The sequence below is a fragment of the Variovorax monticola genome (assembly GCF_051216855.1).
Taxonomy (GTDB): Bacteria; Pseudomonadota; Gammaproteobacteria; order Burkholderiales; family Burkholderiaceae_C; genus Variovorax.
Genome location: NZ_JBPJZP010000004.1, coordinates 223,295 through 280,965 on the forward strand (window position 1 = coordinate 223,295; position 57,671 = coordinate 280,965).

Genomic DNA, 57,671 nt, shown 5'->3' on the forward strand with positions numbered 1-57,671 from the left:
TCTACGTGGTCTACCTGAAGAACGCCGACGCGGTGCGCCTGGCGGCCACGCTGCGCGCCGCCATGGCGGCCAACCAGGTCAACACCACCCAGGGCGGCGCCGCGGGCGCGGCCGGCGGCGCGGCGCAGCCGCAGGGGCAGAACGCGTTTTCACAGCAGGCGCAGCAGTCGTCCTTCGGCGGCCAGGGCAGCAGCTCGCCACAGGCCTCGGCGCCGCTCAACAACGCCAACCAGCCTTCCACCGGCGGCCAGATCCAGGCCGACCCGAGCACCAATTCGCTGATCATCACCGCGCCCGAACCGCAGTACCGCCAGATGCGCGCCGTGATCGACCGACTCGACGGGCGCCGCGCGCAGGTGATGATCGAGGCGCTCATTGTCGAGGTGAACGCCACCAAAGCTGCCAACTTCGGCGTGCAGTGGCAAAGCGCGCTGGGCAACAACGCGGTCATCGGCACCAACTCCAGCCTGTCGGGCGCCAACATCCTGGCGCTGACCCAGGCCATCGCCACCCGCAACGCGGCGGGCATCAACCTGCCCACCGGCCTGAACCTGGGCATCGCGGGCAAGGTCGGCGGCCAGTACATCCTGGGTGCCATCGCCAACTTCTTCAGCAGCGACAACGACGCCAACGTGCTGTCCACGCCCAACCTGCTGACGCTGGACAACGAAGAGGCCAAGATCGTCATCGGCCAGAACGTGCCCTTCCCCACCGGCTCCTACGCGAGCACCTCGGGCTCTGTGGGCATCAACCCTTTCACCACCGTGGAGCGCAAGGACGTGGGCCTCACGCTGCGCGTGCGCCCGACCATCAACGAGAACGGCACGGTGAAGATGCAGATCTTCCAGGAGATCTCCAACGTCGCGGCCGGCACCACCACCGACCCGAACGGCCCCACCACCAACAAGCGCTCGCTCGAGTCCAGCGTGCTGGTGGAAGACGGCGGCCTGGTCATGCTGGGCGGGCTGCTGTCGGACACCTACGGCAACGCCATCGAGAAGGTACCGCTGGCCGGCGACATCCCCATCCTGGGCAACCTGTTCAAGAACGAGACCCGCAAGCGCGAGAAGAACAACCTGATGATGTTCCTGCGCCCCGTGGTCATGCGCGACGCGAACGCGACCGAGGCCTTCGCCTACGACCGCTACGACCAGATCCGCGGCTTGCAGCAGGCGGCGCAGCCCAACACAGACAACGTGATGCTGCGCAACGTGAGCGCCGCCCCCATCCTGCCGGCGGCACCGCCGCTGGGTGCCGCGAGCAATCGCACCGGTGGCCTGCGCGACGAAGGCACCCAGCTGATTCCGCAGCCCACGCTGCCCGCCGACAACCGCAAGCTGGCCCCGAGCCCGCTGCGCGGCGCCCTGCCGCCCACGGCCGACCCCGTGAGCGCGCGCGAAATGCCCTGACGCGAGCCAATCGCCTTGATACTGCCCTGATGTCCAGCCGCTACCCCCTGCCCTACGCGTTCGCACGCAGCCAGCAACTGCTGCTCGAGGAAGCCGACGACGGCCGCCGCACGCTGTGGATGTCCTCGCACCCCGCGCGCAGCGCCGTGGGCGAGGTGGCGCGCAAGTACGGCGTGCAGGCCTTCGAGGTGCTGGCCGACGCCCCATTGGCGCAGCGCATCAGCGCGGCGTATTCGCAGGGCGAATCGAGCGCCGCCGCGGTGGTGAGCGAAGTGCAGAACGACGCCGACCTGTCGCGCATGATGCAGGAGCTGCCGGCCGTCGAAGACCTGCTGGCCAGCGCGGGCGATGCGCCCATCATCCGCATGCTGAACGCGCTGCTCACGCAGGCCGCGCGCGACGGCGCCAGCGACATCCACATCGAGCCCTACGAGCGCACCTCGTCCGTGCGCTTTCGCATCGACGGCACGCTGCGCGAAGTGGTGCAGCCCAACCGGGCGCTGCACGCCGCGCTCATTTCGCGGCTGAAGATCATGGCCGACCTCGACATCTCCGAAAAGCGCCTGCCGCAGGACGGACGCATTTCCTTGCGCATCGGCACGCGCGCGGTCGACGTGCGGGTGTCCACGCTGCCCAGCGCGCACGGCGAACGCGCGGTGCTGCGCCTGCTGGACAAGAGCGAGTCGAAGCTCACGCTCGAGTCGGTGGGCATGCAGGGCGACACGCTGCATCGCTTCGAAAAACTCATCTCGCAACCGCACGGCATCATTCTGGTGACCGGCCCCACGGGCTCGGGCAAGACCACCACGCTGTACGCCGCGCTGGCCCGGCTCGATGCCAGCCGCAGCAACATCATGACGGTGGAAGACCCCATCGAGTACGAACTGCCCGGCGTGGGCCAGACACAGATCAACGCCAAGATCGAACTCACCTTCGCCAAGGCCCTGCGCGCCATCCTGCGGCAGGACCCGGACGTGATCATGATCGGCGAGATCCGCGACTTCGAGACCGCGCAGATCGCCATCCAGGCCTCGCTCACCGGGCACCTGGTGCTGGCCACGCTGCACACCAACGACTCCGTCAGCGCCGTCACGCGCCTGACCGACATGGGCGTGGAGCCCTTCCTGCTGAGCTCGTCGCTGCTGGGCGTGCTCGCGCAGCGGCTGGTGCGCAAGGTGTGCACGGTGTGCACCGGCGCGGGCTGCGAGGTGTGCGGGCAGACCGGCTACCAGGGCCGCACCGGCATCTTCGAGCTGCTGGTGGCCGACGAGACCGTGCAAGGCCTCATTCACAGCAAGGCGGCCGAGAGCGAGCTGCTGCAGGCCGGCGCGCGAGGCGGCCTGCGCCTGATGCGCGAAGACGGCGAGCGGCTGGTGCAGGCCGGCGTCACATCGCGCGCGGAGCTGCTGCGCGTCACGCGCGACTAGCGCGCACCGCGCAAGACCGCCATGCCCGCCTATTCCTTCGAAGCCCTCGATGCCACCGGCCAATCGCGCGAAGGCGTGCTCGAGGCCGACACCGCACGCAGCGCGCGCAGCCTGCTGCGGGCGCAGGCGCTCATTCCGCTGTCGGTCAAGCCGGTCGGCAGCGACCACATCAACGGCACCGGCCAGCGCAGCGGCCTGAGCCGCTGGCTGGGCGGCGGCAAGCGGGTCTTCAACTCCACCGGCCTGGCCGTGTGGACGCGCCAGCTCGCGGGCCTGGTGTCGTCGGGCCTGCCGCTGGAACGCGCGCTCACCGCGCTCACCGACGAGGCCGAGTCCGAGCCGCAGCGCAACCTCGTCGCCTCGCTGCGCGCCGAAGTCAACGCGGGCTCGCCGTTCGCGCGTGCGCTGTCGGCGCACTCGCGCGAGTTCTCGCCCATCTACACGGCCGTGATCGGCGCCGGCGAGCAGACCGGCAACCTGGGCCTGGTGCTCGACCGCCTGGCCGACGACCTGGAAGAGCGCCAGGCGCTGCAGCAGAAGCTGATCGGCGCGGCGCTGTACCCGGCCATCGTCACGCTGGTGGCGATCGTGATCGTGATCTTCCTCGTGAGCTACGTGGTGCCGCAGGTGGCGCAGGTGTTCGCGGGCACCAAGCGCTCGCTGCCCTTTCTCACCACCGTGATGCTGTCGCTGAGCGCGGGCGTGCGCAACTACGGCTGGTGGATGCTGGGCGCCCTGGCGCTCGCGGTCGCCGGCGTGCGCGTGGCGCTGGCGCAGGAAGCCTTTCGCCTGAAGTTCGACGCCGCTTGGCTCAAGCTGCCGCTGGTCGGCAAGCTCGCGCGCGGCTACAACGCGGCGCGCTTCGCCAGCACGCTGGCCATGCTGGCCACGGCCGGCGTGCCCATATTGCGCGCGCTGCAGGCGGCGGCCGAAACGCTGAGCAACCGCGCCATGCGCGCCGACGCGCTCGACGCGCTGGTGCTGGTGCGCGAAGGCGCGCCGCTGGCCTCGGCGCTGGCGCAGAAAAAACGCTTTCCGGGGCTGGTGTCGATGTTCGCGCGCCTGGGCGAGCAAACGGGCACGCTGCCGCTGATGCTGCAGCGCGCGGCCAACCAGCTCGGCGCCGAAGTGCAGCGCCGCGCCATGCACCTGGCCACCATCCTGGAGCCGCTGCTGATCGTGGCGATGGGCGGCGTGGTGATGCTGATCGTGCTGGCGGTGATGCTGCCGATCATCCAGCTCAACCAGTTCATCAAGTGACGCGCCGCATCGCCTCACGCACCCTGGCACACGCGACATGGCCGTAACGCTCGAAGACAAGCTCGTGGTCGCGATTTCCTCGCGCGCCCTGTTCAACCTCGAAGAGGAAAACCGGATCTTCGACGCCGGCGACAACGAGGGCTACATGAAGCTGCAGCTCGACCGCATCGACGTGCCGGCCGCACCGGGCATTGCGTACTCGCTGATCCGCAAGCTGCTGCGCTTCAACGACGACGGCGTGCAGCGCGTGGAGGTGGTGATCCTGTCGCGCAACGACCCGGTGTCGGGCATGCGCATCTTCCGCTCGAGCGTGGCGGCCGACATCAAGCTGCAGCGCGGCGTGTTCACGCAGGGCCGCCCACCCTTCGGCTACCTGCGCCCCTTGCGCGCGCACCTGTTCCTCTCGGCCAATGCGCAGGACGTGCGCGAGGCGCTGGGCGCGGGCTTTCCTGCCGCGCGCGTGCTGGTCGAATCGGTGAAGGCCAGCGACGCCTGGCCCAGCGAAGTGCGCATCGCCTTCGACGGCGACGCCGTGCTCTTCAGCGACGAGGCCGAGCGCGTGTTCCAGTCGCAGGGCCTCGACGCCTTTCAGGCGCACGAACTCAGCAAGGCCGACCTGCCCCTGCCCGAAGGGCCGTTCAAGCCGCTGCTGATGGCGCTGCACCGCCTGCAGATGGCAGGCAACGCGCACATGCGCATTCGCACCGCGCTGGTCACAGCGCGCAGCGCACCGGCGCACGAGCGGGCCATTCGCACGCTGATGAAGTGGAACATCCGCGTCGACGAGGCCATGTTCCTCGGCGGCCTGCCCAAGGGCGAGTTCTTGCGCGAGTTCGAGCCCGACTTCTTCTTCGACGACCAGACGGGCCACGTCGACGCGGCCTCGCGGCATGTGCCCGCGGGGCACGTGAGCAGCGGCATCAGCAACGAGCCCTGAGCGCCGGAGGGCGCCGCACAGGCGCCGCGAAGGCGCCACGACCGGGCAGCGGGCTTGCCCGGCCCGCGGGCACCGGCAAGAATGCCGGCATGCTGATCCTTCGACATGCCGATGTTCTGGTCACCATGGACGCCGCGCGGCGCGAGATTGCCGACGGCGCCGTGGTGTGCGACGGGCCCGCCGTGGCCTGGGTGGGGCCGACGGCCGAGTTGCCGCCCGCGTACCTCGACGCCCTGCGCAGCGGCCATGCCGAGGCCATCGACATGCACGGCCATGTGCTGATGCCGGGCCTGGTCAATACGCACCACCACATGTACCAGAGCCTCACGCGCGCCGTGCCCGAGGCACAGGACGCCGAGCTCTTCGGCTGGCTCACCCACCTGTACCTGCTGTGGGCGCGCCTCACGCCCGAGATGATCCGCGTGTCGACGCAGACCGCCATGGCCGAGCTGATGCTCTCGGGCTGCACCACCAGCAGCGATCACCTGTACCTGTTTCCCAACGGATCGAAGCTCGACGACTCGATCGAGGCGGCCGATGCGATGGGCATGCGCTTTCATGCCGCGCGCGGCAGCATGAGCGTGGGCCGCAGCGCCGGCGGCCTGCCGCCCGACGAAGTGGTGGAAACCGAAGAGGCCATCCTGCGCGACAGCGAGCGGCTCATCGACCGCTGGCACGACGCGTCGCGCCATTCCATGCGCCGCATCGTGCTGGCGCCGTGCTCGCCGTTTTCGGTGTCGCGCGACCTGATGCGCCTGTCGGCCGAACTGGCGCGCGAGCGCGGCGTGTCACTGCACACGCACCTGGCGGAGAACGACAACGACGTGGCCTATTCGCGCGAGAAGTTCGGCATGACGCCGGCCGAATACGCCGAAGACCTGGGCTGGGTGGGCCGCGACGTGTGGCACGCGCACTGCGTGAAACTGGACGAGGCCGGCATCGCCCTCTTCGGGCGCACCGGCACCGGCGTGGCGCACTGCCCGTGTTCCAACATGCGGCTGGCCTCGGGCATCGCGCCCATCGGCGCCATGCGCCGCGCGGGCGTGCCGGTCGGGCTGGGCGTGGACGGCAGCGCCTCGAACGACGGCGCGCACATGCTGGGCGAGGCGCGACAGGCGATGCTGCTGCAGCGCGTGGGCCAAGGGCCCGCCGCGATGACGGCGCGCGAGGCGCTGGAAATCGCCACGCTGGGCGGCGCGCAGGTGCTGGGCCGCGACGACATCGGCGCGCTGGCGCCGGGCATGTCGGCGGACCTGGTGGCCTTTGACCTGCGCGGCGTCGCGCATGCAGGCGCGTGGCACGACCCGGTGGCCGCGCTGGTGTTCTGCACGCCGGGGCAGGTGTCGCTGAGCGTGATCGACGGCGAGGTGCGCATTCGCGACGGGCAGTTCACCGGGCTGGAACTGGCGCCGCTGCTGGCAAGGCACCGGAGCCTGGCGCGCACGCTTTACGAGCGCGCTCGGCATCCGCACACGGCCTGACCCTGGCGGCCCGCACTCAGCGCCGCATCGTGTCCAGCTGCGTGACCGGCGCGCTGTCGTTGCCCCACGAGCCGCGCACGTAGGTGAGGACGGCCGCCACGTCCGCCGCGTCCAGCACCTGGCCGAACGGCGGCATGCCGTAGGGGCGCGGGTTGCCGGCCGTCGTGGGCAGGAAGCCGCCGTGCGAGACCACCTGGACCAGGTTCGTGGGCTGCGCCATGCTCACGGCGCGGTTGCCCGCCAGCGGCGGATAGGCGCCGACGGCGCCCTGCCCCTGGTCGCCGTGGCAGTAGGCGCAGCGCTGGTCGTAGATCTTCGCGCCGCGCGCCATGGTGCCGGCATCGCGGCGCAGGGCCGCCCTGGGGGCCGCGGGCGCGTCGGCCTTGGGCACATCGGGCAGGTCCTTAAGGTAGCTTGCCATCGCGCCCAGGTCGGCCTCGCTCAGGTACTGCGTGCTGCGGAACACCACGTCGGCCATCGGGCCCATGACGGAGCCTCGCGGCGCGACGCCCGTCTTCAGCAGCGCCACCACGTCGGCCGGGGGCCAGTCGGCCACGCCGGCCTGGTGCGGGTCGGTGAGCGACGGGGCGTACCAGTTCTCCACGGGGATCAGCCCGCCGGACAGGCCGAGCCTGGTGTCCGTCGCGCCCAGCGAATTGCGCGGGCCATGGCAGGCGATGCAATGGCCCAGCCCGTTGACCAGGTAGGCGCCCCGGTTCCACTCGGCCGGCTTGCCCGCGTCGGCCACGAAGGGCTCGGGCTTGAACGACAGCGCGCGCCACACGGCCAGCGCGGGCTGCGTGTCGTAGGGAAAGCGCAGGCGGTGCGCCCTGTTGGCCTCGGTGGCGGCGGGCACGCTGCGCAGGTACGCGTAGATGGCGTCGGCGTCGTCGCGCGTCACCTGCGTGAAGTTGGGGTACGGGAACGCGGGGTACAGCAGGCGGCCGTCCTTGCTGCGTCCGTTGTGCATCGCGCGCCAGAAGTGCGCGCTGCTCCAGCGGCCGATGCCGGTGCCGTCGTCGGGCGTGAGGTTGCTCGAATAGATGGTGCCGAAGGGCGTGTCGATGGGCAGGCCGCCCGCGTAGGGCCGGCCGCCGCGCGTGGTGTGGCAGCCCGCGCAGTTGCCGGCCAGCGCGAGGTAGCGGCCACGCTCGACGCGTTGCGGCGTGGCCTGGAAGGCTTCGGCCGTCTCGGGCAACGGGTCTTCGCCGCGCAGGTTCAGCGCCACCACGATGCCGGCGGCCACGGCCATCAGCACCAGAAGGGTCAGCAGCGTCCAGCCGAGGTGTCGCAGTTTCATGGGTGCGGCTTCGTCACTTCTTCGGCGCGGTCGTGCCGCCGCAGGCGATCGGCATCGGCGCGGGCAGCGAAGCGGCAGGCTTCGCATCGGCCGGCACCGGCTGCGTGGCCAGCCAGCTCGCCACCGCGTTCACGTCGGAGGTCCACATGCGGCGGCCGACTTCGGCCATGCAGTCGGGCGCCTGCGCGTGCCGCTCGTTGGTGAGCCATGCGCCGAGCTGCGACGCCAGGTACAGGCGCGGCAGGCCCAGCAGCCCCGGGGTGGCGGGCTGCACGCCGGTGAGCGCCGCGCCGTGGCATTGCACGCACGCCGGCAGCCGGCGCCCGGGGTCGCCCTGCAGCGCGAGCATGCGGCCGCGCGCGAGCACCTCGGGGGTGGCGTCGCTCACGGGCGAGACCGGCGGATACGGCAGGTCGAGCCCGGCGAAGTAGTCGGCGATCTCGCGCAGGTAATCGTCGGACATGTGCTGCACCATGTACGCCATGTCGGTGTTGAAGCGGCGCCCGTCGCGAAAGCTCACCAGCTGGTTGAACAGGTAGCCCGCCGGCTTGCCCGCCAGGCGCGGAAAGTAGCCGGCGTTGGTGGTCGCGCCCTCGCGGCCGTGGCAGGCGATGCAGGCGGCCACGCGCTGCTCGATGGTGTCGGGCACGGTGGCGGGCGCAGCGGCGCCTGCCACGCCTTGCACGGCAAACAGCAACCCGAGTGCCCAGAGGCGCAATGCGCTCTTCATGTGCCGGCAGCGTAGTGCGCCAGTGCCAGCAGCCCCGCGATCAGCAACAGCACCATCACCAGCGCCACGCCGATCAGCGGCAGGATGCCGACCTGGGCGGTTCGCTTGTCGGCGTCGGCGCGGCGCCCGCCCAGGCCGATGAAACTCCAGAGAACGGCGCGCACCGCGCGCATGAGATTCGACATGGCACCGAGTGTGGACCTGCCAGCGCATAAAAAACAGATGCAGATTCCCCTCGATTGACCGGCGCAGATAAAGTGCTGCCGAATGAACACCGCCCTGCCATGAAGCGCTACGAAGCCCTGGCCGCCGACATCGAAGCCTCCATCCGCATCGGCACGCTGAAGACCGGCGACCGCCTGCCCTCCGTGCGCCACACCGGCGCGAGCCGCGGGGTCAGCGCGTCCACCGTGTTCCAGGCTTACTACCTGCTGGAGGCGCGCGGCCTGGTGCGCGCGCGCGACCGCTCGGGCTACTACGTGACCGGCGGCGGACTGCGCGACGCGCCGCCCGAGTCCACCCACACCTCGCGCCCCGCCGACGGCCCGCTGTCGCTCGACGTGAGCGACCAGGTGTTCGACATCCTGGAAGCCAGCATGTCGCGCAAGGTGGTGCCGTTCGGCTCGGCCTTTCCGAGCCCGCTGCTGTTTCCGCTGGCGCGGCTGGGGCAGTTCATGGCGGCCAGCGCCAAGTCGCTGGACCCGTGGAGCACGGTGGACGACCTCACGCCCGGCAGCGCCGCGCTTCGCCGGCAGATCGCGCTGCGCTACCTGGGCGACGGCATGCCGGTGCCGGCCGACGAAATCGTCGTGACCAACGGCGCGCTGGAAGCGCTCAACCTCTGCCTCTCGGCCGTCACGCGCCCGGGCGACGCGGTGATCGTGGAGTCACCCACCTTCTATGCCGCGCTGCAAGCCTTGCAACGCATGGGGCTGCGGGCCATCGAGGTGCCCACGCATCCGGGCGAAGGCATCGACCTGGGCGCGCTGGAGCTGGCCATCGCGGCGCACAAGCCCACCGCCTGCTGGCTCATGACCACCTTCCAGAACCCGCTCGGCAGCCTGATGCCCGATGCCAAGAAGAAGGCGCTGGTCGCGCTGCTGGCGCGGCACCAGCTGCCGCTGATCGAGGACGACGTGTACGCCGAGCTCTACTTCGGCGAGCGCCGCCCGCCGCCGGCCAAGGCCTTCGACACCCAGGGGCTGGTGCTGCACTGCGCGTCATTCTCCAAGTGCCTGGCGCCCGGCTACCGCATCGGCTGGGCCTCGGCCGGGCGCTTCGCGCGCCAGGTGGCACGGCAAAAGCTCACGACCACGCTGAGCACCTCGGCGCCGTCGCAGCTCGCGCTGGCGGGCTACCTGGAAAAGGGCGGGCTCGACAAGCACCTGCGCCGGCTGCGCCAGACGCTGGCCCTGCAGCAGGCCACCTTCGCGCAGGCCGTGGGGCATTACTTTCCGGCGGGCACGCGCGCGACGCGGCCGCTGGGCGGGTACTTTCTATGGGTCGAGCTGCCGGCGCGGGTGAACGCGCTGGACATTCACCGCAAGGCGCTGGAACGGGGCATCAGCGTGGCGCCGGGGCCCATCTTCTCGGCCACACGCGCCTTCACCCACTGCCTGCGTCTGAACTACGGCCACCCCTGGGACACGCTCAGCGAGCAGGCGATGCAGACACTCGGCCGTCTGGTCGCCGAAGCGTCCTGAACAGCAGGAACGCCACGATGCTCAGGTTGAGCAGGTTCCACGCAATGCCGTTCAGGAAGGCCGCGTGGTAGCTGCCCGTGAGGTCGAACACCTTGCCCGACATCCAGCCGCCCAGCGCCATGCCGAACAGCGTGAACATCAGCACCGTGCCCACGCGCGCGCCCGCTTCCTGCGGCGGAAAGTGCTCGCGAACGATGATGGCGTAAGAGGGCACGATGCCGCCCTGGAACAGTCCGAACAGCGCCGAGATCACATACAGCGGCACCAGCCCGTCGAAGGGCAGGAACAGCAGCAGCGCCACGCACTGCAGCAGGCCGCCCAGCATCAGCGTGCGCAGCCCGCCGATGCGGTCGCAGATGGCGCCCGACACCAGCCGGCTCACGATGCCGAAGCCCAGCATCAGCGACAGCATCGTCGCGCCCTGCGCCGCGCCGTAGCCCAGGTCGCCGCAGTAGGCCACGATGTGCACCTGCGGCATCGCCATGGCCACGCAGCACGCGACACCGGCCACGCACAGCAGGCCCTGTGCCGTGCCCATGTCCAGGCCGAAGGGTCGTGTCAGGTCGCGCGGGGCCGAGGCCTTCGATGCGCTGGCGGGCGGCGCCTCGGCCAGCGCGGGCGGGCGCGCGCGGAACAGCAGCGCGAGCAGCGCCATCGTCACGCCGCAGAAGATGCCCATGCCGATGTAGGTCTGCCGCCAGCCCACCGTTTCCACGAAGTGCTGCGCGATCGGCGGCCACACCGCGCCGGCCAGGTAGTTGCCGCTGGCGCACACCGCCACCGCGATGCCGCGCCGCTTGACGAACCACAGCGAGGTGTCGGCCACCAGCGGCGCGAAGGTCACCGAGCAGCCGAGAAGCCCGACCAGCAACGCCTGCGCGATGGTGAAGGACACGATGCCGCCCGACAGGCCCGTCGCGATGTAGCCCGCGCCGAGGAACACCGAGCCACCGAGGAGCGGCCACATCACGCCGACCCGGTCGGCCAGCTTGCCCATCAGCACGCCGCCGAAGCCGAAGCCCAGCATCAGCAGCGTGTAGGGCAGCGAGGCATCGGCGCGCGCCAGGCCGAACTCGGCCTGCACCGCGGGCAGCATCACCGACACCACGTACATGCCGCTGCTGCCGACCGTCATGATCAGCAGCGTGAGGCCCAGGCGCAGCATGGCGTAGCGTGAATCGGGCTGGTGGGCGGTTGTCTCTTGGGTCTTCATTTTTTGTCTCCACGCCGGGAACGTGCGGCGCGCATGTCGTGCCGCATTCTCGCGGCACGCGGACCTTGCGGAACGCATGAACATCGACATGGCAGACGGCTTGAGCCCGGCGCTGCCGGGCGGGCCGCTTCAACCCGAATTCGAAACGCGCGTTAGCGGCATGGCCGCGCCGCGGTGCGCCAAGTCGCACACCGCGCCGACCCCCCTCACCAGGCGTCGAGCACGTCGTGCGCAATGCCGAAGCCGGTGCTCGCACCACTGCCGCTGGTGACAAGCACCACGCGCGTGGCGTCGTCGGGTGCGTCGATCACGCAGGGCGTGGTCTTCGACGACGGGTACACGCCGGTCCAGCGCTCGGTGATCTGCGCGGCCTCCAGATTCAGCGTGCTGCGCAGGTGGCGCAGGATGAGCTGGTCGACCTCCTCCATCGCGAAGGGCTCGGGCGCATCGGCGTAGTGGTGCGAGTCGCCCACCACCAGCGAGCCGTCGGCGCTCTGCACCACGATGAGGTGGATGCCGTGCGCCAGCGAGGCCGCCTCTTCCTGCTGCAGCCGTGCGCGCAGCGCGGCGGCCTCGGGCAGCGTGCTGTAGCCCTCGTAGCGCACCAGGCTCAGGTCCATCATCACCGAGCCCGGCAAGCGGAAGCCCGCCTCGGGCTGCACGCGCAGCATCTGCAGGCGGCACAGCGTGAGCTCGTGCGCGGCAATGCGCTCGGCGAACAGGCCGTGCAGGTCGGTGTTGGTGCACACCACCACGCGTTCGGCATGCAGCGTGCCGCGCGAGGTGCGCACGCGCGGCGTTGCCACCTCGAGCACCGCCTCGCCGAAGCGGAAGGTCACGCCGTGCGCCTCGGCCAGCCACTTCGCGAGCCGGCCGATGGCGGTGCGCGATTCCACGCGCAGCTCGTGCGGGCTGAACAGCACCGACTGCGCACAGGCCAGGCTCAGCGCCGGTGCCTTGGCCTGCGCATCGGCCGCGTCGAGCAGCTCGCAGTCCTCGCCCATGGGCGTGCGCATGAAGGCCTCGAGCACGTCGTGCGCCTCGGGGCGGAAAGCCGCGAGCCAGAGGTTGCGGTGCACGATGTCGATGCCCGCATAGGGCGCAATCTGCTGCCACACCTCGCGCGCATGCATCGCGCGGCGCCAGGTGTCGCCCGGCGCCTGGCCGGTGACGGTGATGAAGCCGAAGTTGCGGATCGACGCGCCGATGCAGGCCGCGTCGCGCTCGACCACGCACACCTTCAGGCCGCGCAGCGCGGCGGTGTAGGCATGGGCCAGGCCGACGATGCCGGCACCGACCACGATCAGGTCGAAATGGTCCGAATGAAGGGCCAGTGTCGCGGGCATCAGCGGTGTCTCCATGCCTGGGTGCGCTGGAGCGCCCCCCGCCCCGCGAGCGCGAACAAGCCCCGGCCGAACGCGGCCGTGAGCATGATCAGCGAGGCCATGGCGGCGGCGGGCGCGACGTCGCCGGCGTCGTCCATGTTCAGCACGGCAATGGCGGCCAGCGAGGTCTGCGGCGAATAAAGGAACACGACGGCCGACACGGTGGTCATCGCGTTGACGAAGAAGTAGCCGCCCACGCCGAGCACTGTGGGCAGCGCCACCGGCAGGTGCACGCGCCACAGGGTGCGCCAGAAGGGCACGCCCATCGACTCGGACACCAGCTCGTACTCGCGGTCGAGCTGTCGCAGCGCGGTGAGCGAGGTGAGGTGCGCCACCGAGAAGAAGTGCGCCACGGTGCACACCACCAGGATGGTCATGCTGCCGTAGATGCCGCGCAGCGGGTTCGCGGGCGAGATGAAGAAGAAGATGTAGCCCACGCCCAGCACCAGCCCCGGCACGGCCAGCGGCAGGTTGGCCAGCAGGTTGAGCAGTTCGCGCAGCAGGCCGAAGTGGCGCGGCTTCTCGACGAGGTAGGCCGACACGAAGGTCGCGAACGCACCCACCACGGCCGCGCACACGGCCAGGCGCAGCGAGTTGAAGTAGCTGCCCCAGCCGCCGCCGTCCATGTTGCTGAAGTCGTAGTTCTTCACCGACGGCGCCAGGTTGTAGGGCCAGTAGGTGGCCAGCGACGCGAACACGGCCATGCCGATCATCACGAGGATGGCGCAGGCGGTGAGCACGCAGAACGCAAGCAGTGCGCGATCGCGCGACCGCACGGGCTCGGGCTGGTAAGGCGTGGCGCGTGCGGACAGCGCCGCGGCCTGCTTGCCGCGCACGCGGCGCTCGACCAGGAAGGACAGCACCGCGGGAATGAGCAGCACCAGGCCGACCACGGCGCCCATCTGGAAGTTCTGCTGGCCGACCACCTGCTTGTAGATGTCGGTCGCGAGCACGCCGGTCTGGCCGCCCACCACCTTGGGCACGCCGAAGTCGGTGATGACCAGCACGAAAACCACCATCGCGGCCACGATCAGGCCGTAGCGCGACGACGGCAGCGTCACGGTACGGAAGATGCGCCAGCGCGAGGCGCCCAGGGTCTGCGCGGCTTCATACAGCCGGCCGTCGGAGGTGGCCATGGCGGTGGTGAGGATCAGCAGCGCATGCGGCAGCGTCCAGAACACCGAGCCGAGCACGATGCCCAGCGGCCCGTAGATCGAGGCATCGCCCATCAGCCCCTTGAAGAGCCCCTGGTTGCCGAAAAGATAGACCAGGCTGATGGCCGGAAGCAGCGACGGCGCGAGCAGCGGAATGAGCGCCACCGCACGCAGCAGGCCCTTGGCCGGCATGCACGACAGCGTGAGGCCGTAGGCGTACACGTAGGCGATGGCAGTGCAGATGACGGCGCTGAGCGCTGCGATCCACAGGCTGTTGAAGGCCGACTGCACGAGCGCGGGGTTGTCGAGGTAGCGCGCGAAATTGGCGAGTCCCACGAATGCGCCGGCCCTGTCGAAGAAGCTCTGGCCGACCAGTGCACCGACCGGCAGCGCGACGATCACGACCAGCACCAGCACCATCAGCAGCACGGCGGCGCCGGTCAGCCAGCGCTCGCGGTCGAAGGCGCCGGTCCGCGCCATGCGCGCCGTCGCCACCGGGACGATGGCGACGGCGTCTGGAGAACTGCTCATGCTCAATGCGCCAGCACCGACAGCGCGTTCAACGGCAACTGGATATGCACCATGCTGCTGGGCACCAGCGGCTCGCCGCCACCACCGGGACCACCGCGCGCATCGGCGGGCAACTCGGCTTCTATCTCGATGCCCAGCGGCTCGCATGCCAGACGGGCCGACGTGCGGTTGCCGAAGAACTCGGTGTCGAGCAAACGCGCCGCGAAGCTGTTGGCGCCGAGTTCGGTGCCGAAGCGCTTGACCACCACGTGCTCGGGGCGAATGCCCACGGTGGCCTGCGAACCCACGCTCAAGTTGGCCGGCGCGCAGAACAGCTCGCTGTCGCGCACACGCACCTTGCCGTCGGCCAGCACCGTGGCGGGCAGCATGTTCATGCGGCCGACGAAGCCGGCCACGAAACGCGTGCGCGGCTGGCGGTACAGCTCGTCGGGGGTGCCCGCCTGCTCGATGCGGCCGTTGTGCATCAGCACCACGCGGTCGGCCATCGACAGCGCTTCTTCCTGGTCGTGCGTGACCATGATGGTGACGATGCCCAGGCGCTTCTGCAGCGCGCGGATTTCGCTGCGCAGGCTGGCACGCACCTGCGCGTCGAGCGCGGAGAGCGGCTCGTCGAGCAGCAGCAGGCGCGGGTTGGGCGCGAGAGCACGGGCAAGCGCCACGCGCTGCTGCTGGCCGCCCGAAAGCTGCACCGGGTACTTGTCGGCATGCGCGGTGAGGCCGACCAGGTCGAGCATCTCGCGCGAGCGCTTGGCCATCTCGCGGGCCAGTGCGCCCGTGGGATGCAGGCCGTAGGCGATGTTCTGCGCGGCCGTGAGGTTGGGGAACAGCGCATACGACTGGAACACCACGCCGAAGCCGCGCGCCGCGGGCGGCAGGCCCGCGATGTCCTGGCCGCCCAGCAATATGCGGCCGCTGTCGGCGCGCTCGATGCCGCACACGATGCGCAGCAGCGTGGTCTTGCCGCAGCCCGAGGGGCCGAGCAGGCACACGAACTCGCCGGGCTCGATGTCCAGGTCGATGCCGTCGAGCACGCGGGTGGCGCCGAACGACTTGCCGATGCCGCGAAGGGAAAGAAAGCTGCTGCTCGTCATGACCGGGTACCGCTTCGTTTCAAGAGGATCAGAGCGGCTTCTTCTCGGACTTCGATTCGTAGCGCTTCGACCATTCCGTCAGGATGCGGTCGCGATTGGCGGCGGCCCAGGTGAAGTCGTTCTTGGCGAGCAGCTTCTCCACGTCGCCGGGCACGAACTCCAGCTTTTCCTGGATGCCCGGCAGCGCGAGCACGGCGAAGTTCTTCGCGTACAGCTCGTTGGCCTGCTTCGTCACGGCCCAGTCGGCCAGCGCCTTGGCGGCGTCCTGCTTCTTGCTGGTCTTGATGATGCCGGTGGCTTCCATGTCCCAGCCCAGGCCTTCCTTGGGCAGCACGATGTCGATGGGCGCGCCGTCGCGCTTGGTCTTGTTGGCGCGGTATTCGAACGACATGCCGAGCGCGAACTCGCCGGCGCCGGCCTGGCGGCAGGGCTTGCTGCCCGACTGGCTGTAGATGCCGATGTTCTGGTGCAGCGCGTCCATGTACTTCCACGCGTTTTCTTCACCCATCATCTGGATCCAGCCCGACACCATCAGGTAGCCCGTGCCCGACGCGGCCGGGTTGGGCATGGTGATCTGGCCCTTGTAGACCGGGTTGGTCAGGTCGGCCCAGCTGGTGGGCTTGGGCAGGCTCTTCTTGGTCGCTTCGACGGTGTTGAAGCAGATGGCCGACGACCACACGTCCATGCCGACCCACTTGGGCGGATTGGACGGATCGCGCATGGTGGGCTTGATGGCGTCCAGGCCCTTGGGCGCGTAGGGCTGGAGCATGCCTTCCTTGTCGAGCAGCATCAGCGAGGTGGCGGCCAGGCCCCACACCACGTCGGCCTGCGGGTTGGCCTTTTCGGCCAGCAGCTTGGCGGTGACGATGCCGGTGGAGTCGCGCACGAACTTCAGCTCGACGGCCGGGTTCTCCTTTTCGAAGGCGGCCTTGTAGGCCTGCACCTGGTCGGCTTCGAGCGCGGTGTAGACCAGCAGCTCGGTGCGGCCCTGGGCCGATGCGGCGAACGCCAGCGAGAACAGGGCGGCCGGCACGACAGACCAGCGGAGTTGACGATGCAGCATGGTGAAGGATCCCTTGGGAGAAAGTGGAAGAAGAACGGACGCGGCACGGGTCACACGAACAGGCAGGCGAAAGTAAGAAATTCGTTCGGTGCAGCGAATGCGGGCGATGCTGGCAGCGGGATGTGACAGGAATTTGTCAGACGCCCCAAAAAACCCCAAATGCCCAAAACGGCGCCCGAGGTCGGCGCAACGGCGCCGCGGGTCGGCGGTTTCGTCATCCGCCTGTCACTGCCTCGCGGCAAAGTTCATGTGCCTTCGCTCGTGCTTGCGCTTCTCCGCGCCGTTCACTCTCATGACCCTCGACCTCGCCGAGATCGCCCGCCTGTTCGCCGAACGCGGCGGGGTCGCCTACGCGGGCGAGCCGGTGTCGCAGCTGGAGCACGCGCTGCAATGCGCCTGGCTCGCCGAGCGGGACGGCGCGAGCGACGCGCTGGTGACGGCTGCGCTGCTGCACGACCTGGGGCACCTGCTGATCGCCGAGCACCAGACGCTGTCGCGCTCGCCCACCGAACTGGGCATCGACGACCGCCACCAGTACATCGCCCTGCCCCTGCTGCGCGGCGCCTTCGACGCCGAAGTGCGCGAGCCGATCCGGCTGCATGTGGATGCCAAGCGCTACCTGTGCGCCACGCGGCCCGGCTATTTCTCGAAGCTCTCGCCCGACTCGGTGCGCAGCCTGGCGTTGCAGGGCGGTGTGATGGACGACGGGGCGGCCCGGCGCTTTGCCGCGCTCGAAGGGGCCGGCGACGCGGTGCGGCTGCGGCTGTGGGACGAAGAGGCGAAGGTCGAAGGGCTGCAAACACCGCCGCTGGGGCACTTCCTGGCGACCGCGGCCAGGGTGATGCGACGCTGATCGAAGTCTTTTCGATGCCTGGGCCGCATTTCGGACCCGTTTCAGTCCCGTTTCAGTCCGGTTTAAGAAACAGTTGTTTACTATGTTTCCTCATGATGAAAGGCGCGCAAGCGCCCGCGAGGAAACCTGCATGTCTCTATCCGTCACGGCACGTGCCGCCACGCTCGCCCAGGTCCTGAGGCGCGTCTTCGCGCTGTCGGCGCCGTATTTCAAGTCCGAGGAAAAGTGGCGCGCCCGCGCCATGCTGCTGACCATCGTCGCGCTCAACCTGTTCTACGTGTACGTGGCGGTGCTCGGCAACGAGTGGTACGGGCGCTTCTACGACGCGCTGCAGAACAAGAACGCGGTGGTCTTCTGGCACGAGGTGGGCGTGTTTGGCTGGATCGCATTCGCCAACATCGCGGTGCAGGTGCTCAAGTTCTACGTGACGCAGTTGCTGCAGCTGCGCTGGCGCTCGTGGATGACGCGCAGCTACCTGTCGCGCTGGATGGCGGACCGCACCTTCTATCACCTGGAACTGGCGCGCTACGCCGGCAAGGACGGCCAGACACCGGACAACCCCGACCAGCGCATCCAGGAAGACATGCAGATCTTCACGAGCAGCACGATGACGCTGTCGATGGGCCTGCTGAACGCCGTGGTCACGCTCATGAGCTTCATCGGCCTGCTGTGGGGGCTGTCGGGCAATTTCTCGTTCACCTTCAGCGGCAGCACCTACCAGATCGTGGGCGCCATGGTCTGGGTGGCGCTGGGTTACTCCATCATCGGCACCGTCATCACGCACTTCATCGGGCGACCGCTGATCGGCCTGAACTTCAGGCAACAACGCTACGAAGCCGACTTCCGCCACCACCTGGTGCGTGTGCGCGAATACAGCGAAGCCATTGCGCTGGACAAGGGCGAGACAGTGGAGCGCGGCCAGCTCGACCTGCGCTTCGGCGACGTGCTGCGCAACTACCTGCAGCTGATCAAGCAGCAGAAGAACCTGGTCACCTTCACCTCGTTCTTCGGGCAGGCGGCGGTGATCTTTCCGTTCCTGGTGGCGGGGCAGCAGTATTTCGGCGGGGCGTTCCAGCTCGGGCACCTGATGCAGATCGGATCGGCCTTCGGCAAGGTGCAGGAGTCGCTCAGCTGGTTCGTGGACAACTACGACAGCGTGGCCGTGTGGCGCGCTACCACCGACCGGCTGACCAGCTTCGACGACGGCATGCGCGCCCATGCGGAGCGCGACGACGGCGTGCAGCGCACGCCCGCGGCCGTGCTGCACACCGACGACCTCGCGGTCGCGCTGCCCAACGGCACGCCGCTGCTGGCCGGCGCCGCGCTGTCGGTGAAGCCGGGCGACAGCGTGTTGCTGCAGGGCCCGTCGGGCAGCGGCAAGTCGACGCTGTTCCGTTCGTTCGCGGGCATCTGGCCGTTTTCCAAGGGCCACATGAAGGTGCCGGACAACGTCGCCTTCATGCCGCAGCGCCCCTACGTGCCCGACGGCAAGCTGCGCGACGCGCTGACCTACCCCAACCCGGCGGCGGACTTCAGCGACGACCAGCTGCGCCAGGCCTTGAACGACGCCCTGCTGCCCGACCTTGCCGGCCACCTGGACGACAGCGACGCGTGGAGCCAGAAGCTCTCGGGCGGCGAGCAGCAGCGCCTGGCCATCGCGCGCGTGCTGCTGAAGAAACCGGCATGGCTGTTCGCCGACGAGATCACCAGCGCGCTGGACGCGCACGCCGAGGGCGTGCTCTACAAGCGGCTTTCGGACACGGTGCACGCCGCCGGCGGCGCGATGGTGTCGATCGCGCACCGCGCGGCGGTGGGCGACTTTCACAACCAGCGCTGGACGCTGGTGCCGCAGCAAGAAGGCGTCGCAGGCGGCGCGCGCTACCGCCTGAACACCTCGGCCGGTCAACCTGCGGCTGCGTAGCGCTCCCAGCCCTTCTTGCGCAGGTCGCAGGCGGGGCACTCGCCGCAGCCGTAGCCCCAGGCGTGGCGGTGCTCGCGGTCGCCGAGGTAGCAGGTATGGGTGTCTTCGACGATGAGGTCCACCAGCGGCTCGCCGCCCAGGCGGTGCGCCATGGCCCAGGTCTCGGCCTTGTCGATCCACATGAGCGGCGTCTCGATGACCAGGCGGCGCTCCAGCCCGAGCGACAGCGCCAGCTGCATCGCCTTCATGGTGTCGTCGCGGCAGTCGGGGTAGCCCGAGAAGTCGGTTTCGCACACGCCGGTGACGATCACCTGCAGCCCGCGCCGGTAGGCCAGCGCACCGGCCAGCGTAAGGAACAGCAGGTTGCGCCCGGGCACGAAGGTGTTGGGCAGGCCGTCGGCCTGCATGGCAAAGGCCACTTCCTCGGTGAGCGACGAGCCACCCAGCTGCGCCAGCGCGGCCAGCGTGAGCACATGGTCTTCGCCCAGGCGGGGCGCCCAGTCGGGAAAGCGCTGGCGCATCTGCGCGAGGATGGTGCCGCGCACGTCGAGCTCGACGCGGTGGCGCTGTCCGTAGTCGAAGCCCAGGGTCTCGACGCGCTGGTACTTCGAGAGCGCGTCGGCCAGGCAGGTGGTGGAGTCCTGGCCGCCGGAGAACAGGACGAGGGCGGTGGTGTGCAGGGGCATGTCCGTCGACGGTGGGCCGTCGTAGTCCAAAGCCGCAATTTTCGCAGGCCGGGTGGCGCGCGCGGATACGATCCCGCGAATGAGTACAAAACACCTGGTTGCATGGGCGGTCACCTTCGTGGTGCTGCTGGTCATCGACATGATCTGGCTCGGCGTCGTCGCCAAGGGCATGTACCAGGAGGCCATGGGCGACCTGATGTCGCCGAACCCGCGGCTGGCCTTCGCCGCGGTGTTCTACCTGATCTATCCGGTCGGGCTGGTGCTCTTCGCGATCGTGCCGGGCCTGGCGGCGCAGGGCGTGATGCGGGCTGCGCTGATGGGCGGGCTGTTCGGGCTGTTCTGCTACGCCACCTACGACCTGACCAACCTGGCCGTGATCCGCAACTGGCCGCTGGCGCTGTCGTTCATCGACATTGCGTGGGGCACGCTGGTGAGCGGCTTGGCGGCCGCCGCGGGCGCCGCGGCGTTGCGCTGGTTCGCGGCGCGCTGAACGGCGCTAACGACCACCTAAGAAAAAGCGCTGAACTTTTTCAGCGCGCGTGACTCGTCATTCGCGAGTCATCTGAGGTCTTTAGATTTCAGCTCCAGAAACGGTGCGCAGCAGGCTCGCCGTTCAAACAACCCTCCGAGGGAGCTGCATGTCTCAACGCTTCATTGCCCCAGCGCTGCTGGGCGCCTCCTTGCTGCTGTCCGCCTGCGGCGGCAGCAACAACACCGCCTCCATGGCGCCGTTCATTCCGCCCACGGCCACGCCGCCCCCGGTGGTGCAGGCGCAGAAGAACGTGCTGTTCTTCCTCGGCGACGGCATGGGCATCACCACCATGACCGCGGCGCGCATCTACAAGGTCGGCGAAGACGGCGACCTCACGATGGACACCCTGCCCGAGACCGCCTTCGTCCACACCTACTCGAACGACGCCCAGGTGACCGACAGCGCGCCCTCGATGTCGGCCTACATGACCGGCGTGAAGATGAACAACGAAGTCATCTCCATGAGCGCGGACACCAAGGCCACCGACGCGGCGGGCAAGGCCTACCACGTCGCCTTCGACAGCACCTGCCCCTCGGGCAACGGCCAGGCCGTGGAAACGCTGCTGGAGCAAAGCAAGGCCGGGGGCTATGCCACCGGCGTGGTGACCACCACGCGCATCACGCACGCCACGCCCGCGGCCACCTACTCGCATGTGTGCCACCGTGACGCCGAGAACACCATCGCCGCGGCCCTGGTGCCGGGCGGCGCGGGCTACAACGGCAAGCTGGGCGACGGCGTGGACGTGTTCTTCGGCGGCGGCACCGACTACTTCACCGCCAAGGAAGCCGGCGGCAAGCGCAACGACAAGCGCGACCTGATCGCCGAGCTGAAGGCCGCGAAGTACAGCTACGCCGCCAGCAGGAGCGACTTCGACAAGCTGCCCGTGGACGGCGCCACCAAGATCGCCGGCCTGTTCACCAAGAGCCACATGGCCTACGACCTGGACCGCGACGCCACCAAGGAGCCGAGCCTGGCCGAGATGACCGGCAAGGCCATCGACGCGCTCGCGGCGCGCAAGAAGGGCTTCTTCCTGATGGTGGAGGGCGGGCGCATCGACCATGCGCTGCACGCCACCAACGCACGCCGCGCGCTGCAGGACACCGGCGCCTTCGACGACGCCATCAAGCTCGCGCTCGACAAGATGCAGGCCATCGACCCGGGCCTGAAGAACACGCTGGTGGTGGTCACGGCCGACCACGACCACACGCTGCAGCTCAACGGCTACGCCGCGCGCACTGGCAAGACCGAGGCCGGCAAGCCGGGTGTGCTCGGCCTGGTGAAGGACTACGTCGACACCAGCAAGACCAGCAAGGACGTCGACGGCAACCCTTACACCATCATCGGCTTCGGCAACGGCCCCGTGCGCCTGGCCACGCGTGGCGCCATCGACAGCACCGCGCTGGAAAGCAAGGACTACAAGCAGGAAGCCGTGGTGCCGATGGACGCCGCGAGCGACTCCGAAACCCACGGCGGTGCCGACGTGTTCCTGGGCGCGCAAGGCCTGGGCGCGGACAACTTTTCTGGCGTCATCACCAACACCGACGTGTTCGGGCTGATCAAGAAGGCGGTCGGCCTGTGAGGGGCGGCGACCTCCCACGGACGAACACACACATGAACACGACCATGAACCGCACCATTCGCACCACCCGCCTGGCCATCGCCCTGCTTTGCAGCGCCGCAGGCCTGCTGGCCGGCCACGCACACGCCGCCGGCGAAGCCAAAAATGTCATCTTCTTCCTCGGCGACGGCATGGGCCCCGTCACCGTCACCGCAGCGCGCATCTACAAGGGCGAAAAGCAGCTGGCCGCCAGGCCCGGCTCGCTGGTGAGCCCGGAGCGCGCCAACCTGGTGATGCAGTCGCTGCCCTACGCGGCGCGCGTGAAGACCTTCTCGCTGGACGGCCAGACCACCGACAGCGCACCTTCGATGGCGGCCTACATGACCGGCGTGAAGATGCGCAACGAGGTGATCTCGATGTCCAGCGACACCCTCGCGGTCGACAGCACCGGCAAGCAGTACATCAACGGCGAAAACACCACCTGCCCGCCGACCAACGGCAAGGCCGCCGACACGCTGCTGGAGCTAGCCAAGGCCAGGGGCCGCGCGGTGGGGGCGGTGTCGACCACACGCGTGGGCCACGCCACGCCGGCCACCACCTACGCGCACATCTGCAACCGCAACGGCTACAACACCATTGCCGAGCAGAGCGTGCCGGGCCATGCCAACTACAACCCAAAGCTGCTCGACGGCATCGACGTGCTGCTGGGCGGCGGCCAGCGCAACTACCTGACGACGGCCGGCACCAAGCGCACCGACGGCGTCGACCTGGTGGCCGCAATGACGGCCAAGGGCTACACCTATGTCGACAACGGCACCAAGCTGAAGGCCGTCGACACCGCCGCCACGGGCAAGCTGCTGGGCCTGTTCTCGCCGAGCGAGATGGCCTACGAGCTGGACCGCGTGAAGCAGAACCTCGACCAGCCCAGCCTGTCGGACATGACCGAGAAGGCGCTCGGAGTGCTGAGCAAGAACGACAAGGGCTTCTTCCTGATGGTGGAGGGCGGGCGCATCGACCACGCGCTGCACGGCACCAACGCCAAGCGCGCGCTGGAAGACACGCTGGCCTTCGACGCGGCCATCCAGACCGCGCTGGACTACATGAACAAGAAAGACCCGGGCCTGAAGAACACGCTGGTGGTGGTCACGGCCGACCACGACCATGCGATCGCCTTCAACGGCTATCCGAAGATCGGCAACCCGATCCTGGGCCTGGTCAACGGCTACGCCGACGGCAAGCCCTCGAAGGCGTCTGACGGCAAGCCGTACACCACGCTGGTGTTCGGCAACGGCGGGCGGCCCAACGCGACCGCGGGCAGCGACGCCAACGCGGAAGACGGCGGCAAGAAGTGGATCGCCCCGGCCCGCGCGGCAACCCGCGACGACCAGGCCACGATGGACACCACGGACGACAACTTCCTGCAGGAAGTCGGCATCAACCTCGGCTCGCCCGGCGCGGAAACGCACGGCGGCGGCGACGTGATGCTGTTCGCGGGCGGCGCGGGCTCGAAGATCTTCAAGGGCACCCTGGAGAACATCAAGGTGTTCAACAAGGTGAAAGAAGCGGCCGGCCTGTGAACAAGCTCACCCCCAGTCTTCGCGCACTTCGTGTGGCTTCGCCAACCCCCTTCCGGGGGGCGATTCCATCGGCCCGGCAAAGCCGGTTCCGCGGCATCCCTGGCCTGGGGCTGGCCGCCTTTCTCGCAGCCATTCCATTGGCAGGAATTGCCGCGGGCGACGCGGCCGCTCCCGACCAGAACCTGCGCATCAGCCACCACGTGATGTCGATCGGCAAGGACGGCGTGCAGCGCGAAAGCCGCTATGCCGACCTGATGTTCCGCCGCGCCGGCACGGTGTGGATCGAGCGCGAACTGCCGGCGGTGCTGCGCGCCGACCACGACCACGAGGCGCGCGAAGGCAAGGTGCACATCGGCCACTCGCACGCCGACAACACGGCCGCACCGCTGTGGCTGCGCCGCGATGCGGCCGGCAAGGTGCAGGTGGGCATGGTGCTGCGCGAGCAGCGCAAGGTGATCGAGGTCGACCAGGCCAACTACGGCAACGTGGGTTACGGCGGCTCGTGGGCCAACGCCTACTGGCTGGTCGACCCGGCGAGCCTGCCGCGGATGAAGGCGCTGGGCGCCGGCGGCAAGGGCGTGCAGCGCTACGAGTTGCCGCAGGGGGCAAGCACGCTGCGCATCGACTGGGACGTGGCGGGCCGCTACGCCCGCAAGATCGAGCAGCGCAACGCGAACGGCACTTCGGTGAACACGATGACCGCCTCGGTCGTCGCGCCGCCGAAGACGCTGCCCTGGCAGACCGCCGACGTCTACGAGCGCGGCGAGTACTCCGACCTGCTGGACTGAAGTTCTAGAGAAAGCGCTCGAGCAGCTTGCGCGACGCGCGGTCCAGTTCCTTCACGTCGGGGATCCTGAACTGCACGCCGTGCGCGCTGGCGATGAGCAGCGCGCCGCCTTCGAGCCGGCGAATGTCTTCCTCGGCCTTGAGCACGAAAGTGGTGTCGCCGCGGTCGGTGCTCACGGTCCAGGTGCTGGGCACGCCGAAGCTCGACACGCCGTGCAGCCGCAACAGCGTGGGCGCGAAGTCGCGCACGGCGAGTTCTTCTTCCAGCAGGGTCTTCGCATTGGCCGGCAACTGCGCGACGTCGTCGATCCAGACCAGCTCGCGGCCCTCGCCGCCGACCAGCGACACGCCATGGCCGGGCGCGCTCAGCGGAAATGCGCGCACCGGCGTGATGCCCGCATGGCGCTCGCCCTGGGCGTCGGTCAGCACGAGGCGGCCGAAGGCGTCGCGTTCGAGTTCGAAAGAGGGTTGGGTGTCTGTATTCATGCGTCCCCCGCCGGATGGGCTGCGTGACTCACGGCCAACGATGCCTGCACGCCGGCGCGCTCGTCCACCGCGCCTTCGCTCGCATCGTCGTCGCCCTGGCGCAGCTGAGCCTGGTACAGCCGCCAATAGGCGCCCTGTTTGGCCATCAAGGTGTCGTGCGGTCCCACCTCGACCACTTCGCCGCGGTCCATGACCACCAGGCGGTCGGCCTTGCGCAGCGTCGACAGCCGGTGCGCAATGGCGATGGTGGTGCGGCCCTGCACGAGGTTGTCCAGCGCCTTCTGGATTTCCTTCTCGGTCTCGGTGTCCACCGCCGAGGTGGCTTCGTCCAGGATCAGGATGCGCGGGTCGATCAAGAGCGCACGCGCAATGCTGATGCGCTGGCGCTCGCCGCCCGACAGGCCCTGCCCGCGCTCGCCCACCAGCGAGTCGTAGCCGTGCGGCAGGCGCAGGATGAAGTCGTGCGCGTGGGCCGCACGCGCGGCGGCCACCACTTCTTCGCGCGTGGCGTCGGGCTTGCCGTAGGCGATGTTCTGCGCGATGGTGCCGAAGAACAGGAAGGGCTCCTGCAGCACCAGCCCTACGTGGCGGCGGTAGTCGGCCACGGCGAAGCGGCGGATGTCGGTGCCGTCGACCTTGATGGCGCCGTCGGTCACGTCGTAGAAGCGGCAGATCAGGTTGACCAGCGTGCTCTTGCCCGAGCCGCTGTGGCCCACCAGGCCGATCATCTCGCCGGGCTCGATCACCAGGTCGAGATCGTGAATGACCGCGCGCGAGCCGTAGCGAAAGCCCAGCCCGCTCATCTCGATGCGTCCCTGCACACGCTCCACCTTCACCGGGCTGCTTGGTTCGGGCACGTTGCTCACGTGGTCCAGGATGTCGAAGATGCGCTTGGCGCCCGCGGCTGCCTTCTGCGTGACCGAGACGATGCGGCTCATGGAGTCGAGCCGCGTGTAGAAGCGCCCGATGTACGCGATGAACGCGGTGAGCACACCCACCGTGATGCTGCCGCGCGCCACCTGCCAGATGCCGAAGGCCCACACCACCAGCAGGCCGATTTCGGTCAGCAGCGACACGGTGGGCGTGAACAGCGACCAGGTGCGGTTGAGCTTGTCGTTCACCTGCAGGTTGTAGACGTTGGCCACGCGAAAGCGCTCGGCTTCGCGGCGCTCCTGCGCAAAGGCCTTGACCACGCGAATGCCCGGAATGGTGTCGGCCAGCACGTTGGTCACCTCCGACCAGACGCGGTCGATCTTCTCGAAGCCGGTGCGCAGGCGGTCGCGCACCACGTGGATCATCCAGGCGATGAAGGGCAGCGGCACCAGCGTGACCAAGGCCAGCAGCGGGTTGATGGAGAACAAAATGATCGCGGTCATCACGATCATCAGCACGTCGTTGGCGAAGTCGAGCGCGTGCAGCGACAGGAAGACGTTGATGCGGTCGGTTTCCGAGCCGATGCGCGACATCAGGTCGCCGGTGCGCTTGCCGCCGAAATAGTCCAGCGGCAGGGTCAGCAGGTGCTCGTAGGTGGTGGTGCGCAGATCAGCGCCGATGCGCTCGGACACCAGCGCCAGCAGGTAGGTGCGCGCCCAGCCCAGCCCCCAGCCGACCAGCGCCGCGGCCAGCAGGCCGCCCAGGTACACGCCCACGCGCATCGAATCGATCTTCTGCCCGTTCTGGAACGGAATCAGGATGTCGTCCATCAGCGGAATGGTCAGGTACGGCGGGACCAGCGTGGCGGCGGTGGAAATGAGGGTCAGAACGAACCCCAGGATCAACTGCTTGCGGTACGGCCCGGCAAAACGGCCCAGCCGCAGCAGCACCCAGGTCGAGGGCGGGGTCTGGATTTCGGTGTCGATCGCGCCTTCGTCGCCGTCGGCCGGGTCGACGGCCAGAGGCATTTCCTTGGCGGCACCCTGTGTTCGCTGTCCGAACAATTTGAGCAGCCGCAGCGCCGCGGCCTGGCTGCCCAGCGTGTAGCGCCAGCGGCCCACACGGCCCGCGGGGCCCGTCAAATCAAGGGTTCCGACGCCGGCGTGGTCGGAAAGACGCAGTTCCAGGGCCGAATCTGTTAGCGCCCACTCACGCCATTCGCCGCCCGGTTCGAGCGCCATCAGCCTCCGGTCAGTGAGGGCGACTAAGCCATTGGCGAAGCGAAGTTGGTCGTCGAGGTCAACCGTCAGTGTTACCAGAACGTTTTCCGCGACTGCGAGACGGTTTTTCAGCGCCGCTGAAGCCGCCTCTGTTTCGCCCTCCCGGGTGCCGACTGGATCGTGATGTTGCATTGTGTTTCTTTGACTCTTGCCCGTCGCGGACCCCATGGACCGCGTCATGGCGCCCTTTGTCGGGCGCCGATTCTGACCGATTGCCATGGGCGCGCTTGAAGGCGCCGCGGTGCTCGGCCAAAGCACATCGAACGTTTGCATGACCCGTTTCGACGACATCCAATTGCTGCGCATCAACTATTTGCGCGGTCCCAACATCTGGACCTACCGTCCGGTGCTCGAAGTCTGGCTCGACCTGGGCTCGCTCGAGGACTTCCCCTCCAACAAGATCAACGGCTTCACCGACCGCCTGACCGGGCTGCTGCCGGCGCTCATCGAGCACCACTGCGGCGTGGGCGAGCGCGGCGGCTTCATCCAGCGCCTGACCGAAGGCACCTGGTCGGGCCACGTGCTGGAGCACGTCGTCATCGAGCTGCTGAACCTGGCCGGCATGCCGACCGGTTTCGGGCAAACCCGCAGCACTTCGGAGCACGGCGTCTACCGCATGGTGTTTCGCGCGCGTGACGAACAGGTCGCCCGCGTGGCGCTGGCCGAGGGCCACCGCCTGCTGATGGCCGCCATCAACGACGACCCGTTCAGCGCCGCCGACGTGCAGAAGGCGGTCGACGCGGTCAAGGCCAAGGTCGAAGACTGCTACCTCGGCCCGAGCACCGCCGCCATCGTGAGCGCCGCCACAGACCGCGGCATTCCGCACATGCGCCTGAACAGCGGCAACCTGGTGCAACTGGGCTACGGCGCCAACCAGCAGCGCATCTGGACCGCCGAGACCGACTACACCAGCGCCATCGGCGAATCGATCGCCAGCGACAAGGAGCTGACCAAGTCCCTGCTCGCGAGCTGCGGCGTGCCGGTGCCCGAAGGCCAGGTCGTCGACAGCGCCGAAGAAGCCTGGGAAGCCGCCGAGGACATCGGCCTGCCGGTGGTCGTGAAGCCGTCGGACGCCAACCACGGCCGCGGCGTGTCGCTCGAACTGACGACGCGCGAAGAAGTCATGGCCGCCTTCGCGGTGGCCGAGCCCGAAGGCAGCGACGTGATGGTCGAGCGCTTCATCCGCGGCCACGAGCACCGCCTGCTCGTGGTGGGCGGCGAGGTGGTGGCGGCCGCGCGCGGCGAGATCATCACCGTGACCGGCGACGGCCAGGCCAGCGTGCGCGAGCTGATCGACAAGCAGCTCAACAACGACCCGCGCCGCGGTGCCGAGGAAGAATTTCCGCTCGACGTGATCGTGCTGGACACCGACGCCAAGCTGCAGCTGGAGCTCAAGCGCCAGGAGCTGGACGGCAACGCCGTGCCGGCCGCCGGCCGCGTGGTGACGATCCAGCGCAACGGCAACATGGCCAACGACTGCACCGACCAGGTCCACCCCGAAGTCGCGCATGCCGCCGTGCTGGCCGCGCGCGTGGTGGGCCTCGACATCGCGGGCATCGACCTGGTGGCACTCGACATCTCCAAGCCGCTGGGCCCGCAGCGCGGCGCCATCGTCGAAGTCAATGCCGGCCCCGGCCTGCTGATGCACCTGAAGCCGGCCGTGGGTTCGCCGCGCCCGGTGGGCCGCGCCATCTGCGACCACCTGTTCCCCAACGACGCGCCCGGGCGCATTCCCGTGATCGGCGTGGCCGGCTCGCGCAACACCGAGGTGCTGGCGCGCCTGGTCGCCTGGCTCGTCAACCTGGGCGGGCGCCACACCGGCCTGGCCTGCCGCGACGGCCTGTTCCTGGAACGCCGCCGCGTCGACGCACGCGACAGCGCCAACTGGGACGCCGGCCACCGCCTGCTGGTGAACCGCGCCGTGCAGGCCGTGGTGATCGAGAACGGCGCCCAGACCATCCTGCGCGACGGCCTGTCGTACGACCGCTGCGAAGTCGGCATCGTCACCGACCTCGACGGCTTCGAAGCCCTGGCCGACTACGACATCACCGAGAGCGACCAGCTGGTGAAGGTGCTGCGCACGCAGGTCGACGTGGTGCTGTCCGAAGGCACCGCCGTGCTGAATGCGGCCGATGCGCGCGTGGCCGGCCTGGCACCGCTGTGCGACGGCGCCGTCATCCTGTACGCGGCCGACCCGCAGGCCGCCGCGCTCACCGCGCACCAGATCGCCGGCGGCAAGGCCGTGCTGGTGCGGCAGGACCGCGTGGTGCTGGCCAACGGCAGCAGCGAATCGTTCCTGCCCGGCCTGGGCCGGCTGACCGTGTGGCGCGCCACCCATGCCGGCGTGAGCCTCGAAAGCCTGCTGGCCGCCGTGGCCGCGGCCTGGGCGCTGGGCATTCCGCTGAACCTGATCGGCGCCGGCGTGGAGGCCTTCGAGGCCGACCTGCAGGCCGCGCTGGCCTCGCTCCAGCTGTCGCAGACCCAGCCGCTGCAACCTCAATTCATCTGACTGCCGATGCTCGCCCCCAGGCTTCGCGCACTTCGTGTCGCTTCTCCTTCCCCCTACCGGGGGCAACACCAGTGGCCCGGCAAAGCCGGTTCCACGGTGTTTCTTGAATAGAAACCGCTGCCCCCATGAAAGTCACCCGCACCCGAGCCCTTAGAGGGCCCAATCTCTGGAGCCGCCACACCGCCATCGAAGCGGTCGTCGCCTGCGAAGGCGATGAAAACGCCATCAGCAAGCTGGCCGGCTTCGAAGGCCGCCTGCGCGCGCGCTTCCCGACCATCGGCGAGCTGCACCCGATGGTGCTGGGCCAGCCGCTGGCCCTGGCCCACGTGCTGGAAAACGCCGCCGTGGCGCTGCAGGCCCAGGCCGGCTGCGCCGTCAACTTCGGCCACACCTCGCAAACGCTGGAAGAAGGCGTCTACCAGGTCGTGTTCCAGTACAGCGAAGAAGCCGTGGGCCGCCGCGCCATCGAGCTGGCCGAGCAACTGATCGCCGCCGCGCAGGCCGACACCGCCTTCGACGCCGACGCCGCCATCACCGAACTGCGCGACCTCGACGAATCGGAGCGACTGGGCCCGAGCACCGGCTCCATCGTCGATGCGGCCGTGGCACGCGGCATTCCGTACCGCCGCCTCACGCGCGGCAGCCTGGTGCAGTTCGGCTGGGGCTCCAAGCAGCGCCGCATCCAGGCCGCCGAAATCGACAGCACCAGCGGCGTGGCCGAATCGATCGCGCAGGACAAGGAGCTGACCAAGCAGCTGCTCAACGCCGCCGGCGTGCCGGTGCCGCTGGGCCGGCCCGTGAGCAGCGCCGAAGACGGCTGGGCCGCGGCGCACGAAATCGGCCTGCCGGTCGTGGTGAAGCCGCAGGACGGCAACCAGGGCAAGGGCGTCACGGTGAACATCACCACGCGCGAGGAACTGTTCTCGGCCTACGACTCGGCGGCCGTGCACGGCGAGGTGATGGTCGAGAAATTTTTGCCCGGCTTCGACTTCCGCCTGCTGGTGGTGGGCGACCGCCTGGTGGCCGCCGCGCGGCGCGACCCGCCGCAGGTGATCGGCGACGGCGCCCTCACCGTGCGCCAGCTGGTGGACACCGTGAACCTCGACCCGCGCCGCGGCGAAGGTCACGCCACCTCGCTCACCAAGATCCGGCTCGATGACATCGCCGTCGGCCGGCTCGAATCGCAAGGCCTCACGCCCGACAGCGTGCCCGCGCGCGGCCAGCGCGTGGTGCTGCGCAACAACGCCAACCTGTCCACCGGCGGCACCGCCACCGACGTGACCGACACCGTGCATCCCGAAGTGGCGGCGCGCGCCGTCGATGCCGCGCAGATGGTCGGCCTGCACATCTGCGGCGTCGACATGGTCTGCGAGAACGTGCTGCGCCCGCTCGAGGAGCAGCACGGCGGCGTGGTCGAGGTCAACGCCGCGCCCGGCCTGCGCATGCACATCTCGCCCTCGTTCGGCCGCGGCCGCGCGGTGGGCGAAGCGGTGATGGACACCCTGTTCGCCCACGGCGACGACGGCCGCATTCCGGTCGTGGCCGTCACCGGCACCAACGGCAAGACCACCACCGCGCGCCTGATCAACCACCTGCTCGCCTCCAGCGGCCTGCGCACCGGCATGACCAACACCGACGGCGTGTACGTCGACGGCCGGCAGACCGACAGCGGCGACTGCAGCGGCCCGAAGAGCGCGCGCAACGTGCTGATGCACCCCGACGTCGATGCCGCCGTGTTCGAAGTGGCCCGCGGGGGCGTGCTGCGCGAGGGCCTGGGTTTCGACCGCTGCGAGGTGGCCGTGGTCACCAACATCGGCAGCGGCGACCACCTGGGGCTGAACTACATCACCACCGTGGAAGACCTGGCGGTGTTGAAGCGCGTGATCGTGCGCAACGTGGCTGCCGACGGCTACGCGGTGCTCAACGCGGCCGACCCGAACGTCGCGGCCATGGCCTCGGGCTGCCCCGGCCACGTGATCTTCTTCACCGCCGACCGCATGCACCCGGTGATGGCCACGCACCGCGCCCAGGGCAAGCGCACCGTGTACGTCGACCAGGACACGCTGGTGGCGGCCGAAGGCTCGTGGCGCGAACGCATCGCGCTGCGTGACGTGCCGATCACGCGCGGCGGCACCATCGGCTTCCAGGTCGACAACGTGATGGCCTCGGTGGCCGCGGCGTGGGCCGTGGGCCTGGACTGGGACACCATCCGCAGCGGCCTGGCCAGCTTCATGAACGACGCGGCCGGCGTGCCCGGGCGCTTCAACGTCATGGACTACCGCGGCGCCACCGTGATCGCCGACTACGGCCACAACACCGACGCCATGCGTGCGCTGGTGTCGGCCGTGGACACCATGCCGGCGAAGAAGCGCTCGGTGGTCATCAGCGGCGCGGGCGACCGCCGCGACTCGGACATCCGCGACCAGACGGCCATCCTCGGGCAGGCCTTCGACGACGTGATCCTGTACCAGGACGCGGCGCAGCGCGGGCGCGCCGACGGCGAAGTGATGGCGCTGCTGCGCCAGGGCCTGCAGGGCGCGGGCCGCACGCGCTACATCGACGAAATTCGCGGCGAGTTCGTCGCCATCGACACGGCGCTGGCCCGTTTGCAGCCCGGCGACCTGTCGCTCATCCTCGTCGACCAGGTCGAGGAGGCGCTCGCTCACCTCGCACAGCGCATCGCGGCTGGTTGAAGCCCCGCATGCCGGACACGTCCCACAGACAGGGGCGCGTCCGGCCCGGCCAGAGGGTGCGGCTGTCCCACAGACCCGCCACCCCCGCCGACACCACACTGTGGCTCCGGTCACGCACCTCCATGAGGGCGTGCCCCAACCAGGAGCCCGCATGACAACAACAGTTCGTTCCATCCTTTCCGCCACGGCCCTCTTCGCCGCCAGCGGATTCATCGTGTTCGGCGCGCAGACCGCCGGCGCGCAGGCGCCCGGCACCGACGCCCGCATGCAAAAAGAGCGCGCCGTGTGCGATGGTGTGCAGCAAGACCGCGCAGCATGCCTTCGCGAAGCCGGCGCCGCGAAGCAGGAAGCCGGACGCAGCGGCCTCACCACCCCGAGCCCGGCCCGTGGGCAAGTCAATTCCCTGGCCCGTTGCAGCGAACAGCCCGGTGCCGACCAGGCCGACTGCGAAGCCCGCATCAACGGCGGCGCCCGCACCACCACCGAAGGCAGCGTGATGGGCGGCGGCGTGATCCGCGAAACCGTGACACCGCTGCCGGCACAGCCCGTGCCGTCGCGTTGAACCCCTCTCACCCGAAGGAGCACCTCATGAAAAGCAAGACCTCGCGTTCGATGATCTTCGCGCTGCTCGCCCTGGGCGGCGTGGCCAGCGCCACGGTAGCGTCTGCCGCGGGCCCGCGCCGCGGTGACGGCGGCACCTACCAGCAGGAACTGGCCGTGTGCGGCCACAACCAGCAAGACCGTGCCGCCTGCATCCGCGAAGCCGGCGCAGCGCGCCAGGCAGCGGCCCAGGGCGCCCTGACCGGCGCACCCGACTACCGCGCCAATGCGCTGGCCCGCTGCGGCCTGCAGCAGCCCGGCGACCGTGCCGACTGCGAGGCCCGGGTGCTCGGCGGCAGCGGCAACACCAGCGCCGCCATGGAAGGCAGCGTGATGGGCGGCGGCGTGATCCGCGAATCGGTCACCACCACCGTGCGGCCCGCGCGGCCCATGCGGCAGATGCCCAGGCCCATGCCGATGGAACGCGCGCCCGATCCGGTGATGGCGCCCATGCCGGCACCGATGCCGATGCGCTGAACGCCGGCAGGCCCCTCTCTTCCGGGTTTGCGCCCGGAAGGCGGCCGATGCCCTTGGCTGTCACACAACCGTCATAAAAGGCGCAGGAGTGCTAGCTATAGTTCTCGGTCCCTGCCTACCGAGGAATCCCTTCCCATGAATGCCATCAAGGTCGCTCGCCGATTCATTGAAACGGACCCGGCCAACGAATCGGCCAAGATCCTCGCCCAGCTCGTGTTGGCGCTGGAGTCCGAACGCAGCTTCGAGCTGATCACGCTCTACAACCTCGACTACAAGAGCTTCCAGCTCGCCATGGACATCCTGAAGGAGTGGCGGCTCGACCGCTACTACGCCAGCAAGTCCAAGCTGTTCGACCTGTCGTTGCAGGTCACCGAACTCGAGAAGAGCTGAACCTCCCCTGGGCACGCCCTGTGCTCAGACCTTCATCCCTCCCGACACCTCGATGCGCTGGGCGTTGACCCAGCGATTGCCCTCCCCCAGCAAGCCCGCGATGGCGCCGCCGATGTCGTCGGGCAGGCCCGTGCGTCCGAGCGCGGTCAAGCCGGCGACCATCGCGTTCACCTGCGGGTTGTCGCGCACCATGCCCCCGCTGAAGTCGGTGGCGATCGCGCCCGGCGCGATCGTGTTCACCGCGATGCCGCGCGCGCCCAGTTCCTTGGCGAGGTAGCGCGTGAGCACTTCCACGCCACCCTTCATCGCGGCATAGGCCGAGGCGCCGGCCATCGAGAAGCGGGTCAGCCCCGACGACAGGTTGACGATGCGCCCGCCGTCCGCCATCAGCGGCAGCAGCTTCTGCGTGAGGAAGTACGTGCCCTTGAAGTGGATGTTGAAGAGCATGTCGAACTGCGCCTCGGTCGTCTCCTCGAAGCTCGCATGCAGGCCCACGCCCGCGTTGTTCACCAGGAAGTCGAAGCGCTCGCGCTGCCAGGTGGACGCCAGCACGGTCTTCACCGATTCCGCGAAAGCGGCGAAGGCGCTGCTGTCGCCGACGTCGAGCTGCAGCGCGACGGCGCGGCGCCCCTTCGCCTCGATCTCGGACACCACCGCCTGCGCGCTCGCTTCGTTCGACACATAGGTCAGGATCACGTCGACGCCGTCCGCGGCGAGCGCCAGCGCGGTGCTGCGGCCCAGGCCGCGGCTGCCGCCGGTGACGAGCGCGATGCTGGAAACGGGGGGAACGGGGGGAATGGGGGAAATGGGGGTGGTGGAAGCGGTCATTTCAAAGTCCTCGGTGGTGGATCGGTGGATCGATGGAGGGACTTTAAGAATTACCGGCAGCAAGATAAATCCCGCCATTCGATGCACACTGTTCTTCGAGAACGAAACAATCGGAGGCTGCATTCATGAACATCGATGAACTGCGCATCTTCTCCAGGGTGGCCGAACTCGCGAGCTTCAGCCGCGCCGCCGACCAGCTCGGCCTGACCCGCGCACGCGTCTCGGTGGCGGTTCAGCACCTCGAGGAGCGGCTGGGCACGCGGCTGCTGCAGCGCACCACGCGCAGCGTGCGGCTCACCGAGGACGGCGAGCGCTTTCTGGAAAGGTGCAAGGACTACCTCGCCGAAGGCGAGCAACTGGCCACCCTGTTCCGCTCGAACAGCGGCGGCCTGACGGGCCGGCTGCGCATCGACCTGCCGGCCACCGTGGCGCGCGACCTCGTCATTCCGCGCCTGCCCGAATTCCTCGCGCTGCATCCCGCGCTGGACATCGGCATCAGCACCACCGACCGCCGCGTCGACCTGGTGAACGACGGCTTCGACTGCGTGCTGCGCATCGGCGTGCTGGGCGACTCCGAACTGGTCGCGCGGCCTCTCGGCGTCATGCGCATGGCCAACGCCGCGAGCCCGGCCTACCTGCAGGCGCACGGCACGCCGCGCACGCTGGCCGACCTTGCGCAGCACCGCATCGTGCACTTCGCGCAGACCCTCTCGCCGAACGATGCGGGCTGGGAATACTTCGACGCCGCCGAAGGCCGCTACCGGTTGCAGCCCGTGCGCTCCACCGTCACGGTGAACGGCACCGATGCGTACAACGCCGCGGCGGTCGCGGGCCTCGGGCTGATCCAGGCGCCGGTCGCGGGCCTGCAGCCTTGCTTCGACAGGGGCTCGCTGGTGCAGGTGATGCCGGCGTTCACCGCACGCCCCATGCCGGTGTCGCTGGTGTACGTCAACCGCCGCCAGCTCGCGCCGCGCGTGCTGGCAGTGATGGGCTGGCTGACGGACATCGTCGCGCCGTACTTCGTTGCCGAGGAAAGCGCGCTTGCTAGCGCCCCCAGCGCAGCACCAGCGGGTCCAGCCGCTTGGCCGTCTCGATCAGGCCGGCGCGCGTTGCCGGGTGCATCGCCGGCAGCGGATGACGCGGCGCCTCGCAGGCGATCACGCCGCCCTCCTTCATGAGCGACTTGCAGGCCAGCAATCCGGCCTGACGGTTCTCGTAGTTGATGAGCGGCAGCCATTGCTGGTACAGCGCATAAGCGGTGTCGCGGTCGCCCGCGCGGTGCGCCTCGATGATCGGGCGGATGCCGTCCGGGTAGCCGCCGCCGGTCATGGAGCCGGTGGCACCGGCGTCGAGGTCGGGCATCAGCGTGATGGCTTCCTCGCCGTCCCACGGGCCTTCGACGGCGTCGCCGCCCAGGCGGATCAGCTCGCGCAGCTTGGCGGCGGCACCGGCCGTTTCGATCTTGAAATACGCCACGTGCTCGATCTCCCTGGCCATGCGCGCCAGGAACGGCGCAGACAGCACCGTTCCGCTGGCCGGTGCGTCCTGGACCATGACGGGAATGCCCACCGCGTCCGACAGCCGCGCATAGAACTCGAAGATCTGCGGCTCGGGCACGCGGAAGGTGGCGCCGTGGTACGGCGGCATCACCATCAGCATGGCCGCGCCCATGTCCTGCGCGCGGCGGCTGCGCTCGGCGCAGACCTGGGTGCTGTAGTGCGTGGTGGTCACGATGACGGGCACGCGGCCTTTCACGTGTTCCAGGATCGTGCGGGTGAGCACCTCGCGCTCTTCGTCGGACAGCACGAACTGCTCCGAAAAATTGGCGAGGATGCACAGCCCGTCGGAGCCCGCGTCGATCATGAAGTCGACGCAGCGCTTCTGGCTCTCGAGGTCGAGCGCGCCCTGTTCGGTGAAGGTGGTGGGCACCACCGGGAAGATGCCGCGGTATCTGGGGGTCATGGGGATGGATCAGTGGGAGTGGCGGGGAACGGCGGAGCCTCTGCAGCCCACCAGAAAGTCGAAGTCGCAGCCCTCGTCGGCCTGCAGCACATGGTTGACGTAGAGCTTCTGGTAGCCGCCGCCGCGCGTGCTCATGGGTTGCGCGTCGGTGCTGGTCAACGACGCCAGGCGTGACGCCAGCTCTTCGTCGCTGATGTCCAGGTGCAGCCGGCCCGCATCGCAGTCGAGCTCGATCCAGTCGCCGTCGCGCACCGCCGCCAGCGGCCCGCCGTCGGCGGCCTCGGGCGCCACGTGCAGCACCACCGTGCCGTAGGCCGTGCCGCTCATGCGTGCGTCGGAGATGCGCACCATGTCCTTCACGCCCTGGCGCAGCAGCTTCGGGGGCAGGCCCATGTTGCCCACCTCGGCCATGCCGGGGTAGCCCTTGGGGCCGCAGTTCTTCAGCACCATCACGCAGCTCGCGTCGATGTCGAGGTCTTCGTCGACGATGCGTTCCTTGTAGTGCTCCAGGTTCTCGAACACCACCGCGCGGCCCCGGTGCTTGAGCAGCGCGGGCGTGGCGGCCGAGGGCTTCAACACCGCGCCGCGCGGCGACAGGTTGCCGCGCAGGATGCGGATGCCGCCGTCGGCGATCAGCGGGTTGCTCAGCGGGCGGATCACCTCGTCGTCGAGGCTGGGCGCCTCGCGCACGTTGTCCCAGATCGACTGGCCGTTGACCGTGAGCGCACCCGGGTGCGGCAGCAGGCCGTTCTCGCCCAGGCGGCGCAGCACGGCGGGCAGGCCGCCCGCGTAATAGAACTCCTCCATCAGGAAGCGGCCCGAGGGCATCAGGTCGACGATGGTGGGGGTGTTGCTGCCGATGCGTGTCCAGTCTTCGAGCTCCAGTTCGACGCCGATGCGCCCCGCGATCGCCTTCAGGTGGATCACCGCGTTGGTCGATCCGCCGATGGCCGCGTTCACGCGAATGGCGTTTTCGAAGGCCTCGCGCGTGAGGATCTTCGACAGCGTGAGCCCTTCCTTGGCCATCGCGACCGCGCGCATGCCCGACATCTGCGCGAGCACGTAGCGCCGCGCATCGACCGCCGGAATGGCCGCGTTGTGCGGCAGCGAGGTGCCCAGCGCCTCGGCCATGCAGGCCATGGTGGAGGCCGTGCCCATGGTGTTGCAGGTGCCCGCCGAGCGCGACATGCCGCCTTCGGCCGAGAGGAACTGGTGCAGGTTGATCTCGCCCGCCTTCAGCGACTCGTGCAGCTGCCACACGGCCGTGCCCGAGCCGATGTTCTTGCCGTCGAGCTTGCCGTTGAGCATGGGCCCGCCCGTGACCACGATGGCCGGGATGTCGCAGCTCGCGGCACCCATCAGCAGCGCGGGCGTGGTCTTGTCGCAGCCGGTGAGCAGCACCACCGCATCGACCGGGTTGCCGCGGATGGCCTCTTCCACGTCCATGCTCGCGAGGTTGCGCGTGAGCATGGCCGTGGGCCGCAGGTTCGACTCGCCGTTGGAGAACACCGGAAACTCCACCGGAAAGCCGCCTGCTTCGGAGATGCCGCGCTTCACGTGCTCGGCGATCTTGCGGAAGTGCGCGTTGCACGGCGTGAGCTCCGACCAGGTGTTGCAGATGCCGATGATCGGGCGGCCGTCGAACTCGTGGTCCGGAATGCCCTGGTTCTTCATCCAGCTGCGGTACATGAAGCCGTTCTTGTCGGCCGAGCCGAACCATTCGGTGGAGCGCAGTTTCTTCGGAGGGGTCTTGGATGTGGGGTCCGACATGCGGAAGTCCTGATGAAAGCGAAAGAGGGAAGAAAAGAAAGTTCAGCGGCGCGGCGCCCGCGACGTGAAGAAGCGCTGCAGCAGGCAGAACACGAACAGCAGCGCACCCACCACGATGCGGGTCCACCACGAGCTCAGCGTGCCGTCGAAGGAAATCAGCGTCTGGATGATCCCGAGCATCAGCACGCCGAACAGCGTGCCCGCCACATAGCCCACGCCGCCCGTGAGCAGCGTGCCGCCGATCACCACCGCCGCAATGGCGTCGAGCTCCAGCCCCACCGCATGCAGGCCGTAGCCCGACAGCATGTAGAAAGTGAAGATCACGCCCGCCAGCGCCGAGCAGAAGCCCGAGAGCGTGTACACCCCGATGAGCGTGCGGCGCACCGGCAGGCCCATCAGCATCGCCGAATGCTCGCTGCCGCCAATGGCGTACACCGCGCGGCCGAAGGGCGTGCAGTGCGCGATGAACACCGCCGCCAGCAGCACCACCACGGCGATCACCGCGCTGATCGACACCGAGGCCTCGCCCCAGACCGGAATGCGAACCTGCGAAACCTCGGAATAGAACGCGTTGGTGATGCTGATCGAGTCGATGCTGATCAGGTAGCACAGCCCGCGCGCCAGGAACATGCCCGCCAGCGTGACGATGAAGGGCTGCAGCCGGTAGCGCTCGATGAGCAGCCCCATGAACGCACCGAAGGCCGTGCCCATCGCCAGCACCAGCGGAATGACGATGGCCGGGCTCCAGCCGTGCTTTTCGACCAGCGAGGCCGAGACCATGGTGGTGAGCGCGATCACCGAGCCCACCGACAGGTCGATGCCGCCCGACAGAATCACGAAGGTCATGCCCACGGCCACGACGATGAGAAAGGCGTTGTCGATCAGCAGGTTGAGGAACACCTGCGCCGAGAAGAAGCCGTCGTAGAACACCGAGCCGAGCGTGGCCACCAGCAGGAACAACGAAATGGTCGCAGTCAACGGCAGGTACTTCGGGTTGAGCCCCCGCCTGCCCCTGCCCCCGGTCTTGCCCCCTCTCCCGCTCGCGGGAGAGGGCTGGGGTGAGGGTCCCCTATCGATCACCGCGCTCATGCCTTGGCCTCTTCACGCACAGGCCGCTGCACCAGCGAGCGAATCTCCGCGCGAAACTCCGGCGACTGCAGCAGCATCACCGCGAACACCACCCCCGCCTTCACCACCAGGTTGATCTCCGGCGGCACCCCCAGCGAGTAGATCGCATAGGTCAGGGTCTGGATGATGAGCGCCCCGATCACGCTGCCCACCAGGCTGAAGCGCCCGCCGGTCAGCGCGGTGCCGCCCAGCGTCACCGCCAGGATCGCATCGAGCTCGATGAGCTGGCCGGCGTTGTTGCCGTCCGCGCTCTTCACGTTGGAGCTGATCAGCAGGCCCGCCACGCCCGCGCAAGCCCCGCAGAACGCATAGGCCCCGACGACCAGCCGCCGCGCCTGCACGCCGGCCACGCGCGCCGCCGTCGGGTTGATGCCCACCGCCTGGATGAACAGGCCCAGCGCCGTGCGCGTGATCGCGAGGTACAGCAGCGCGAACACCGCCGCAGCGATGAACAGCGAGAACGGCAGGCCCAGCAGGTAGCCGCTGCCCAGGAAGAAGAAGGGCTTGTAGTAGATGGTGATGATCTGCCCGTCGGCAATCAGCTGCGCGATGCCGCGCCCGGCCACCATGAGGATCAGCGTCGCGATGATGGGTTGCATGCCCACCTTGGCGACCAGCAGGCCGTTCCACAGCCCGCACAGCAGCGCGATGCCGATGGCCGCGACGATGGCCAGCGACATCGGGAACCGGCTCACGTCGTTGGCCACCGAGCCGCCGATCATCCAGGCCGCGAGCGACGCGGCAATGGCCACCACCGCGCCCACCGAAATGTCGATGCCGCGCGTGGCGATCACCAGCGTCATGCCCAGCGACACCAGCACCAGCGGCGCCGCGCGGTTCAGGATGTCGATCAGGCTCCCGTACAGATGGCCGTCGCGCCACTCGAGGTGGAGAAAGCTGGCGTTGAAGGCGGTGTTCACCGCGAGCAGGATCAGCAGGGTGATGAGGGGCCAGGCGAGGCGATGGCTCATCGCTTTCACCAGGCGATTGTTGTCGGCGTTGGTCATGTCGGTTGCTCCGCCGGGGCGGTCTTGCCCCCTCTCCCGCTTGCGGGAGAGGGTTGGGGTGAGGGTGCGGCGTGTGGACAGGCCTGCTGCTGGTCGAAGGCACCTGCCCTCACCCTAACCCTCTCCCGCAAGCGGGAGAGGGGACAACACGAAAACAGGGTCAACATCACGTCGCCGCAATCATTTCGTAGACCTCGTCCTCGGAAGAGCCACCCGGCAGCTCCCCCACCTTCTTCCGGTCCCGCAGCACCACGATGCGATGCGCCACGCGCACCACCTCGCTCATTTCCGACGAGATGAAAACCACCGCCATGCCCGCGCGCGCGAGCCGCAATATCTCTTCCATGATTTCCTGCTTCGCCGCCACGTCGATGCCGCGCGTCGGCTCATCGAGGATCAGCAGGCGCGGCTCGGTGGCGAGCCAGCGCGCGATCATGGCCTTCTGCTGGTTGCCGCCCGAGAGCAGCCCGATGGGCGTTTCCACGCTCGCGGTCTTGATGCCCAGCGACTTGACGAAGCGCTCGGCCATCTCGGTCTGCTCGGCGTGCGACAGAAAACGACGCGTGCCCAGGCGTGCCTGCAGCGCCAACGCGATGTTCTCGCGCACCGACAGTTCCGCGACGATGCCGTCGGTCTTGCGCTCCTCCGGGCACAGCGCCAGGCCTTCGCGGATCGCATCGGCCGGGTTCGAAAAGCTGACGGAGCGGCCATCGACCTTCAGCACGCCACGGTCCGGCATCTCCAGCCCGAACAGCAGCCGCGCCAGTTCCGTGCGGCCGGCGCCGAGCAAGCCCGCGATGCCGACCACCTCTCCGGCACGTACACGCAGGTCGGTCGCCTGCAACTGCCCCGCCTGCCCCAGCCCTTCGGCCTGCAGCAATGCGGGCGCCGCTTCGTCGAACGCGGGCAGCGCCGCGGGCCTTGCCGACTGCGCCGCCAGCTCGCGCCCGAGCATCGCGGCAATCAAGGCCTGCGGCCCCAGGTCGGCGGCGCGCCATTCGCCGATCCAGCCGCCGTTGCGCAACACCGTGATGCGGTCAGCCACCGCATACATCTGGTTCAGAAAGTGCGTGACGAACACGATCGCCAGGCCCTCGGCGCGCAAACGCCGCAGCACCTCGAACAGCTTTTCGACCTCGTCGTCGTCCAGGCTGGAGGTCGGCTCGTCGAGGATCAGCACCTTCGACGACACGCCCAGCGCGCGTGCAATGGCCACCATCTGCTGCACCGCCACCGAGTAGCTCGACAGCAGCCGCGTCACGTCGATGTCCAGCCCGATGCGCGCCAGCAGCGCCTCGGCGCGTCGGTTCACCTGCGCCCAGTCGATTCGAAAGCCCTGCGCCACGCCGCAGCGCGGATAGCGCCCAGCGAACACGTTCTCCGCCACCGACAGGTTCGGGCACAGGTTCACTTCCTGGTAGACCGTGCTGATGCCCAGCTTCTGCGCGTCCAGCGGCGAGCCCGGGTGAATCGGCTGGCCGCCCAGAAACATCTCGCCGCCGCTGGACGACAGCACGCCCGTCAGCACCTTGATGAGCGTCGACTTGCCCGCGCCGTTCTGCCCCATCAGCGCGTGAATTTCGCCCGGGTACAGCCGCAGTTGCACATCGCGCAGCACCGCAATGCCGCCGAACTGCTTGTCGATGCCGCGCAACTCGAGCACGGGGGGAATGGCTGTGTGCGGGACCATGCGCCTACTTGTTCTTGTTGTAGACGTCGATGAACACGGCAGCCAGCAGCACCAGCCCCTTGATGACCTGCTGGTAGTCGATGCCGATGCCCACGATCGACATGCCGTTGTTCATCACGCCCATGATGAAGGCACCGATCACCGCGCCCATCACCCGGCCCACGCCGCCCGAGGCCGAGGCCCCGCCGATGAAGCAGGCCGCGATCACGTCGAGCTCGAAGCCCAGGCCCGCCTTGGGCGTGGCGGTGTTGAGCCGCGCGGCGAACACCAGGCCCGCCAACGCGGCCAGCGCGCCCATGTTCACGAAGGTCAGGAACGCGAGCCACTGCGTCTTCACGCCCGACAGCCGCGCCGCCTTCTCGTTGCCGCCCAGCGCATAGATGCGCCGGCCGATGGTGGTGCGGTTGGTGACGAAGTCGTACACCACGATCAGCACCGCCATCACGATCAGCACGTTGGGCAGGCCCTTGTAGGTGGACAGCAGGTAGCTGAAGAACAGGATGATGGCCGCGAAGAACAGGTTCTTCACCAGGAAGAAGGCGTAGGGCTCCTGCTCCATGCCGTGCGCCTTGAGCTTGGCGCGCCCGCGCAGCTTGAAGAACACCAGCGCCGCGGCCGCCAGCACGCCGATCACCAGCGAGGTGACGCGCAAGCCGCCGGAATCCGTGCCACCCAGCGGGTCGGGAATGAAGCCCGAGCTCAGCCGCTGGAACGCCACCGGAAACGGCCCCACCGACTGCCCCGCCAGCAGCGCCAGCGTGAGCCCCTTGAACACCAGCATGCCCGCGAGCGTGACGATGAACGACGGGATCTTGCGGAACGCCACGAACCAGCCCTGCGCCGCGCCGATGACGGCACCGGCCGCGATGCTGATGATCGCTGTCGGCACGAAGTGCCATTCGTACTCCACCATCAGCACCGCCGCCAGCGCGCCGATGAAGCCGCACACCGAACCCACCGACAGGTCGATGTGCCCCGCCACGATCACCAGCAGCATGCCCAGCGCCATGATCACCACGTAGCTGTTTTGCAAGAGCAGATTGGTGAGGTTGAGCGGTCGCAGCAGCGTGCCGTCGGTCAGCACCTGGAACAGCACCATGATCGCGACCAGCGAGATCAGCATGCCGTACTCGCGCAGGTTGTTCTTCAGGAAGCCCACATGCAGCTTCGGTGACTCTGCGACAGGCGCTGCGCCCTGCAACGCGTTGACCTCAGGCTGCGACATGGACAGTGCTCCCCGCGCTCACGATGGCGTGCATGATGCGTTCCTGCGAGGCCTCGGCGGCCGTCAGGTCGGCGACGAAGCGCCCCTCGTTCATCACGTAGATGCGGTCGCACATGCCGAGCAGTTCCGGCAGTTCCGAAGAGATCATGAGAATGCCTTTGCCCTCGCTCGCGAGCTGGTCGATGATGGTGTAGATCTCGTACTTGGCGCCCACGTCGATGCCGCGCGTGGGCTCGTCCAATATCAGCAGTTCGGGTTGCGTGAAGAGCCACTTGCTCAGCACCACCTTCTGCTGGTTGCCGCCCGACAGGTTGACCACCAGCTGCTCCACGCCCGAGCAGCGGATGTTGAGCGCCTTGCGGTAGTCGTTGGCCACCTTGAATTCGCGGCCGTTGTCGATCACGGTGCGCTCGGACACGGCGTCCAGGTTGGCCAGGCTGATGTTCTTGCGGATGTCTTCTTCCAGCACCAGCCCCAGGCCCTTGCGGTCTTCGGTGACGTAGGCGATGCCGTGGTCGATGGCCTTGCGCACCGTGCTCACGTCCACCGGCTTGCCGTGCATCAGCACCGAGCCGCTGATGCGCTGCCCGTACGACTTGCCGAACACGCTCATGGCCAGCTCGGTGCGCCCCGCGCCCATCAGGCCGGCAATGCCGACGATCTCGCCCTGGCGCACGCTCAGGCTCACGCCCTTGATCTGTTCGCGGTCGGCGTGCAGCGCATGGTGCACGCGCCAGTCGCGCACCTCGAACACGGTCTCGCCGATCTTCGGCGAGCGTTGCGGGTAGCGGTGTTCCATGTCGCGGCCCACCATGCCGCGGATGATGCGGTCTTCGCTGATCGGCTGCGTGCGGCAGTCGATGGTTTCCACGGTGGCGCCGTCGCGCAGCACCGTCACCGAGTCGGCCACCTTGGCAATCTCGTTGAGCTTGTGCGAGATGAGGATCGACGCGATGCCCTGGCGCTTCAATTCGAGCAGCAGCATCAGCAGCGCGTCGCTGTCGCGCTCGTTCAGGCTGGCGGTGGGCTCGTCGAGGATCAGCAGCTTCACCTCCTTGGCCAGCGCCTTGGCAATTTCCACCAGCTGCTGCTTGCCCACGCCCAGGTCGGTCACCAGCGTGGTGGGCAGCTCTTTCAGCCCCACCTTGGCCAGCAGCTCGCGCGTCTTCGCATAGGCGGCGAACCAGTCGATCACGCCGCCGCGCGCTATTTCGTTGCCGAGAAACAGGTTCTCCGCAATCGACAGCAGCGGCACCAGCGCCAGCTCCTGGTGAATGATGATGATGCCCAGCTTCTCGCTGTCGGCAATGGTCTTGAACCGGCGCTCCTCCCCTTCGAAGTGAATCGCGCCGGTGTACGAATCGCACGGGTACACGCCGCTCAGCACCTTCATGAGCGTCGACTTGCCCGCGCCGTTCTCGCCGACCACCGCATGGATTTCCCCGGCGCGCACGCTGAGGTGGACGTTGCTCAGCGCCTTCACGCCGGGAAAGGTCTTGGTGATGCCGCGCATCTCCAGGATGTCGGCGGCATCGGCGGTGCGGCCGTCGATGCTCACTTGACCTGGCTTTCCTTGTAATAGCCGCTGTCGATGAGCACCACCTTCCAGTTCGAGGCGTCCACGCTCACCGGCTTGAGCAGGTAAGAGGGCACCACCTTGATGCCGTTGTTGTAGGTCTTGGTGTCGTTCACCTCGGGCGTCTTGCCCGAGAGCATGGCGTCGGCCATGGCCACCGTCACCTTGGCCAGTTCGCGCGTGTCCTTGAACACGGTGGAGGTCTGTTCCTTGCGCAGGATCGACTTGACCGACGGCACCTCGGCGTCCTGCCCCGACACGATGGGCATCGGCTGCGTGCCCGAGCCGTAGCCCACGCCCTTCAGGGACGACAGAATGCCGATCGACAGGCCGTCGTACGGCGACAGCACCGCATCGACACGGTCCTTGGTGTAGTAGGCCGACAGCAGGTTGTCCATGCGCGCCTGCGCCACCGCGCCGTCCCAGCGCAGCGTGCCGACCTTGTCCATGCCCATCTGCTTGCTGCGCACCACCAGCTTGCCGCTGTCGATGTAGGGCTTCAACACCGAGAGCGCGCCGTTGTAGAAGAAGAAGGCGTTGTTGTCGTCGGGCGAGCCGCCGAACAGCTCGATGTTGAACGGGCCCTTGCCGCTCTTCAGGCCCAGCGCAGCCTCGATCGACTGCGCCTGCAGCACGCCGACCTGGAAGTTGTCGAAGGTGGCGTAGTAGTCGACGTTCTTCGAGCCCTTGATGAGCCGGTCGTACGCAATGACCTTCACGCCCTTGTCGGCAGCCTTTTGCAGCACGTCGGACAGCGTGGTGCCGTCGATGGCGGCAATGACCAGAACCTTGGAGCCCTTGGTCACCATGTTCTCGATCTGCGCGAGCTGGTTGGGAATGTCGTCGTCCGCGTACTGCAGGTCGGTCCTGTAGCCCTTGTCCTTGAAGTACTTGACCATGTTGGCGCCGTCGGCGATCCAGCGGGCCGACGACTTGGTGGGCATCGAGATGGCGATAAGGCCCTTGTCCTGCGCGTTGGCGAAGGGCGTGAAGCCCACGAGGGCAAAGGTGAGCCCCGCGAGCGAGGCCTTGAGGAAGTTGCGTTTCATGTGCGTGCTTTCAGTATTTGCGGCTCGGGAATTCCTTGGCGGCGACTTCCATGGGGAAGATGCCCTCGACGGTGACGATGCGCTTGGGCAGCGTCTTGCCGTCCTTGATGTCCTTCACTGCCTGCATCAGCTGCGGACCGAGCAGCGGGCTGCACTCCACCGACACGTTGAGCTTGCCGGCGATCATGGCTTCGAAGGCGCCCTTCACCCCGTCGATCGAGATGATGGTGATGTCCTTGGCCGGCTTCAGGCCCGCCTCTTCGATGGCCTGGATGGCGCCGATGGCCATGTCGTCGTTGTGCGCGAACAGCACGTTGATCTTCTTGCCGTCGGCCTTCAGGAAGGCTTCCATCACCTCCTTGCCCTTGGCGCGCGTGAAGTCGCCGGTCTGCGAGCGCACGATCTTGAACTTGGGGTCGGCCTTGATGATTTCCTCGAAACCCTTCTTGCGGTCGATGGCCGGCGCCGAGCCCACGGTGCCCTGCAGCTCGACGATGTTCACGTCGCCCTTCTGGTCCTTCATCTTGTCGACCAGCCAGCGGCCGGCCTTGCGGCCCTCTTCGGTGAAATCAGAGCCCATGAAGGTCACGTAGAGCGTGTCGTCCTTGGTGCTCACCGAGCGGTCGGTCAGCACCACCGGGATCTTGGCGGCCTTGGCCTCGCGCAGCACGGTTTCCCAGCCCGACTCGACCACGGGCGAGAAGGCGATCACGTCGACCTTCTGCGCGATGTACGAGCGAATGGCCTTGATCTGGTTTTCCTGCTTCTGCTGCGCGTCGGAGAACTTCAGCTCGATGCCGGCGTCCTTGGCGGACGACTTGATCGACTCGGTGTTGGCCGTGCGCCATTCGCTCTCGGCGCCCACCTGCGCGAAGCCGAGCACGAGTTTCTTCTGTGCGAAGACGGACACGGGCAGCATGCTGCCGATGGCGGCGGCCGCGAGGGCGGTGTTGAGGGTGCGGCGATTCATGGTCATGGAATGTCTCCTTCTTGATGTCTCGAGGACTTGGGCGATGGTGCCGATTGGCTGTTGCGATGAAACCCCGTCCGGTCAGGCCAGCATGTAGCCGGTCTTCACCGTCGTGTAGAACTCCGAGGCATGGCGCCCTTGTTCGCGCGGCCCGTAGCCCGACCCCTTGCGGCCGCCGAAGGGCACGTGGAAGTCCACCCCCGCGGTCGGCAGATTGACCATGGTCATGCCGACCTCGGCATGGCGCCTGAAATGCATGGCGTGCTTCAGCGAGTTGGTGCAAATGCCCGCACACAGGCCGAAGGGCGTGTCGTTGCACAGCGCCAGCGCGTGCTCGTAGTCGTCGGCGCGCAGCACGCAGGCCAGCGGGCCGAAGATTTCTTCGCGGGCGATGCGGTGCGAGGGCTTGGCCAGGAACAACGCGGGGCTCATGTAGTGGCCGGGCGTGGCGCGCTGCAGTGCCTCGCCGCCCCACACGTGCTCGGCGCCTTCTTCGCGCGCGATGCCGACCCAGGCCAGGTTGCGCGACAGGCGCTCTTCGTCGGCCACCGGGCCGATGTCGACGCCGCGCTCCAGCGCATGGCCGATGTTCAGTGCCTTCAGGCGCTGGCGCAGCCGCGCCACGAAGGCGTCGTGCACCGGCGCCTCGACGATGAGCCGGCTCGACGCGGTGCAGCGCTGGCCGGCGGAGAAGTAGGCGCCCTGCACCGCGCAATCGACGGCGCGGTCGAGGTCGGCGTCGGCCAGCACCACCAGCGCGTTGGTGCCGCCGGTTTCCAGCTGCACCTTGGCGCGCCGCGTGGCGGCCGCCTGCAGCACGCGCTCGCCGTTGGCGGCCGACCCCGTGAAGCTCAGCGCATCGACCAGCGGGCTGTCGACGAGCGCCTGCCCCACCTCGCGGCCGCTGCCCATCACCAGGTTGAACGCGCCGGCCGGCAGCGCCGCGCGGCTGATGATCTCGGCCAGCGCCCAGCCGCAGGCCGGCACCCCCTCCGCGGGCTTGAACACCACGCTGTTGCCATGGGCCAGCGCGGGCGCGATCTTCCAGGCGGGAACGACGAAGGGCGAGTTCCACGGCGTGATGAGCCCGACCACGCCCACGGGCTCGCGCGTGACGTCGACCTGCACGCCCGCGCGCACCGAGGCCAGGTTTTCGCCGCCACCGCCCCCCGCACCACTGCGAAGGGCTTCACCCGCGAAGAACTTGAACACCTGGCCCGCGCGCGCCACTTCGGCCACCGCCTCGGGCAACGTCTTGCCCTCTTCGCGCGCCAGCAGCAGGCCCAGGTCGTCCTTGCGGGCGAGCAGCTCGGCGCCGATGCGGTCGAGCACGTCGGCGCGCCGCTGCGGCGTGCTGTGGCTCCAGTGGGGAAAGGCCTCGGTGGCCGCGCGAATGGCGAGCTCGGCCTGGCGGCGGTCGGCGCGTGCGTACTCGGCCACCACTTCGCTGGTGTCCGAGGGATTGGCGCTCACACCGGTGGTCGCGCTGGTTTCCCAGCGGCCGTTGATGTACTGCCGCACGTTCTGATGGATCTCGCCGTGAATCACCGGGGCGCGGACCTTGTCTCTGTTGTTCTGGATGTGCAGGCAGTCTAGGAACAGAATTGATATCGATCCAATCGTTTTTTGCGCAAAATGCATATCGATCGCCGGATTCTGGAAAACCCGGTCAGACCTTCGTTTCCACACAAATGACCAACTACAACCACTGGTTCATCCGCGCCCGCCTGAAGACCCGGCAACTGCTGCTGCTCGTGGCATTGGCCGAGGAAGGCAACATCCACCGCGCCGCGCAGGTGCTCAACATGACGCAGCCCGCCGCCTCCAAGCTGCTGAAGGACCTGGAAGACGTGCTGGAGGTGCCGCTGTTCGAGCGCCTGCCGCGCGGCATGCGCCCGACCTGGTACGGCGAAACCATGATCCGCCACGCCCGCGTGGCGCTCGCCAGCCTGAACCAGGCGCACGACGAGCTCACGGCGCTGAAGGCCGGGCGCTTCGGCCAGGTGAGCGTGGGCGCGATCACCGCGCCCGGGCTCACGCTGATGCCGCCGGCGGTGGCGATGGTCAAGCGCGAGCAGCCCGACCTGCGCGTGTCGGTGGAGATCGAGACCAGCCCGGTGCTGATCGAGCGGCTGGAGCAGGGCAAGCTCGACATCCTGGTGGCGCGGTTGTTCGCCCAGCACGACAAATCGCAACTGCGCTACGAGGCGCTGACCGAAGAGCCGGTGTGCGCGCTGGTGCGCCCGGGCCATTCGCTGCTGGGCGTGAGCGGGCTCACCTTGCGCGACGTGGTGGGCGCCGGCTGGATCGTGCCGCCCTCGGGCAGCGTGCTGCGCCACCGCTTCGAGCTGATGTTCCAGGAGGAAGGCCTGGCCCCGCCGACCAACACCATCGAGAGCTCGGCCCTGCTGTTCATCACGCGCATGCTGCAGCAGAGCGACATGGTGGCCGTGCTGGCGACCGACGTGGCGCGCTACTACGCCTCGCACGGCATCGTGTCGCTGCTGCCGCTGGACATGCCCTGCCACATGGACGCCTTCGGCATCATCACGCGCACCGACCGCCTGCTGTCGCCCGCGGCCAAGGTGATGATGAAGGCGCTGAAGACCGCGAGCATGAGCGTCTACGGCCGCAAGCTGGAGATCGACTGACCGATCAGGCTCACGTCCAGCCGGCGTCCACCGTGAACTCTTGCGCGGTGCACATCTTGGCGTCGTCCGACGCCAGGAACAGCACCATGCGCGCGATGTCCTCGGGCATCAGCTTGTCGGGCAGGCACTGGTTGCGCTGCAGCGACTTCTCGCCCTCTTCGTCGAGCCACAGCGCCACCTGGCGCTCGGTCATCACCCAGCCGGGCGACACGGTGTTGATGCGGATGCGGTCGCGCCCCAGGTCGACCGCCAGCCCGCGCGTGAGGCCGTTCACCGACGACTTGGCGATGGCGTAGCACGGGTAGCCCGAGCCCTTGGTCTGCCAGCCCGTGGAGCCCAGGTTCACCACCGAGCCGAAGCCCAGGCGCTTCATGCCCGGCACCACCGACTGGATGGCGAACAGCGCCGGCCGCTCGTTGATGGCCATGCGGTTGTCGTAGTAGTCGGGGGTGACCGACTCGAGCGTGTGGCGGTCGTCGCTCGCCACGTTGTTGACCAGCACCGCGAAGTCGCCGAGCTCGGCCGCCGCGTCGGCAATGGCTTTCTGCAGCGCGGCGATGTCGCGCACGTCGCAGGCGCGCCACCACGGCGCGGCATGGCCGGCCTGCTGGATCTGCTGCGCGAGCGCCGCGCTGGCACCCTCGGCGATGTCGACGAAGGCCACGCGCGCGCCCTGCGCCGCGAATGCCGCGACCATGGCCGCGCCGATGCCGCTGCCGCCACCGGTGACAAACACCGTGCGGCCCTTCAAGCTCGGGTAAATGGAAAGCTGGGGGGAATTCAAGAAAAGTCTCCAGAAGCGCATTTCATGACATTGCAAAAAGCATATCAATCGATGCCAATTTATTTAATTTCCGTTATCAATATGCCTTGATACGATCCGCCGCGTCAAGCAGACAAGAAAGAACAAATGAACAAGCCAGAGACAAACACCCCCTCCCCGCTTGCGGCGCCCAGCGTCGTTGGCGAACCCGAATGCATCTGGCCTGCGGCGGCCAACCTCGGCGAAGGCACGCTGTGGTCGGTGCGCGAGCAGGCGCTCTACTGGATCGACATCCTCACGCCGCGCCTGTTCCGCTACAGCCCGGCCACGGGTGCGCAGCGCACCTGGCACTTCGACGAAGAAATCACCGCCATCGCCGAGCGCGCCACGGCACCGGGCCTGTTCATCACCCTGCGCCGCGGCTTTGCGCTGTTCGACACCACCGCGCCCGGCGACGACGCCAGGCCGCGCTACCTGCACCAGCCCGAGACCGAGCGCACCGGCAACCGCTTCAACGACGGCAAGTGCGACAGCCGCGGCCGCTTCTGGGCCGGCAGCATGGACTTCGACTGCAAGGCGCCCACCGGCGCGCTCTACCGCTACGACGCCGACGGCCGCTGCAGCCGGCACGACGACGGCTTCGAGGTGACCAACGGGCCGACGTGGTCGGGCGACGGCCGCACCATGTACTTCAACAACACCGCCATCAACAGGCTCTACGCCTACGACTTCGACATGGCCGCGGGCACCGTGTCCAACCGAAGCGTGTGGCACCGCTTTCCCCAGGGCGACGGCCTGCCCGACGGCATGACCACCGACGCGGCCGGCCGCCTGTGGATCGCGCACTGGGACGGCGCCTGCGTCACCTGCCACGACCCGGTGAGCGCGCAGGAGCTGTGCCGCATTGCGCTGCCCGCCAGCAACGTGACCGACTGCGCCTTCGGCGGCGCCGACCTGCGCACGCTCTACATCACGACCGCGCGCAACGGTCGCAGCGAAGCCCAGCTGAAAGACGAGCCGCTGGCCGGCGGCCTGTTCGCGGTGCGCATCGACAGCCCCGGCGTGCCAGCGGCGCTGTTCGCCGGCTGACGCGCGCGCCGGTCCGCACGCTTCACGCGTGCTTCAACTGGTCCGCACGCTTCACGCGTGCTTCAGCCGATGCTGAAGCGGTGCTCGGTCGCGCTGGTGAACACCTCGCCCGGGCGCAGCACCGTCGACGGAAAGCCCGGCTGGTTCGGTGAGTCGGGGAAGTGCTGTGTTTCCAGGCACAGCCCGTCGCCCTGGCGCAGGCTCGCGCCCGCGCTGCCGAAGAGGCTGCCGTCGAGGAAGTTGCCCGAATAGAACTGCACGCCGGGCTCGCTGGTGTGCACTTCCATCACGCGGCCCGTGGCCTCGTGGTCCAGGCGCGCCGCAAGGGCCAGGCCTTGGTGATGGCCGGGCCGGTCGAGCACCCAGTTGTGGTCGTAGCCGTGCGCGCGCAGCAACTGCTCGTGGCCTTCGCTAATGCGCTCGCCGATGCGCGTCGCCGTGCGAAAGTCGAAAGGCGTGGCCGCCACGTCGGCCAGCCCCAGCGGGATGAGCGTCGCGTCCACCGGGCAATAGCGGCTCGCCGGCAGCATCAACCAGTGGTCCATCACCGAGCCGCGTCCCGCCAGGTTGAAGTAGTCGTGGTGGCTCAGGTTCAGCACGGTGGGCTTGTCGGTGGTAGCGCTGTAGTCGATGCGCCAGGTGTTGCTTTCGGCGGCCAGCGTGTAGCGCACGGTCAACTGCACTTCGCCTGGGTAGCCCTCTTCGCCGTCGGCGCTGGTGCGGTGCAGTTCGATGGCGATGTCGCTGCCCGATTCTTCCGCCGACAGCGGCACGATCTCCCAGTAGCGCTTGCCGAAGCCCGTCGCGCCGCCGTGCAGCGAGTTCACGCCGTCGTTCAGCCCCAGCTGGTGCGACGTTCCGTCGAGCGTGAAGCGTCCCGCAGCGATGCGGTTGGCATGGCGCCCGACGATGGTGCCCAGGTGCGGATGCGGCGTCAGGTAGTCGGCCAGCGACGGCAGGCCCAGCACGACGCTCGCGGCCTGGCCGTGACGGTCGGGCACGTGCAGCGCGGTGACGATGCCCCCGAGGTTGATGGCGCTCAGGCTCAGGCCGCGGCCGTTGTCCAGCGTGTATTCGGTGACGGCGCGGCCGTCGGGCATGCGGCCGAACTCGCGCGAGGTGATGCTGCTGCTCATGGGTTTCCTGGCTGGGTGCTGAAGCGGAATGCTGTCATCAAGGGGCCATGGCCTCGCGCGCGCACTCCGAAGCGGTAAGCAGCGCAATGCGGTCCTTGAGGTCGTGGAACTCGGGCGGCTCGGCCGCGTGCGTGCGCATCTCGACGCGGTGGCCCGCCTTGCCGACCGCGTCGGCAAAGCGCTGCTGCAGCGCGAAGGGCGTGTTCCTGTCGTCGCGGTTGCCGATCAGCACGATGCGCCGCGCCGGGTCGCGCGCGATGCCGCCCACATGGTCGAGCGGGTCGTAGAACTGCGCGCTGCCGGTGGTGTCGGTGCGCCCGTCGTTCGAGCGGCCCAGCAGGCGCGCGCGCTCCAGCAGCCCGTAGGCGCCCGAGGTCAGCACCGCGCAGGCCACGCGGGTGCGCCCCAGCGTGAGCAGCGCGGCGCCCGCGGTGGCGCCGCCGCTGTGGCCCACGATGACCAGGCGCTGCAGCCGGTGGCGCTGCATGAGCGCGTCGAGCGCGGCATCGAGCGCATGGAACTCCACCGGCTGCCGCCGCTTGCGGTGGTCGCCCGACGAGCCGTAGGTGCCGGGCCGCGCCACGAAGATCCACGGCACGCCCGCGAGGTCGCGGCTGCGCTGCGCGTCGCGCGTGCGCAGCGCCTGGGTGTTGCCGGGAATGCGTTCGGGCGCCTGGTCCATCACGCCGTCGCGGTCGCCCGAGAACTGCACGACGGCGATGCGCGCGCCCTCGATGTCGCCGCTCGCGAAGTAGCGGATGCAGGCCGGCCCTTCCACCGGCTGCACCCACAGGAAGCCGGCGCGGTCGGGGCAGGCGGCGCGGTCGGCGGGCTGGTTCCAGTGCAGCACCTGGTCGTCGCTCGCGGCGAAGGGCCTCGCCACGTCGGGGCCGGTGCGCTGCGCGCAGGCCGTTTGCACGATGGCCAGCAGCACCAGGGCCGCGCGGGCGTACCGCATGAAAAATCCGCGCAGATGAAAGCCGCGCGGGGTCATAGCCGCTGCAGCAGGCCGGGAATGCGGCCGAAGTCGGAGCGGTCGCGGTCGCCCTTCACCAGCACCAGGTCGCCGTCGCGCAGGAAGCCGCCGAGGTACAGCGCCAGTTGCGCGGCGTCGTCGAAGTGCGGGCCGAGCAGCGCGGCCGGCATTTCCTCGCGCAGCCAGCGCATCTCGTCGCCGTGCGTCACCACATGCTGGATGCCCGAGGCCAGCAGCGGCGCGGCCAGGCTGCGGTGCATGGCCTCGGCCTCGTCGTCGAGGTTGACGATGCGCCCGAGCACGCCGATCTTGCGCGCCACCGGGCCGTGCGCGGCGCGCTGCCAGGTGCGCACGAACTCCATGGCGTTGCGCATCGACATGACCTCGGCGTTCCAGCTGTCGTCGATCAGCGTGGCCTGCACGCCGGCCTGCGTGCGCAGCGCATGCACCTGCATCACCGACGCCGGCAGGCGCACGTGCGGCATGCGCGCGCAGGCGGCCTCGGCGTCGAAGCCCATGGCCATCAGCGCAGCGAAGGCCAGCGCCGAGTTGCGCACCAGCCCCGCGCTGTCGACCGGAAACAGGTACTCCAGCGTGCGCCCCGGCACCGCGATGCGCACGCGGCAACCGCCGCCGGGCTCGGGCCGGGTATCGACCACCCGCACGTCGGCGTCGGGCCCGGTGCCCACCACCCAGATGGCGCCCGCGGTGCAGGCGGCGGCCTGCACCACCTGCTGCAGGCAGGCGATGTGGTCGGGCACGATGGCCACGCCGCCGGGCTCCAGCCCCAGGAAGATGCGCGACTTGTACTGCGCCGTGAGCTCCAGCGTGGACGCCTGCCGGGTCTGCGACAGGCCGATCTCGGTGATCAGCGCCACGTGCGGGCGCGCCTGCAGCGAGATCGGGCCGCGGTCCATCCACAGGCCGCTCTGCGCCATCTCGAGGATGCACACGTCCGCGTCGGGCGCGAGGTTGGCCAGCATGGCGGGCACACCCACGCGCGAGTTGTAGTTGTCGATGGTGGTGAGCACGCGCGCTCGCTCGGGCAGCAGGTCGCGCAGCATGGCGATGGTGGACGACTTGCCGACCGTGCCGGTCACGCCCACCACCAGACCCCGGTAGCGCTCGCGCGCGGCGGCGCCCATGGCCAGCATCGCGGCAATCGGGTCGGCCACCTGCAGCAGCGGAAAACCGGCGCCCAGCCCCTCGACCGGGTGCGCGACCACCGCGCCGGCCAGGTCGTGCTGCAGCGCGGGCAGGTCGAGGTGGCGGTCCCAGTTGTCGAGACGCGGCTTGCTGTAGCTCTCGTGCGCGGCCAGCGTGCGGAAGTCCGACGCGATGAACAGCGCCGGCTTCGGCAGCAGCGCCATGTGCATCGGGCCGCGCACCACGGCGTTGACGCACCAGCCCGGCGGCGGCGCGACCAGCCAGCGGCCGCCGGTGGCCTGCTGCAGCTGGGCGGCCGTCCAGACCGGCTCGGGGGCAGCGCCGGGCCGGTCGACAGAAAGCACGGGCGCCGGGCGCTGCGGCAACGGCGTGGGCAGCACCGGCACGCGCAGGCCGCACCACATCGCCAGGCGGCGTGCAGGCAGCTCGGCCGCGCCGGGGGCGCCACCGCGCAGGCGCACTTCCAGCTGCAGCACGTCGCTGGTCATCAGGCCGGGGCGCGGCGGGCGCAGGCCGTAGCGGTCGCGGTAGATGCGGCCCGGCGCCCAGCGGCTGGTGGGCCACATCCAGTCGCAGGGGTCGTGGTCCATGCTTGCGCCCCACGCCGGCATGCGGGTGCTGCGCATCGGCAGCGCACGGAACTGCACGCGCAGGTCGTCGGCCACGGGCGCATCGGCGGTCCAGAAGGACTCGACCCACAGCAGGCGGCGCCCGGCGATCTGCCGCGGCGCACAGCGCACGCCCACCAGCCGCAGGGGGCCCAGTTGCAGCGGCGCGATGCGCGCGTCGGCGGGCACCTCGTCGACCGTCCATTCGGGGCGCGGCGCGCGCACCGGGCCGACCACCGGCGCCGGACGGAATGCCTGCGCGGCCGGGTCCGCGCGAAAGGCCGGCCGGCCTGCGGGCCTTTCAGGCCGCTCGGGCGGAGTCAGCCGCACGGCGCAGCGCCCGCCCGGCAGCGGCGTCATCTGCGTGCCGAGCGCGCGGCATTGCGCGGCGAAGCGCTCGCTGAGCGCCTTCGCCTCGTCGCCCTCGCGCTGGCGCGAAAACCCGAAGCCCACGCCGATGGGCGTGAACACCACCTCTTCCACGCCACGCGGGCCCAGCGTGAGCGAGAACACGCCCGAGTCGCCGAAGTCGTCGCGCACCGAGTCGAACAGCAGGTCGCCCGCGTCGTGCAGGATCGGCCGGTCGCGGTAGACCTCGATGCCCTGCAGCACATGCGCCGAGGTGCCGAGCACCGCATCGGCGCCCGCGTCGACGATGGCATGGCCGACCGCGATCTCGGCCTTCGAGGGCTCGGTCTCCAGGTTGTCGCCCCAGTGCACCGCCACCAGCACCACGTCGGCCTCGCGGCGCGCGGCCTCGATGCGCGGCGCGAGCGTGGCGCTCCAGGCGGCCGGGTCGGCCAGCGGCAGCCAGGCCGCGCCCGGGCGCTCGGCGGTGGCGGCAAAGCGCGGCTGCGTGGCGTCGAGCGAGAACAGCGCCACGCGCACGCCGCCCGCGCGACCGAACGCGGGGCGCAGCGCGGCCTCCAGCGTGGGGCCGCTGCCGGCATGGGCGATGCCCGCGGCGTCGAGAAGGCCCTGCTGTTCCATGAGCGCGTCGGGGCCGTAGTCGCCGCTGTGGTTGTTGGCGGTGGCCACCATCCCGATGCCGGCCTCGGTCAGCACCGCGAGCATCTCGGGCCGCGCGCGGTAGTAGTAGGGCGCGGTCTCGTCCTTGTCCACGCCCTGCTCGCCGACGGTGGCGACCACGCATTCGAGGTTGACGATGCGCAGGTCGGCTTCGCGCAGCGCGGGGATGCCGCCCAGCATCTGGTGCGCGCCGCCCAGTTCGTGCAGGCGGTAGTGCTGGCGGCGCGACAGGTTGACGTCGCCGCCCCAGGCCACCACGCCGGCGGCAGAGCCCGGAGCCACGGCGTTTTGCGCCTCGCGTTCCTTCAGCATGCGGTGGTACGCCACGTAGCCCGACAGGTAGTGCTCCACATCGTCGATGCGCACGCGAAAGCTGTGGTGCTTGATGAAGAACGAGCCCGAGATGCGCGCGGGGTTGCGAAAGAACATCGCCAGCTCGGGCCAGAAGTGGCCGTTGGCGAGGTAGCGCGCGCGAAACTCCAGCGCGCGGTCGAACTTGTCGCGGTCGAGCCCGGCCAGCAGCGGCTGCAGCGCGGGGTCGGCTTCCATGCGCAGCACCATCTCGCGCGCGGCCATCATCAGTTCGAGCAGCGTCGGGAACGTGGTGATGCGCTCAAGCACGAAGTCGAGGTAGCCCGCCACGTTCTGCAGGCCGAAGCGGTAGTAGCGCGTTTCGGGCCGGTAGCGCGTGAGCTCGTTCACGCAGTAGCTCAGCCAGTGGTCGTGCGCGCGCCAGTGCTCGGCCGCGATGAAGTGTTCGAAGGCCTTCTCCACCACCGCGAGCCAGCGCGCGTCGCGCGTGAGGCCGTACAGCCGCATCAGCCCGAACGCGGCCTCGCCGTCGTAGTAGATGACGCGGAAGGTGTCCTTCACGTCGAGCGCGGGCGCGTTCAGCACGTGCACGAAGCTGCCGGTGTGCGCGTCCTGCATGTGGCGGATGCCCAGCGCCAATTGCTCCATGAGCGGCAGGTGCTGCCGGTCCCCGGTGAGCTCGGTGTACTTCACCAGCGCGAGCAGGCACACCGCATTGCCGCCGAGCTTGATCTCGCTGCCCACGTCCAGCAGGTAGGCGGCGCGCGTGCCGTCGGGCAGCTCGGCCGGGCGGATGAGGCTGCCGGTCAGCAGGGCCAGCGAGCGGTCGA

The 57,671-nt window shown here is 68.9% G+C and carries 45 protein-coding genes and 1 pseudogene (2 of these 46 running past the window's edge); 20 read left to right on the plus strand and 26 right to left on the minus strand.

The window, feature by feature from the left end:
• From gspD to ACSFA5_RS15715, 5 genes are all read left to right on the plus strand, one after another.
• Window positions 1-1,409, plus strand: the 3' portion of a protein-coding gene (gene gspD / locus ACSFA5_RS15695) for a type II secretion system secretin GspD (RefSeq protein WP_435444967.1). It extends 892 nt beyond the left edge of the window; the window shows 1,409 of its 2,301 coding nt (coding positions 893-2,301); the start codon falls outside the window, past its left edge; the stop codon is at window positions 1,407-1,409.
• A gap of 29 nt (window positions 1,410-1,438) precedes the next feature.
• Window positions 1,439-2,836 carry a GspE/PulE family protein gene (locus ACSFA5_RS15700; protein WP_435444968.1) on the plus strand — a complete coding sequence of 466 codons (1,398 nt, stop codon included), beginning with the start codon at window positions 1,439-1,441 and terminating at the stop codon, window positions 2,834-2,836.
• Window positions 2,837-2,857: 21 nt separating this feature from the next.
• A complete protein-coding gene (gspF, locus tag ACSFA5_RS15705) occupies window positions 2,858-4,096 on the plus strand; it encodes a type II secretion system inner membrane protein GspF (RefSeq protein ID WP_435444969.1) in 1,239 nt (412 codons plus the stop codon).
• A 37-nt stretch (window positions 4,097-4,133) separates the two neighbouring features.
• Window positions 4,134-5,033 carry a 5'-nucleotidase gene (locus ACSFA5_RS15710; protein ID WP_435444970.1) on the plus strand — a complete coding sequence of 300 codons (900 nt, stop codon included), beginning with the start codon at window positions 4,134-4,136 and terminating at the stop codon, window positions 5,031-5,033.
• 89 nt (window positions 5,034-5,122) lie between these two features.
• Window positions 5,123-6,514: an 8-oxoguanine deaminase gene (locus ACSFA5_RS15715; protein ID WP_435444971.1), complete on the plus strand. Its 1,392-nt coding sequence runs from the start codon at window positions 5,123-5,125 to the stop codon at window positions 6,512-6,514.
• A 16-nt stretch (window positions 6,515-6,530) separates the two neighbouring features.
• On the opposite strand, the gene ACSFA5_RS15720 is transcribed toward ACSFA5_RS15715, so the two are convergent.
• Genes ACSFA5_RS15720 through ACSFA5_RS15730 form a run of 3 tightly spaced genes read right to left on the minus strand, consistent with a single transcriptional unit; the run spans window position 6,531 to window position 8,729 of the window.
• Complete coding sequence (locus ACSFA5_RS15720) at window positions 6,531-7,814, minus strand: c-type cytochrome (protein ID WP_435444972.1); 1,284 nt, start codon at window positions 7,812-7,814, stop codon at window positions 6,531-6,533.
• 13 nt (window positions 7,815-7,827) lie between these two features.
• On the minus strand, window positions 7,828-8,544 hold the full coding sequence (locus ACSFA5_RS15725; protein WP_435444973.1) for a c-type cytochrome: 717 nt from the start codon (window positions 8,542-8,544) through the stop codon (window positions 7,828-7,830).
• A complete protein-coding gene (locus ACSFA5_RS15730) occupies window positions 8,541-8,729 on the minus strand; it encodes a DUF2970 domain-containing protein (RefSeq protein WP_435441643.1) in 189 nt (62 codons plus the stop codon). The genes ACSFA5_RS15725 and ACSFA5_RS15730 overlap by 4 nt, the downstream gene beginning before the upstream one ends.
• A 99-nt stretch (window positions 8,730-8,828) precedes the next feature.
• Between ACSFA5_RS15730 and ACSFA5_RS15735 the strand changes: the two genes are divergently transcribed.
• Complete coding sequence (locus ACSFA5_RS15735; protein ID WP_435444974.1) at window positions 8,829-10,247, plus strand: aminotransferase-like domain-containing protein; 1,419 nt, start codon at window positions 8,829-8,831, stop codon at window positions 10,245-10,247.
• Here the strand turns inward: ACSFA5_RS15735 and ACSFA5_RS15740 are convergent.
• The 5 genes from ACSFA5_RS15740 to ACSFA5_RS15760 all read right to left on the minus strand — a co-directional run bounded on the left by ACSFA5_RS15740 (window position 10,195) and on the right by ACSFA5_RS15760 (window position 16,684).
• Window positions 10,195-11,460 carry an MFS transporter gene (locus ACSFA5_RS15740; RefSeq protein WP_435444975.1) on the minus strand — a complete coding sequence of 422 codons (1,266 nt, stop codon included), beginning with the start codon at window positions 11,458-11,460 and terminating at the stop codon, window positions 10,195-10,197. The genes ACSFA5_RS15735 and ACSFA5_RS15740 overlap by 53 nt on opposite strands.
• A 206-nt stretch (window positions 11,461-11,666) precedes the next feature.
• Window positions 11,667-12,806 carry a TIGR03364 family FAD-dependent oxidoreductase gene (locus tag ACSFA5_RS15745; RefSeq protein WP_435444976.1) on the minus strand — a complete coding sequence of 380 codons (1,140 nt, stop codon included), beginning with the start codon at window positions 12,804-12,806 and terminating at the stop codon, window positions 11,667-11,669.
• Complete coding sequence (locus ACSFA5_RS15750) at window positions 12,806-14,530, minus strand: putative 2-aminoethylphosphonate ABC transporter permease subunit (protein WP_435444977.1); 1,725 nt, start codon at window positions 14,528-14,530, stop codon at window positions 12,806-12,808. The genes ACSFA5_RS15745 and ACSFA5_RS15750 overlap by 1 nt, the downstream gene beginning before the upstream one ends.
• Before the next feature lie 2 nt (window positions 14,531-14,532).
• Window positions 14,533-15,621: an ABC transporter ATP-binding protein gene (locus ACSFA5_RS15755; RefSeq protein WP_435444978.1), complete on the minus strand. Its 1,089-nt coding sequence runs from the start codon at window positions 15,619-15,621 to the stop codon at window positions 14,533-14,535.
• 28 nt (window positions 15,622-15,649) lie between these two features.
• Window positions 15,650-16,684, minus strand: a complete 1,035-nt coding sequence (locus tag ACSFA5_RS15760; protein WP_435444979.1) for a putative 2-aminoethylphosphonate ABC transporter substrate-binding protein — start codon at window positions 16,682-16,684, stop codon at window positions 15,650-15,652.
• Between the two features lie 292 nt (window positions 16,685-16,976).
• Here ACSFA5_RS15760 and ACSFA5_RS15765 point away from each other — a divergent pair, with 292 nt between their 5' ends.
• Both ACSFA5_RS15765 and ACSFA5_RS15770 read left to right on the plus strand, forming a co-directional pair.
• Window positions 16,977-17,537, plus strand: coding sequence for a phosphonate degradation HD-domain oxygenase (locus tag ACSFA5_RS15765; protein WP_435444980.1), 561 nt, complete (start codon window positions 16,977-16,979; stop codon window positions 17,535-17,537).
• 130 nt (window positions 17,538-17,667) lie between these two features.
• A complete protein-coding gene (locus ACSFA5_RS15770) occupies window positions 17,668-19,458 on the plus strand; it encodes an ABC transporter ATP-binding protein/permease (RefSeq protein ID WP_435444981.1) in 1,791 nt (596 codons plus the stop codon).
• Here the strand turns inward: ACSFA5_RS15770 and queC are convergent.
• The gene (gene queC / locus ACSFA5_RS15775) at window positions 19,440-20,144 is read right to left on the minus strand and encodes a 7-cyano-7-deazaguanine synthase QueC (protein ID WP_435444982.1); all 705 of its coding nucleotides are present in this window, start codon (window positions 20,142-20,144) and stop codon (window positions 19,440-19,442) included. The genes ACSFA5_RS15770 and queC overlap by 19 nt on opposite strands.
• A gap of 79 nt (window positions 20,145-20,223) precedes the next feature.
• Between queC and ACSFA5_RS15780 the strand changes: the two genes are divergently transcribed.
• From ACSFA5_RS15780 to ACSFA5_RS15795, 4 genes are all read left to right on the plus strand, one after another.
• On the plus strand, window positions 20,224-20,634 hold the full coding sequence (locus tag ACSFA5_RS15780) for a DUF2177 family protein (protein WP_435444983.1): 411 nt from the start codon (window positions 20,224-20,226) through the stop codon (window positions 20,632-20,634).
• Between the two features lie 148 nt (window positions 20,635-20,782).
• Window positions 20,783-22,255 (plus strand): alkaline phosphatase, encoded by a 1,473-nt coding sequence (locus ACSFA5_RS15785; protein ID WP_435444984.1) that lies wholly within the window; start codon window positions 20,783-20,785, stop codon window positions 22,253-22,255.
• A 44-nt stretch (window positions 22,256-22,299) separates the two neighbouring features.
• Entirely contained in the window at window positions 22,300-23,811 is a 1,512-nt protein-coding gene (locus ACSFA5_RS15790; RefSeq protein ID WP_435444985.1) for an alkaline phosphatase, read from the plus strand.
• Between the two features lie 137 nt (window positions 23,812-23,948).
• Window positions 23,949-24,599, plus strand: coding sequence for a hypothetical protein (locus tag ACSFA5_RS15795; protein ID WP_435444986.1), 651 nt, complete (start codon window positions 23,949-23,951; stop codon window positions 24,597-24,599).
• A gap of 4 nt (window positions 24,600-24,603) precedes the next feature.
• On the opposite strand, the gene ACSFA5_RS15800 is transcribed toward ACSFA5_RS15795, so the two are convergent.
• Window positions 24,604-25,083: a cyanophycin metabolism-associated DUF1854 family protein gene (locus tag ACSFA5_RS15800; protein WP_435444987.1), complete on the minus strand. Its 480-nt coding sequence runs from the start codon at window positions 25,081-25,083 to the stop codon at window positions 24,604-24,606.
• Complete coding sequence (locus ACSFA5_RS15805) at window positions 25,080-27,368, minus strand: cyanophycin metabolism-associated ABC transporter (protein ID WP_435444988.1); 2,289 nt, start codon at window positions 27,366-27,368, stop codon at window positions 25,080-25,082. The genes ACSFA5_RS15800 and ACSFA5_RS15805 overlap by 4 nt, the downstream gene beginning before the upstream one ends.
• Window positions 27,369-27,507: 139 nt before the next feature.
• Between ACSFA5_RS15805 and ACSFA5_RS15810 the strand changes: the two genes are divergently transcribed.
• The 5 genes from ACSFA5_RS15810 (at window position 27,508) to ACSFA5_RS15830 (ending at window position 33,905) form a co-directional block, all read left to right on the plus strand.
• Complete coding sequence (locus tag ACSFA5_RS15810; protein WP_435444989.1) at window positions 27,508-29,745, plus strand: cyanophycin synthetase; 2,238 nt, start codon at window positions 27,508-27,510, stop codon at window positions 29,743-29,745.
• Between the two features lie 125 nt (window positions 29,746-29,870).
• Window positions 29,871-32,438, plus strand: a complete 2,568-nt coding sequence (gene cphA / locus ACSFA5_RS15815; protein WP_435444990.1) for a cyanophycin synthetase — start codon at window positions 29,871-29,873, stop codon at window positions 32,436-32,438.
• Between the two features lie 151 nt (window positions 32,439-32,589).
• Complete coding sequence (locus ACSFA5_RS15820; RefSeq protein ID WP_435444991.1) at window positions 32,590-33,000, plus strand: hypothetical protein; 411 nt, start codon at window positions 32,590-32,592, stop codon at window positions 32,998-33,000.
• A 26-nt stretch (window positions 33,001-33,026) separates the two neighbouring features.
• Window positions 33,027-33,515 (plus strand): hypothetical protein, encoded by a 489-nt coding sequence (locus ACSFA5_RS15825; protein ID WP_435444992.1) that lies wholly within the window; start codon window positions 33,027-33,029, stop codon window positions 33,513-33,515.
• Window positions 33,516-33,650: 135 nt separating this feature from the next.
• Window positions 33,651-33,905, plus strand: coding sequence for a hypothetical protein (locus tag ACSFA5_RS15830; protein ID WP_093245227.1), 255 nt, complete (start codon window positions 33,651-33,653; stop codon window positions 33,903-33,905).
• 24 nt (window positions 33,906-33,929) lie between these two features.
• Here the strand turns inward: ACSFA5_RS15830 and ACSFA5_RS15835 are convergent, their stop codons facing one another.
• A complete protein-coding gene (locus ACSFA5_RS15835) occupies window positions 33,930-34,733 on the minus strand; it encodes an SDR family NAD(P)-dependent oxidoreductase (RefSeq protein WP_435444993.1) in 804 nt (267 codons plus the stop codon).
• 125 nt (window positions 34,734-34,858) lie between these two features.
• On the opposite strand from ACSFA5_RS15835, the pseudogene ACSFA5_RS15840 reads away from it, so the two are divergent.
• A pseudogene (locus ACSFA5_RS15840) lies at window positions 34,859-35,725 on the plus strand (LysR family transcriptional regulator); the annotation flags it as partial.
• Window positions 35,726-35,777: 52 nt separating this feature from the next.
• Here ACSFA5_RS15840 and ACSFA5_RS15845 read toward each other — a convergent pair.
• The 10 genes from ACSFA5_RS15845 to ACSFA5_RS15890 form a co-directional block, all read right to left on the minus strand.
• Window positions 35,778-36,695 carry a dihydrodipicolinate synthase family protein gene (locus tag ACSFA5_RS15845; RefSeq protein ID WP_435444994.1) on the minus strand — a complete coding sequence of 306 codons (918 nt, stop codon included), beginning with the start codon at window positions 36,693-36,695 and terminating at the stop codon, window positions 35,778-35,780.
• 9 nt (window positions 36,696-36,704) lie between these two features.
• Complete coding sequence (locus ACSFA5_RS15850) at window positions 36,705-38,465, minus strand: IlvD/Edd family dehydratase (protein ID WP_435444995.1); 1,761 nt, start codon at window positions 38,463-38,465, stop codon at window positions 36,705-36,707.
• 42 nt (window positions 38,466-38,507) lie between these two features.
• The gene (yjfF, locus tag ACSFA5_RS15855) at window positions 38,508-39,554 is read right to left on the minus strand and encodes a galactofuranose ABC transporter, permease protein YjfF (RefSeq protein ID WP_435444996.1); all 1,047 of its coding nucleotides are present in this window, start codon (window positions 39,552-39,554) and stop codon (window positions 38,508-38,510) included.
• Window positions 39,551-40,600 carry an ABC transporter permease gene (locus ACSFA5_RS15860; RefSeq protein WP_435444997.1) on the minus strand — a complete coding sequence of 350 codons (1,050 nt, stop codon included), beginning with the start codon at window positions 40,598-40,600 and terminating at the stop codon, window positions 39,551-39,553. The genes yjfF and ACSFA5_RS15860 overlap by 4 nt, the downstream gene beginning before the upstream one ends.
• A 166-nt stretch (window positions 40,601-40,766) precedes the next feature.
• Entirely contained in the window at window positions 40,767-42,290 is a 1,524-nt protein-coding gene (locus ACSFA5_RS15865) for a sugar ABC transporter ATP-binding protein (protein WP_435444998.1), read from the minus strand.
• 4 nt (window positions 42,291-42,294) lie between these two features.
• Entirely contained in the window at window positions 42,295-43,515 is a 1,221-nt protein-coding gene (mmsB, locus tag ACSFA5_RS15870; protein ID WP_435444999.1) for a multiple monosaccharide ABC transporter permease, read from the minus strand.
• On the minus strand, window positions 43,502-45,028 hold the full coding sequence (mmsA, locus tag ACSFA5_RS15875; RefSeq protein ID WP_435445354.1) for a multiple monosaccharide ABC transporter ATP-binding protein: 1,527 nt from the start codon (window positions 45,026-45,028) through the stop codon (window positions 43,502-43,504). The genes mmsB and mmsA overlap by 14 nt, the downstream gene beginning before the upstream one ends.
• A gap of 41 nt (window positions 45,029-45,069) precedes the next feature.
• Window positions 45,070-46,140, minus strand: coding sequence for a multiple monosaccharide ABC transporter substrate-binding protein (gene chvE, locus ACSFA5_RS15880; RefSeq protein ID WP_435445000.1), 1,071 nt, complete (start codon window positions 46,138-46,140; stop codon window positions 45,070-45,072).
• A gap of 10 nt (window positions 46,141-46,150) precedes the next feature.
• Complete coding sequence (locus ACSFA5_RS15885; protein ID WP_435445001.1) at window positions 46,151-47,116, minus strand: ABC transporter substrate-binding protein; 966 nt, start codon at window positions 47,114-47,116, stop codon at window positions 46,151-46,153.
• A 75-nt stretch (window positions 47,117-47,191) separates the two neighbouring features.
• Entirely contained in the window at window positions 47,192-48,658 is a 1,467-nt protein-coding gene (locus ACSFA5_RS15890; protein ID WP_435445002.1) for an aldehyde dehydrogenase family protein, read from the minus strand.
• Between the two features lie 143 nt (window positions 48,659-48,801).
• On the opposite strand from ACSFA5_RS15890, the gene ACSFA5_RS15895 reads away from it, so the two are divergent.
• Complete coding sequence (locus ACSFA5_RS15895) at window positions 48,802-49,761, plus strand: LysR family transcriptional regulator (protein ID WP_435445003.1); 960 nt, start codon at window positions 48,802-48,804, stop codon at window positions 49,759-49,761.
• A gap of 10 nt (window positions 49,762-49,771) precedes the next feature.
• Here ACSFA5_RS15895 and ACSFA5_RS15900 read toward each other — a convergent pair whose 3' ends face one another.
• Entirely contained in the window at window positions 49,772-50,545 is a 774-nt protein-coding gene (locus tag ACSFA5_RS15900; protein ID WP_435445004.1) for an SDR family NAD(P)-dependent oxidoreductase, read from the minus strand.
• Window positions 50,546-50,671: 126 nt separating this feature from the next.
• On the opposite strand from ACSFA5_RS15900, the gene ACSFA5_RS15905 reads away from it, so the two are divergent.
• Window positions 50,672-51,613 (plus strand): SMP-30/gluconolactonase/LRE family protein, encoded by a 942-nt coding sequence (locus tag ACSFA5_RS15905; protein ID WP_435445005.1) that lies wholly within the window; start codon window positions 50,672-50,674, stop codon window positions 51,611-51,613.
• 62 nt (window positions 51,614-51,675) lie between these two features.
• On the opposite strand, the gene ACSFA5_RS15910 is transcribed toward ACSFA5_RS15905, so the two are convergent.
• The 3 genes in view from ACSFA5_RS15910 to ACSFA5_RS15920 are tightly spaced (at most 37 nt apart) and all read right to left on the minus strand, a layout consistent with a single transcriptional unit that may run on beyond the window.
• Window positions 51,676-52,749, minus strand: a complete 1,074-nt coding sequence (locus ACSFA5_RS15910; protein WP_435445006.1) for an aldose epimerase family protein — start codon at window positions 52,747-52,749, stop codon at window positions 51,676-51,678.
• Window positions 52,750-52,786: 37 nt separating this feature from the next.
• Window positions 52,787-53,707: an alpha/beta hydrolase family protein gene (locus ACSFA5_RS15915; protein WP_435445007.1), complete on the minus strand. Its 921-nt coding sequence runs from the start codon at window positions 53,705-53,707 to the stop codon at window positions 52,787-52,789.
• Between the two features lie 32 nt (window positions 53,708-53,739).
• Window positions 53,740-57,671, minus strand: the 3' portion of a protein-coding gene (locus tag ACSFA5_RS15920; protein ID WP_435445008.1) for a CapA family protein. 856 nt of this gene lie beyond the right edge of the window; only the last 3,932 of its 4,788 coding nucleotides appear in the window; its start codon lies off the right edge, out of view; its stop codon occupies window positions 53,740-53,742.

Coding starts and splice junctions, on each gene's coding strand:
- ACSFA5_RS15715 (WP_435444971.1), top strand. CDS start 5,123: ATGCTGATCCTTCGACATGCCGATGTTCTGGTCACCATGGACGCCGCG.
- ACSFA5_RS15810 (WP_435444989.1), top strand. CDS start 27,508: ATGACCCGTTTCGACGACATCCAATTGCTGCGCATCAACTATTTGCGC.
- cphA (WP_435444990.1), top strand. CDS start 29,871: ATGAAAGTCACCCGCACCCGAGCCCTTAGAGGGCCCAATCTCTGGAGC.
- ACSFA5_RS15725 (WP_435444973.1), bottom strand. CDS start 8,544: ATGAAGAGCGCATTGCGCCTCTGGGCACTCGGGTTGCTGTTTGCCGTG.
- ACSFA5_RS15820 (WP_435444991.1), top strand. CDS start 32,590: ATGACAACAACAGTTCGTTCCATCCTTTCCGCCACGGCCCTCTTCGCC.
- ACSFA5_RS15735 (WP_435444974.1), top strand. CDS start 8,829: ATGAAGCGCTACGAAGCCCTGGCCGCCGACATCGAAGCCTCCATCCGC.
- ACSFA5_RS15850 (WP_435444995.1), bottom strand. CDS start 38,465: ATGTCGGACCCCACATCCAAGACCCCTCCGAAGAAACTGCGCTCCACC.
- ACSFA5_RS15700 (WP_435444968.1), top strand. CDS start 1,439: ATGTCCAGCCGCTACCCCCTGCCCTACGCGTTCGCACGCAGCCAGCAA.
- ACSFA5_RS15780 (WP_435444983.1), top strand. CDS start 20,224: ATGAGTACAAAACACCTGGTTGCATGGGCGGTCACCTTCGTGGTGCTG.
- ACSFA5_RS15860 (WP_435444997.1), bottom strand. CDS start 40,600: ATGACCAACGCCGACAACAATCGCCTGGTGAAAGCGATGAGCCATCGC.
- ACSFA5_RS15740 (WP_435444975.1), bottom strand. CDS start 11,460: ATGAAGACCCAAGAGACAACCGCCCACCAGCCCGATTCACGCTACGCC.
- ACSFA5_RS15785 (WP_435444984.1), top strand. CDS start 20,783: ATGTCTCAACGCTTCATTGCCCCAGCGCTGCTGGGCGCCTCCTTGCTG.
- ACSFA5_RS15710 (WP_435444970.1), top strand. CDS start 4,134: ATGGCCGTAACGCTCGAAGACAAGCTCGTGGTCGCGATTTCCTCGCGC.
- chvE (WP_435445000.1), bottom strand. CDS start 46,140: ATGAAACGCAACTTCCTCAAGGCCTCGCTCGCGGGGCTCACCTTTGCC.
- ACSFA5_RS15760 (WP_435444979.1), bottom strand. CDS start 16,684: ATGCTGCATCGTCAACTCCGCTGGTCTGTCGTGCCGGCCGCCCTGTTC.
- ACSFA5_RS15750 (WP_435444977.1), bottom strand. CDS start 14,530: ATGAGCAGTTCTCCAGACGCCGTCGCCATCGTCCCGGTGGCGACGGCG.
- ACSFA5_RS15730 (WP_435441643.1), bottom strand. CDS start 8,729: ATGTCGAATCTCATGCGCGCGGTGCGCGCCGTTCTCTGGAGTTTCATC.
- queC (WP_435444982.1), bottom strand. CDS start 20,144: ATGCCCCTGCACACCACCGCCCTCGTCCTGTTCTCCGGCGGCCAGGAC.
- ACSFA5_RS15765 (WP_435444980.1), top strand. CDS start 16,977: ATGACCCTCGACCTCGCCGAGATCGCCCGCCTGTTCGCCGAACGCGGC.
- ACSFA5_RS15845 (WP_435444994.1), bottom strand. CDS start 36,695: ATGACCCCCAGATACCGCGGCATCTTCCCGGTGGTGCCCACCACCTTC.
- ACSFA5_RS15905 (WP_435445005.1), top strand. CDS start 50,672: ATGAACAAGCCAGAGACAAACACCCCCTCCCCGCTTGCGGCGCCCAGC.
- mmsA (WP_435445354.1), bottom strand. CDS start 45,028: ATGCGCGGCATCACCAAGACCTTTCCCGGCGTGAAGGCGCTGAGCAAC.
- ACSFA5_RS15805 (WP_435444988.1), bottom strand. CDS start 27,368: ATGCAACATCACGATCCAGTCGGCACCCGGGAGGGCGAAACAGAGGCG.
- ACSFA5_RS15865 (WP_435444998.1), bottom strand. CDS start 42,290: ATGGTCCCGCACACAGCCATTCCCCCCGTGCTCGAGTTGCGCGGCATC.
- mmsB (WP_435444999.1), bottom strand. CDS start 43,515: ATGTCGCAGCCTGAGGTCAACGCGTTGCAGGGCGCAGCGCCTGTCGCA.
- ACSFA5_RS15835 (WP_435444993.1), bottom strand. CDS start 34,733: ATGACCGCTTCCACCACCCCCATTTCCCCCATTCCCCCCGTTCCCCCC.
- ACSFA5_RS15830 (WP_093245227.1), top strand. CDS start 33,651: ATGAATGCCATCAAGGTCGCTCGCCGATTCATTGAAACGGACCCGGCC.
- ACSFA5_RS15745 (WP_435444976.1), bottom strand. CDS start 12,806: ATGCCCGCGACACTGGCCCTTCATTCGGACCATTTCGACCTGATCGTG.
- ACSFA5_RS15770 (WP_435444981.1), top strand. CDS start 17,668: ATGTCTCTATCCGTCACGGCACGTGCCGCCACGCTCGCCCAGGTCCTG.
- ACSFA5_RS15895 (WP_435445003.1), top strand. CDS start 48,802: ATGACCAACTACAACCACTGGTTCATCCGCGCCCGCCTGAAGACCCGG.
- ACSFA5_RS15790 (WP_435444985.1), top strand. CDS start 22,300: ATGAACCGCACCATTCGCACCACCCGCCTGGCCATCGCCCTGCTTTGC.
- ACSFA5_RS15915 (WP_435445007.1), bottom strand. CDS start 53,707: ATGCGGTACGCCCGCGCGGCCCTGGTGCTGCTGGCCATCGTGCAAACG.
- ACSFA5_RS15885 (WP_435445001.1), bottom strand. CDS start 47,116: ATGACCATGAATCGCCGCACCCTCAACACCGCCCTCGCGGCCGCCGCC.
- gspF (WP_435444969.1), top strand. CDS start 2,858: ATGCCCGCCTATTCCTTCGAAGCCCTCGATGCCACCGGCCAATCGCGC.
- ACSFA5_RS15910 (WP_435445006.1), bottom strand. CDS start 52,749: ATGAGCAGCAGCATCACCTCGCGCGAGTTCGGCCGCATGCCCGACGGC.
- ACSFA5_RS15755 (WP_435444978.1), bottom strand. CDS start 15,621: ATGACGAGCAGCAGCTTTCTTTCCCTTCGCGGCATCGGCAAGTCGTTC.
- yjfF (WP_435444996.1), bottom strand. CDS start 39,554: ATGAGCGCGGTGATCGATAGGGGACCCTCACCCCAGCCCTCTCCCGCG.
- ACSFA5_RS15720 (WP_435444972.1), bottom strand. CDS start 7,814: ATGAAACTGCGACACCTCGGCTGGACGCTGCTGACCCTTCTGGTGCTG.
- ACSFA5_RS15825 (WP_435444992.1), top strand. CDS start 33,027: ATGAAAAGCAAGACCTCGCGTTCGATGATCTTCGCGCTGCTCGCCCTG.
- ACSFA5_RS15800 (WP_435444987.1), bottom strand. CDS start 25,083: ATGAATACAGACACCCAACCCTCTTTCGAACTCGAACGCGACGCCTTC.